The sequence below is a fragment of the Pseudoalteromonas luteoviolacea genome, assembly GCF_001696455.1.
Lineage (GTDB): Bacteria > Pseudomonadota > Gammaproteobacteria > Enterobacterales > Alteromonadaceae > Pseudoalteromonas > Pseudoalteromonas luteoviolacea_C.
Map to the genome: position 1 here is coordinate 130,077 of NZ_MAUJ01000003.1, position 57,671 is coordinate 187,747.

46 protein-coding genes (1 of these 46 only partly in view) are annotated in these 57,671 nt (G+C 39.1%); 16 read left to right on the forward strand and 30 right to left on the reverse strand.

Translation table 11 applies throughout. The features are described from left to right. A protein-coding gene (locus A7985_RS11400; RefSeq protein ID WP_065790595.1) for a LodA/GoxA family CTQ-dependent oxidase crosses the window boundary here: on the reverse strand, window positions 1–292 show its 5' portion. It extends 2,159 nt beyond the left edge of the window; only the first 292 of its 2,451 coding nucleotides appear in the window; it begins with the start codon at window positions 290–292; its stop codon lies beyond the left edge, outside the window. Between the two features lie 523 nt (window positions 293–815). Here A7985_RS11400 and A7985_RS11405 point away from each other — a divergent pair. From A7985_RS11405 to A7985_RS11425, 5 genes are all read left to right on the forward strand, one after another. Continuing rightward, window positions 816–1,082, forward strand: coding sequence for a RebB family R body protein (locus A7985_RS11405; RefSeq protein ID WP_065790596.1), 267 nt, complete (start codon window positions 816–818; stop codon window positions 1,080–1,082). Between the two features lie 397 nt (window positions 1,083–1,479). Next, complete coding sequence (locus tag A7985_RS11410) at window positions 1,480–2,115, forward strand: DUF2589 domain-containing protein (protein ID WP_063381075.1); 636 nt, start codon at window positions 1,480–1,482, stop codon at window positions 2,113–2,115. An 81-nt stretch (window positions 2,116–2,196) separates the two neighbouring features. Next, window positions 2,197–2,691, forward strand: a complete 495-nt coding sequence (locus A7985_RS11415; protein WP_065790597.1) for a DUF2589 domain-containing protein — start codon at window positions 2,197–2,199, stop codon at window positions 2,689–2,691. Between the two features lie 19 nt (window positions 2,692–2,710). After that, window positions 2,711–3,424 (forward strand): DUF2589 domain-containing protein, encoded by a 714-nt coding sequence (locus A7985_RS11420; protein WP_065790598.1) that lies wholly within the window; start codon window positions 2,711–2,713, stop codon window positions 3,422–3,424. A 10-nt stretch (window positions 3,425–3,434) separates the two neighbouring features. Further along, the gene (locus tag A7985_RS11425) at window positions 3,435–3,656 is read left to right on the forward strand and encodes a hypothetical protein (RefSeq protein WP_065790599.1); all 222 of its coding nucleotides are present in this window, start codon (window positions 3,435–3,437) and stop codon (window positions 3,654–3,656) included. 238 nt (window positions 3,657–3,894) lie between these two features. Here A7985_RS11425 and A7985_RS11430 read toward each other — a convergent pair whose 3' ends face one another. After that, entirely contained in the window at window positions 3,895–5,706 is a 1,812-nt protein-coding gene (locus A7985_RS11430) for an RICIN domain-containing protein (RefSeq protein WP_065790600.1), read from the reverse strand. A 353-nt stretch (window positions 5,707–6,059) separates the two neighbouring features. Between A7985_RS11430 and A7985_RS11435 the strand changes: the two genes are divergently transcribed. Then, a complete protein-coding gene (locus A7985_RS11435; protein WP_065790601.1) occupies window positions 6,060–6,845 on the forward strand; it encodes a class I SAM-dependent methyltransferase in 786 nt (261 codons plus the stop codon). Between the two features lie 51 nt (window positions 6,846–6,896). On the opposite strand, the gene A7985_RS11440 is transcribed toward A7985_RS11435, so the two are convergent. From A7985_RS11440 to A7985_RS11450, 3 genes are all read right to left on the reverse strand, one after another. Continuing rightward, window positions 6,897–8,267 (reverse strand): alpha/beta hydrolase, encoded by a 1,371-nt coding sequence (locus A7985_RS11440; RefSeq protein WP_065790602.1) that lies wholly within the window; start codon window positions 8,265–8,267, stop codon window positions 6,897–6,899. Between the two features lie 359 nt (window positions 8,268–8,626). After that, complete coding sequence (locus tag A7985_RS11445; protein ID WP_065790603.1) at window positions 8,627–11,134, reverse strand: GH92 family glycosyl hydrolase; 2,508 nt, start codon at window positions 11,132–11,134, stop codon at window positions 8,627–8,629. Window positions 11,135–11,492: 358 nt separating this feature from the next. Next, window positions 11,493–15,638 (reverse strand): hybrid sensor histidine kinase/response regulator, encoded by a 4,146-nt coding sequence (locus A7985_RS11450; protein WP_081310528.1) that lies wholly within the window; start codon window positions 15,636–15,638, stop codon window positions 11,493–11,495. Window positions 15,639–16,052: 414 nt separating this feature from the next. Between A7985_RS11450 and A7985_RS11455 the strand changes: the two genes are divergently transcribed. After that, on the forward strand, window positions 16,053–16,235 hold the full coding sequence (locus A7985_RS11455) for a hypothetical protein (RefSeq protein ID WP_065790604.1): 183 nt from the start codon (window positions 16,053–16,055) through the stop codon (window positions 16,233–16,235). Window positions 16,236–16,537: 302 nt separating this feature from the next. Here A7985_RS11455 and A7985_RS11460 read toward each other — a convergent pair whose 3' ends face one another. Further along, window positions 16,538–18,577: a S9 family peptidase gene (locus A7985_RS11460; RefSeq protein WP_081310529.1), complete on the reverse strand. Its 2,040-nt coding sequence runs from the start codon at window positions 18,575–18,577 to the stop codon at window positions 16,538–16,540. A 282-nt stretch (window positions 18,578–18,859) separates the two neighbouring features. Further along, window positions 18,860–20,629, reverse strand: coding sequence for a S41 family peptidase (locus A7985_RS11465; RefSeq protein WP_065790605.1), 1,770 nt, complete (start codon window positions 20,627–20,629; stop codon window positions 18,860–18,862). Window positions 20,630–21,456: 827 nt separating this feature from the next. Here A7985_RS11465 and A7985_RS11470 point away from each other — a divergent pair. Both A7985_RS11470 and A7985_RS11475 read left to right on the forward strand, forming a co-directional pair. Beyond that, on the forward strand, window positions 21,457–23,295 hold the full coding sequence (locus A7985_RS11470) for a hypothetical protein (RefSeq protein WP_065790606.1): 1,839 nt from the start codon (window positions 21,457–21,459) through the stop codon (window positions 23,293–23,295). 436 nt (window positions 23,296–23,731) lie between these two features. Continuing rightward, window positions 23,732–24,175: a hypothetical protein gene (locus tag A7985_RS11475; RefSeq protein WP_065790607.1), complete on the forward strand. Its 444-nt coding sequence runs from the start codon at window positions 23,732–23,734 to the stop codon at window positions 24,173–24,175. A 318-nt stretch (window positions 24,176–24,493) separates the two neighbouring features. On the opposite strand, the gene A7985_RS11480 is transcribed toward A7985_RS11475, so the two are convergent. The 15 genes from A7985_RS11480 to A7985_RS11535 all read right to left on the reverse strand — a co-directional run bounded on the left by A7985_RS11480 (window position 24,494) and on the right by A7985_RS11535 (window position 35,930). After that, on the reverse strand, window positions 24,494–24,943 hold the full coding sequence (locus A7985_RS11480) for a hypothetical protein (protein ID WP_065790608.1): 450 nt from the start codon (window positions 24,941–24,943) through the stop codon (window positions 24,494–24,496). Next, window positions 24,927–26,510, reverse strand: coding sequence for a hypothetical protein (locus tag A7985_RS11485; protein ID WP_065790609.1), 1,584 nt, complete (start codon window positions 26,508–26,510; stop codon window positions 24,927–24,929). The genes A7985_RS11480 and A7985_RS11485 overlap by 17 nt, the downstream gene beginning before the upstream one ends. Further along, on the reverse strand, window positions 26,507–26,974 hold the full coding sequence (locus A7985_RS11490) for a beta-lactamase hydrolase domain-containing protein (protein ID WP_065790610.1): 468 nt from the start codon (window positions 26,972–26,974) through the stop codon (window positions 26,507–26,509). The genes A7985_RS11485 and A7985_RS11490 overlap by 4 nt, the downstream gene beginning before the upstream one ends. A gap of 11 nt (window positions 26,975–26,985) precedes the next feature. Further along, window positions 26,986–27,534 carry a DUF6817 domain-containing protein gene (locus A7985_RS11495; RefSeq protein ID WP_065790611.1) on the reverse strand — a complete coding sequence of 183 codons (549 nt, stop codon included), beginning with the start codon at window positions 27,532–27,534 and terminating at the stop codon, window positions 26,986–26,988. After that, window positions 27,498–28,262, reverse strand: a complete 765-nt coding sequence (locus A7985_RS11500; RefSeq protein WP_065790612.1) for a hypothetical protein — start codon at window positions 28,260–28,262, stop codon at window positions 27,498–27,500. The genes A7985_RS11495 and A7985_RS11500 overlap by 37 nt, the downstream gene beginning before the upstream one ends. Before the next feature lie 2 nt (window positions 28,263–28,264). After that, window positions 28,265–29,182: a polysaccharide deacetylase family protein gene (locus A7985_RS11505; RefSeq protein WP_065790613.1), complete on the reverse strand. Its 918-nt coding sequence runs from the start codon at window positions 29,180–29,182 to the stop codon at window positions 28,265–28,267. Window positions 29,183–29,186: 4 nt separating this feature from the next. After that, on the reverse strand, window positions 29,187–29,993 hold the full coding sequence (locus A7985_RS11510) for a glycosyltransferase family 2 protein (protein ID WP_065790614.1): 807 nt from the start codon (window positions 29,991–29,993) through the stop codon (window positions 29,187–29,189). Window positions 29,994–30,004: 11 nt separating this feature from the next. Further along, complete coding sequence (locus tag A7985_RS11515) at window positions 30,005–30,901, reverse strand: radical SAM/SPASM domain-containing protein (protein ID WP_065790615.1); 897 nt, start codon at window positions 30,899–30,901, stop codon at window positions 30,005–30,007. Continuing rightward, on the reverse strand, window positions 30,895–31,611 hold the full coding sequence (locus A7985_RS11520; RefSeq protein ID WP_065790616.1) for a glycosyltransferase family A protein: 717 nt from the start codon (window positions 31,609–31,611) through the stop codon (window positions 30,895–30,897). The genes A7985_RS11515 and A7985_RS11520 overlap by 7 nt, the downstream gene beginning before the upstream one ends. A 3-nt stretch (window positions 31,612–31,614) precedes the next feature. Continuing rightward, on the reverse strand, window positions 31,615–32,634 hold the full coding sequence (locus A7985_RS11525) for a hypothetical protein (protein WP_065790617.1): 1,020 nt from the start codon (window positions 32,632–32,634) through the stop codon (window positions 31,615–31,617). A gap of 191 nt (window positions 32,635–32,825) precedes the next feature. Beyond that, window positions 32,826–32,960 (reverse strand): hypothetical protein, encoded by a 135-nt coding sequence (locus tag A7985_RS26915; RefSeq protein WP_256096746.1) that lies wholly within the window; start codon window positions 32,958–32,960, stop codon window positions 32,826–32,828. A 443-nt stretch (window positions 32,961–33,403) separates the two neighbouring features. Then, the gene (locus tag A7985_RS11530; protein WP_141685336.1) at window positions 33,404–34,141 is read right to left on the reverse strand and encodes a hypothetical protein; all 738 of its coding nucleotides are present in this window, start codon (window positions 34,139–34,141) and stop codon (window positions 33,404–33,406) included. Continuing rightward, window positions 34,110–34,262, reverse strand: coding sequence for a hypothetical protein (locus A7985_RS26485; protein WP_176716733.1), 153 nt, complete (start codon window positions 34,260–34,262; stop codon window positions 34,110–34,112). Before A7985_RS26485 ends, A7985_RS11530 begins: the two co-directional genes overlap by 32 nt. Before the next feature lie 592 nt (window positions 34,263–34,854). Continuing rightward, the gene (locus tag A7985_RS26490) at window positions 34,855–34,998 is read right to left on the reverse strand and encodes a hypothetical protein (protein WP_176716734.1); all 144 of its coding nucleotides are present in this window, start codon (window positions 34,996–34,998) and stop codon (window positions 34,855–34,857) included. 380 nt (window positions 34,999–35,378) lie between these two features. Further along, window positions 35,379–35,930, reverse strand: coding sequence for an inclusion body family protein (locus A7985_RS11535; RefSeq protein WP_065790619.1), 552 nt, complete (start codon window positions 35,928–35,930; stop codon window positions 35,379–35,381). A 702-nt stretch (window positions 35,931–36,632) separates the two neighbouring features. Between A7985_RS11535 and A7985_RS11540 the strand changes: the two genes are divergently transcribed. Further along, a complete protein-coding gene (locus A7985_RS11540; protein ID WP_081310530.1) occupies window positions 36,633–37,646 on the forward strand; it encodes a sensor domain-containing diguanylate cyclase in 1,014 nt (337 codons plus the stop codon). Between the two features lie 272 nt (window positions 37,647–37,918). On the opposite strand, the gene A7985_RS11545 is transcribed toward A7985_RS11540, so the two are convergent. Both A7985_RS11545 and A7985_RS11555 read right to left on the reverse strand, forming a co-directional pair. Beyond that, complete coding sequence (locus A7985_RS11545; protein ID WP_065790621.1) at window positions 37,919–39,028, reverse strand: hypothetical protein; 1,110 nt, start codon at window positions 39,026–39,028, stop codon at window positions 37,919–37,921. Between the two features lie 1,584 nt (window positions 39,029–40,612). Beyond that, window positions 40,613–42,388 (reverse strand): S41 family peptidase, encoded by a 1,776-nt coding sequence (locus A7985_RS11555; RefSeq protein WP_065790623.1) that lies wholly within the window; start codon window positions 42,386–42,388, stop codon window positions 40,613–40,615. A 377-nt stretch (window positions 42,389–42,765) separates the two neighbouring features. Here A7985_RS11555 and A7985_RS26250 point away from each other — a divergent pair, with 377 nt between their 5' ends. Continuing rightward, complete coding sequence (locus A7985_RS26250) at window positions 42,766–42,945, forward strand: hypothetical protein (RefSeq protein WP_141685337.1); 180 nt, start codon at window positions 42,766–42,768, stop codon at window positions 42,943–42,945. Between the two features lie 288 nt (window positions 42,946–43,233). Here the strand turns inward: A7985_RS26250 and A7985_RS11560 are convergent, their stop codons facing one another. Then, entirely contained in the window at window positions 43,234–44,544 is a 1,311-nt protein-coding gene (locus A7985_RS11560; RefSeq protein ID WP_065790624.1) for a cysteine hydrolase family protein, read from the reverse strand. Between the two features lie 204 nt (window positions 44,545–44,748). On the opposite strand from A7985_RS11560, the gene A7985_RS11565 reads away from it, so the two are divergent. Further along, window positions 44,749–45,099 (forward strand): cupin domain-containing protein, encoded by a 351-nt coding sequence (locus A7985_RS11565; protein ID WP_065790625.1) that lies wholly within the window; start codon window positions 44,749–44,751, stop codon window positions 45,097–45,099. A gap of 791 nt (window positions 45,100–45,890) precedes the next feature. On the opposite strand, the gene A7985_RS11570 is transcribed toward A7985_RS11565, so the two are convergent. Then, a complete protein-coding gene (locus A7985_RS11570; RefSeq protein WP_065790626.1) occupies window positions 45,891–46,355 on the reverse strand; it encodes a DUF2846 domain-containing protein in 465 nt (154 codons plus the stop codon). Window positions 46,356–47,607: 1,252 nt separating this feature from the next. Here A7985_RS11570 and A7985_RS11585 point away from each other — a divergent pair. Beyond that, on the forward strand, window positions 47,608–48,030 hold the full coding sequence (locus A7985_RS11585; RefSeq protein WP_065790629.1) for a hypothetical protein: 423 nt from the start codon (window positions 47,608–47,610) through the stop codon (window positions 48,028–48,030). Window positions 48,031–49,082: 1,052 nt separating this feature from the next. Then, window positions 49,083–52,031, forward strand: a complete 2,949-nt coding sequence (locus A7985_RS11595; protein ID WP_065790631.1) for a hypothetical protein — start codon at window positions 49,083–49,085, stop codon at window positions 52,029–52,031. A gap of 302 nt (window positions 52,032–52,333) precedes the next feature. Here A7985_RS11595 and A7985_RS11600 read toward each other — a convergent pair whose 3' ends face one another. After that, window positions 52,334–52,543, reverse strand: coding sequence for a hypothetical protein (locus A7985_RS11600; protein WP_065790632.1), 210 nt, complete (start codon window positions 52,541–52,543; stop codon window positions 52,334–52,336). Window positions 52,544–52,881: 338 nt separating this feature from the next. On the opposite strand from A7985_RS11600, the gene A7985_RS11605 reads away from it, so the two are divergent. Then, on the forward strand, window positions 52,882–53,853 hold the full coding sequence (locus tag A7985_RS11605; RefSeq protein WP_081310531.1) for a haloalkane dehalogenase: 972 nt from the start codon (window positions 52,882–52,884) through the stop codon (window positions 53,851–53,853). A gap of 246 nt (window positions 53,854–54,099) precedes the next feature. Continuing rightward, window positions 54,100–55,140, forward strand: coding sequence for a helix-turn-helix domain-containing protein (locus tag A7985_RS11610; RefSeq protein WP_065790633.1), 1,041 nt, complete (start codon window positions 54,100–54,102; stop codon window positions 55,138–55,140). 27 nt (window positions 55,141–55,167) lie between these two features. Here A7985_RS11610 and A7985_RS11615 read toward each other — a convergent pair whose 3' ends face one another. The 3 genes from A7985_RS11615 to A7985_RS11625 form a co-directional block, all read right to left on the reverse strand. Next, a complete protein-coding gene (locus A7985_RS11615) occupies window positions 55,168–55,533 on the reverse strand; it encodes a hypothetical protein (protein WP_141685338.1) in 366 nt (121 codons plus the stop codon). 154 nt (window positions 55,534–55,687) lie between these two features. Next, on the reverse strand, window positions 55,688–57,091 hold the full coding sequence (locus tag A7985_RS11620; RefSeq protein WP_065790635.1) for an FG-GAP repeat domain-containing protein: 1,404 nt from the start codon (window positions 57,089–57,091) through the stop codon (window positions 55,688–55,690). A gap of 91 nt (window positions 57,092–57,182) precedes the next feature. Next, window positions 57,183–57,617 carry a DUF6326 family protein gene (locus A7985_RS11625; protein WP_065790636.1) on the reverse strand — a complete coding sequence of 145 codons (435 nt, stop codon included), beginning with the start codon at window positions 57,615–57,617 and terminating at the stop codon, window positions 57,183–57,185. Window positions 57,618–57,671: the final 54 nt, after the last annotated feature.

The window sequence follows — 57,671 nt, forward strand, 5'->3', positions numbered from 1 at the left end:
ATAACTGAAGTACGTTAAGGCATTTTTCGATATCTGCTAATTCGAGGTTGCAAGTATTATTAGCAATCAGTTCTTTATGGACTCGTTCTATTTCCGGTGTAGCTCGCACATCAAAGGCATTATCGACTAAAGATTTGAGTTCTTGCTCCGTAACTAAATACTGTACATCAGTATCATACAAATGAGCCCAAGGTACCTCAGGAGTGGACAGAGATAGTGACTTGATTGCGGGACCATTACCAACTCTCGCAATACCCAGAGGCGGGTAAATTTTATACTGACTATTTGTCATGGGTTGTCCTTAAAATAACTAAATATGAAATGTTAATGAGCCAAAAACACGTCTTATGTCGAACTTATGGTTGTTCAAATTCAACTTGGACTCACACGCTGGTTTACTTCGCTATTTTGAGTTAACTGCATAGCGCCGTTATTGAGAACTTCAATCCTTAAAAGCGCAATTAAGCTATGTGACATCATCTATTTAATGAAAAATTCACAGCCTTAAATTTTATTCGAAAGACATAATTGCTTTGAGAGAAGGCATTTAAACCATTGCCCGCTACAAATATGACTTGAAAAAGATTTTTCATAGCAACCAAAGACATAGTCTCTCCTTAGAAAGTTGAAATACGCATTCTTTCAATTACGGGTAGGACAACTAGTTTAGTAACAAATACAAAACATTCCATTACATATTATTACGCCGAGTGCAGACAATTCGCTCAGCCCCATTAATGCGTAACACGGTGTAATAGTAAACATATGCATAATAAACTAAGTTTAAATTTGAATTAGGCAAAGGAGTATCATTGATGGCTTTTCCGACCGCAGTTAACAGTCAAATTACAGATTCAGTTTCGCAAGTAAATACTAAGGTGCTGGGTGACGCACCAGCAGTTGCAACAGGTAACTTTATGATTGCAACAAGCCAAGCGCTGTCTAACGCAGCCCACAACGCAACCGTGGGGCAGCAAAATAACGCTGTCACGGCCCAAGCGGCTTTAGTTCAAGGCGTGAATACTTTGTATTGTGTGGACATGAAAGCGACATCGAAAGGGGTTACCATGATCTATCGCTAAGACCTTCGAGACGCATACTTATTTAAAAAAGAGCGTAGAAGTTATATGTCTATGCTCTTTTCATTTTACTCCTTAAAAGTTTGCCCAATAAGCAAGAGATTAACCCACCACGCTCAGGGTATGCGTTCCATCGCGATTTTATCCTCTCGCCTAACTAGTTTGTGAGTATTGCTGGCGTGTTGATTAATCCCCTTCCTTGACTATAACCCTAAAGACAAAAGCGTTACTGACCTCAACGTCTCGTATGTTCCCCCGCATTTATCCTTAAACCCACCAATTCCAACCCAAAGTAGCAGCTTTATCATAGCTAACTAAATATGCAGCTCAGGTAATACCCATTCGTAGTGCAAAGCACTTTAGTAAGCACTGCAATTAGATCTCAAAAGAGGAGAAAAATATGGCAGGACTCGTATCAATGGCCCAGCAATTCAGTGGCTTACCAATGAAATCTCTCATTGGTGGTCCGCTGAAAGCTGCGACAGATGCAAACGGTATGATGGCCCGAACACAAACTCAGTTTATGTTGAGTACGTGCTTTGAAAATGGAGGTGGCGCTAATTCACCACAAGCCAGTGGCAGTAAACTGACGCCTATCATGGTTGAGTTTGAGCTCAGTCGCCCGGTGATAAAGGCGGACGGAAGCAGCGGAGATGACGCAAAAATTACGTTAAAGCTGCCACTACTCACTTTAATTCCGCTCAACTCTTTGGCAGTCGATGATGTAAAAATCCATTTTGAAATGGAAGTCTCCAGTTCAACATCCACTGACAATGAAAAAAGTAGTGAACAGGAAACCGCTGCCAAAGCTGATATTACAGCGAAGTACAATGCGGGCCTTTTCTCCGTTGAAGTACATGGGTCGGTTTCTCATAGCAGCAAGTCTACTTCGAAGCAAAAAGAGCACTATGAGGCATCAAATAAAGCCAAATATGAAGTGGATGTTCACGCAGGGCAATTACCTCTGCCAACAGGCGTAACCACCATTATTAATGCCTTTACCAAGAACATTGATCCAATCATTGAAAAAGAGTAAGCACCTACTGACACCGAATCGTGGTTACTCTGAGGAAGTTAGCAGCTTCCTCTCTTAAATAACGATAATAAGAGACATGCTATGATCGAATTTCAATCACTAATGAAAGCCATACATAAAGGCGTTAAAGACGCTGCTAAGTCTGTTGAAGGCGAAACGATTGACTTTGTTAAACGTTTTTTCGATGAACATGAAAATGACGAAGGCAAAGCACCAAGTTACTCTCCCAAAACATGTACGATGCAATTTCCAAGTAGAACTGAAGAGGGTATCGATACAGTAGAAGCCGAAGTGCCACTTCTCGCACTCGTGCCCATATCTTCACCAAGGATCACGGAAGTGAAGTTTAAAACAGACTTGGAAATAAGCACAAATGAGCAAGACAAACTCATGGTCACTTTCGCCAAAAACACGACAAAATCAGGGTTTCGCGACAAAATAATCGGACCAAGTGGTGGAGAGAACACCGCCAATGCACAGCTAGAAATCACTTTAACCGGTAATGAGCCCCCAGAAGGCCTTAAAAAGCTCATTGAAGGTTACGAGCGCGCACTTCGAGCACAAATTCCAGGATAAGTTATAAAAAGGACTTCGCATGAACAACAATATTGCCTCACAGTTTTCTGGATTGCCTATGAAAGCGCTGATTGGTGCGCCGCTAAAAGCCGCAACCGATGCAAACGCGATGATTGCAAATGCACAGACTCAGTTTCTCCTCACAACCTGTTTCGAAAAAAGCCCAGATGATGATAGCCAGCTAGTCCCAACAATGGTCAACTTTACATTATCTCGTTCTGTTATTGATAAAGATGGCGTCATTGGCAAGTCTCCGATTAAAATGGATATCTCTATTCCGCTCATGACCTTAATTCCCATTAATTCGCTCGCCATAGAAAAGCTCAAGGTGTCTTTCAACATGGAAGTGAAAAGCTCGAGGGAAATAAAAAAGAAAGAGACTCTAGAACATCAGGAGGAGAGCTCCACTTCAATTCGCAGAATGCGGGGGCGAGCGCAGGGGCGACCGCAGGGGCGACCGCAGGGGCGACCGCAGGGGCGGAGACAGCGCAGAACCCAATCTCAAAAGCAAAGCAATCCACAAAACACACAACCAAATCAATCACATGAGTTTGAGACTGAATTGCATGGCTCGCTCGCCAAATCACACCAAGGAGAACAGCAGCAAACTAGCTCGGCCCACGCAAGCTATGAAGTTACGCTTGAAGCTGGTCAACTCCCTTTACCCAATGGGATCACCACAATTTTAGAAATATTTTCAAAAAATATGATGCCACTCCCCAGTAAACAATAAGGAACTAACTATGAGTATAAAATCAAAAATTGACTGCCCTGAATGCACTATGCCAATTTACTTCGAATCAAATTTGCTTTTAGCAGGACAATCTTTTTCCTGTTCAAACCCAAATTGCGATGTATCTATTGCGCTCACAGCCACCGATAAAGAGGTTGTATCAAATGCGTTTAATAAGTTTGAGCAGATCCGTGAAAGTGCCACGACACAAGCTGGCCGCCATGACTCGTAGCCCAACTCACCCAGCGTCATCATCACAGTGTGGGTTACGTTTTATGAAAACAGATTTAATGGTTACTTGAAAAAATACCGGCTACATAATGCCTGAGTGCCTAAAAAGAAACTTTGCGTATTAAAGTGAATGAAAAGGCCTAGTTATTATGATGGAACACACTAGGCCTGAAGTATTTACCGAGAGGCTATGAAGGTAAAACACACCCTGTGCATTACCTCATATTTGAAGTTTTGTCTTATTGAGAGACAACCACTGTGTTATTGGGGTGCAATACAGGGCAGTCCCATAAATGTGTTCTAGTGCCGTTTTGACCAGAGGGCGCATCAACACAACGCGATGGCTCTAATACTGTTTTAAGCTGCTGATTTATGTATTTAAATGCTTGAGTCGGACTGTTGTTACAATCCCAAACCATCAGTCTTTCCCCATTGCTTGTCGCAGAGTTTCTGTAATCTAAACACTTGTTGTAGTTCATCTTGCTTCTAACTTTGCCGTCATTAGTAAATAACCACCTCTGATTTGCACCGCCGTGACAATCATGTACAACAACGTCCTGTCCATTTGCTGGATGAGCGTACCAAATATCCAAACACTTACCGTGAATTTTAAGCTCGACGTGTTTTTCGATGCCTAGGTAATTGTCATCCCATGTATGTGGATCTGCCGACTCAAGCCACCTAACCGATTTTTGCATATTGGCTTTGCCTGCACTACTCCACGAGAACAAGAAGTCTGAATCCTGAGGTAAACACAAATAGTTGTCTTCCCACGTGTGCGGATCAGCAGATTCTTTGATTTGTGTACAGCGCATCCCATTAATCGGCCCTGCATATGACCATTTCATGCCAATATCTTGCGACGAACAAAAGTAGTTGTCATGCCAAGTATGCGGATCTGCGGGCTCTAACGTTTGGACACAGTACATACCCGGTACAATACCAAAAGATTTAAATACAAATGAAACACCACCAACCGATGTATGTTGATCGGTTTGAGTCACACCCGTGATTGAGCTGATAGACAGATCTTCATTAGGGTTGTTACAGTTACCAACCGCAGTTTGAAGTCGGCCATTTTGACACTGTTTAAACACAACCTGCCTAGATGTACCGCCAACTTGCATGTTTACTGACTTGCTGCTCACGCCAACCGCCGTCATTTTATGCTGATTTCTCAGTGACGTAATATCAAATAAATTCAATAAGCTACTTGTACTAAGCGGCGCGAATGCCAAAGTTACTTTGAGATTTTTAACCGTATTGGCAATACTAAAACTGTTCCCTGTGACGTCTTTTGGCAAGCTCTTATGATAACCAACCGCAAATTTAATAGCATTGTCCGGTGTTCCAGGGTTCACGGCTTGTACGAAGAAACTCATAATCGGCTGGTCGCGATGCGTATGATGACCATGCTTTATACGTTCTAATTCATTGATATCAACAGCGACACCGACACCAACATTACCTTTATTTACCATAAACATAATTGACTGCGCGTTATCGCGGTTTTTTACTTCATCTGCAACCCGCTTAAGGTTGTTGTAGTCGATGTCTCTGATTAATGTGTAAACGACTTCTTTTGCTAGTTCAACGTTGTTTGAGTTAATACCATCAAGTAAAGACTCTAACTGGGTTACATAGTGTGCATTGCCAATTGCAGTGCTGGCAAAACTTTGAAGGTGTGCTAATTTCTGCTGTTCTGATGTAAAATATGTGCCCAGTTGATTTATTGAAGTGAGGCTTTGAGCCACAGCAATTGCCTGTCCTGTAATCGCTCTTGAATCTACACCTACTGCATCTGTGGCTTGGTTAACTACATTGGCACCTTGTTTTAAAACTGTAATGGCCACATTGGTCACGGGGCTTGTTACATCCTGAACAACCGTCGCTACTTGGCTAACCGCACTCCCAATTGACCCAACTGGATCTTTAAAAAAGTCTCCGATACTTCCCCAGCCAAATGCATTCGCTTGATTCGTAAATACTAACGAGCCAGTAGCCAATGACGCCACAACTGCTGAACTTACCACCCCTTTTCGTAAACCCATTTTCAAACTCCAAAATTAATGTAAAAACAACACAAGAGCAAAGCCCTTAACATCTGCTCCGAATCGTTTAATAAAGTACATTAATGAATTACCTAAAACCATTACACGGCATTACAAATGTAAACCCGCTGATAATAAATAAACAAAAGACCAATACATAATACCGAGATAAATGACCTTAACTTCTGCAAGGCAGAATAAACTATTGCAAAATACGTCACTTCAGGCACGAAAACTTTCGGCACCACGATATGACGCTGATCAAACTCGTATCGTCTGCTGCACATTATGATTAGTTAACATAAGAAAGAAGGTTAAAATTTATATATCTCATAGTGATAGAGGGAAAGTCCATGGGTAGTTGTATTTGGAGTGACAGCGCAATACAGTACGCGAAGTCAGCAAAAAACATTTCTTTTTACAAAGACACCGCTAGATTTAGCGCTGAGATTATAGGCAAGTATGACTACAACCATTTTGTTGATTTAGGCTGTGGTTCATCTAATTTAGTTCTGGACGCCTTGCTTAACTTCCACCCAAATAGAAGAGTCACCTGTGTGGACGCAGCCAAGGGGATGGTCGCAGTCGCCAAACATAATAGCTTGCACACCAATGCCGAGTTTATGTCTGGTTTCTCAGAGAACATACACTTTGCTCCAAACTCCATCTGCTGCTTTCTCGCAAACTCTGCATTTTGGATGTTCGATTTTGATAAAACACTTCCGCTGATTAAGTCTCAGCTAAAACATAGAGGTGGGTTACTCGTTAACTTTTCCGAGTGGGATCTGCAAGGCCCTGTGCAAGACGAGTCGCGATACATCGCGATAGATCAGCAGCTTAAAATACTTGGTTTTGAACAGAAGAAACACAAAGGTACACCAAAAAAATACTGTAAAGAGCATTTGATTCAAATTATTGAACAGTATGGTTTTACAGTATCTGAAGTCATTACGAAAACAGTGACTGTGACAAAACAAGATTGGATTGAGTTTTACAAAATTCCCGCCATCGCTAGAAAGAGCCTACCTCACCTAAGCTTAGATGATGCCCTGACCACGCTTAGTTTGGCAATGAATGAACTGCCAGAGAGTTACACTCATCACATGAAGTGGCTTTTTATAAAAGCCGTTAAAATATAGGACAAAAGCGCTTTTAAACGTCAAAAGCGCTATGAGCCAAATAAACCTGATTTAATTGGCTTTCTTAATCTCTAGAATTAGATTATTTTTATGATAGCTAAAATCTGTATGACTTAAATTTCTGCCATTCACCCCATAGACTTTGTCAAACGGTGTAGAAACTGAATTTGGATTAAATGAAGAGGTCATATCATTTGTATTTAGATCTAATGCACTTGCAGTGGTAATAAATGTTGGCTTACGATTATTAGAAAGTAGATTGTTCGTCACTCTGCGAATATTGCCATTCCCGTCAAAAAACTCTTGCAGCATTTGCCCTGTAATCGTATATGAGCCAGGTGCATTATCGAAGTTATGGCTTCTGTAATAATGGCCCATTTTGTATTTACTACTTATATTAAGTGACTTTAGAGTATAATAGGTGTCACCATATACACTATAATCTACTTCAAACCTCGCCATTTGAGTATTGGTAGGTAACCCTGCTGAAGTGCCCGTATAACTACCATTTGAAAAGGCAACATTATATGTTGATGGATAGCCTTCGTCTGCTAACTTTCTGAAGTACTGGTAGCTTTCCTTACCTGTTACCAATAGTTGAGCTGCCACTCCCTCTGTCAAGCTTGCATACATGCGCCTTGCGTTTTTGCGAGCTCTGTCGCAAGAACTGCTCCAAGAGCACCCTCGAGCATCTTCTAATCGACCTTTTATTCTTCCGATTGTTTCTGTAATTGTATAAGGAATATTGGCCCCTTTATGTGGCGTATCAATAGAAATATAATTAAAGACCTCATGGTTATATCGACTTGACTCTATAAAATTCAGCGCTTTCTTGGCAAGTATGCCACCATAGCTATAACCAACCATTGAACTTTGATGGTTGCCCCGCTTCATCTTAGTTTCAATAAAGTGAACTAACTGCGCGGTGTGCGGGACTAACTTATCACTTGTGTTGACATATTCTATGAAGACGATATCTCTTCCGGCGTTAAGTAACGGTATAAAAACATCGCGAAGACGATAATCATACCAATACTTATTAAACTCATGATGGCCAGTACTGATCCCATCAGCCGTCACATTTAATCCTTTGATAAAATAAACTGGTTTATCGAGCACACCATCTCTCGACTTTATAATACGAGCGTTTAGTGAAGCTATCGGAAAGCATGCTGCTTGCCGACACTCAGGGTATGATGAGTAAGACAAGTCAAGCTGTTGATCATTTTGAACATTATATTGCTGACCACTATCTAACTTTATATACTGCCCTTCGCGCATTGGATAGCCCACATTATTGTACCACATGTAGTGTTCAACATATTCCAACTCACTTGATGGGTAACCCTCCACTGTACTTGCTAGGTTAAATTGAGAGTAAAAAGCAAGTGCTAAAATTGATATTTTTTTAATACTGATCATTTTTCTTCCTTGCGAGTAAAATCGCATTAAATTAATACACAAAATAAAGTGACCATAATTTAGCCACAAATCTAGTGACGCAAAGCTCATTAGTTAATTTAATAAAAACTGCAAGAGTAAAAACTTTAAATAATTAAAAAAGCAACAATAAAGTTTGAAAATAATCAACAAGCAAAAACCAAACAAATATTAAAACCAGCATTACCAAAAACTTAAAAAATCAAAAACATATATACCCCTCTTTTAATCCTAATCTTTCAAACATTCATTCCAGAAGAAAAAACAAAAAAAGGTGCTTATTTTTAAGCACCTTTTTTTGTTTTACAATGTTACCATTTTAATTATCTTCGCTACCCACTTTATAACTTTATTGAGGGACCATAACTTGGCGGTCTGTTTTCAACAGCCCTGCCGAACGCCTTATTTGGCTCAGTACTTAATGTAAAGTCCAGAGTTACGGATTTATTAATATATGATTCGTCAATCCAGCTATTCAGCGTTTTAGTGCCATTTACTTCAAGCGAGTTGATATAAATATGATCGCCAGATGCACTCGGCGCATTGATAGTTAAATTACCAATTTCTGCTTTTGAAAACTGCGGGCTAGATAGAACGAGATCAGCGCGCCCAGGGTATTTAGGATACAAGCCTAAACTACTAAATACATACCATGAAGACATTTGGCCAAGGTCATCCTGACCGGGTATACCATCTGGCGTATCTAACCAAAGCTGTTTCATGGTTTCTCGCACCGTTTGCTGAGTCTTGTACGCTTCGCCGGTGTGTAAATACATCCACGGAGATAAAATAGAAGGTTGATTGGATACATCTGAAAACTCAGCTGAATCGCGATAGAGCACCCAAGTCCCATCAGGCTTTCTGAAGTGGCTGTCTAATCTCTGGCTCATTGCTTTACCACCCCCAATTGTTTTTGCAAGCCCAGCGCCATCATGAGGTACCATCCACAGATATTGAGCAGGGCTTCCCTCAACGAATAAGTGGCCAGAGAAGGGATCAAACTCATCTTTCCAAGTTTTATCCTGGTTTCGCCCTTGAATGTACCCCAAAGACTCCGTTGCCAGTGGGTTGTATAGGTTTCTCCAGTTGCCCGCTTCCTGTACGAACCTTGCTACATCTTCTTCTTTACCTAAGCGCTCTGCAAGTTGTGAAAGTGAAAAGTAACTCGAGGCTTGCTCTAGAGTTTCAGATGCCCCCTCCCAGCTATTAGACTGATCGGAGATATATCCTAGATTTTGCCATTCGTCTAACGAAGGTTTCTGACCACGACAAAATACGGGGCAGCCAATGTTAGACAAATCAAACTCGGTAGGCTGGGTGGCAGCTTTACGTAAAGAGGCATATGCGCCGGAAACATCAAAATCGTTTGCGCCAAAAGCAACAAAATTGGCAATCGCAATCGTTGAAGGGTCACCGCTCATTACGCCTGTCGGCCCTGCATTGTGGGTCCAGCGGTCCCAAATACCATTGAATTGGTTAGCTTGATTAAACAAAGACTGAGCGATATCACTGCCGCGCTTTTGATCCAATAGCGTGACTAGCTGTAACTGTGAACGATACACATCCCAACCTGAGAAATTAGCATACTGCACGTTTTGTGACTTGGACACGGTATGCACTTTCTGATCAAACCCTGTGTACTGGCCATTCACATCTGAGAAGACATTTGGATGAAATAAGCTATGATAAAGAGCCGTATAAAATACTCTCAACTTGCTATCATCATTCGAAGCGACTTTAACCTTGGACAATTCTTCTTCCCAAGTTCGGTGTGACTTTTTACGCACATCCGCAAAACTATACTCGGCTTGCTCTTTTGTTAAGTTTTCCCTTGCGTTTTCTAAACTAACATAAGAAATACCGACACGCATTTGGACTGTTTCACCATCTTTGAGATCTAGGTTTACCCATACACCAGAGCCTTTACCAATATCGGGCCAACCATTGTCACCATATCCCATACCACCTTTTGCAGTATTTGCTCCGTTCAAAATTTCACTGTCTTTCCATGCGCCAGTTCCGGTTATGGCTTTATCCAATTTTGCAACAAAATGTAGGGTGTAATAATCCCTTTGATTGTACTCACCAAGGTAGCCACAAAAGTTACCTGAAGTAACATAACCCGTTACCTCTCCTTTTTCTTGGTCTACTTTGGCATACGCATCGCCGCTGCCTAATTGAGAGTATGATGTTCTGAATAACAGCTTCGCGCCCACTGCTTTCTCAAATGTGAAATTTGCTATACCTGTTCGAGTCGTTGCAGCGAGCTCAACATTGACACCATTATCCAGTCCAACCTGATAATAGCCCGGAATAGCTGTTTCATTATCATGGCTAAACCCTGCACTGTAGTAGCCATTGATTGGATCCTTTGCAGGCGAAAAAGTAACCTCTTTGGTAAAAGGCATGACAGGAATATCGCCCGATGCGCCTAAGCAACCTGTACCTGATAGCCGCGTAAACGAAAACCCTTTGACTCGACTAGCCTGATAGTTGTATCCGCCAGGTGATACTGGAACGCGTTTATTTTCCTCCAATATTTTTTTAGAGATCCTTTCTGATTCAGCTAATAGGTCTTCTGTATAAGCATGTTCGGGTCCGAAGTTAAACATGCCAAATGGTACTAAAGCGCCAGGCGTTACATTACCAGCTTGCCTGTGATTAAACGGCCCTTTAGTGCCAATAAGTGGATCTACATAAGAAACCACCTCGGTCACGTAATTAGGTTCTATTTTTACTTGTTCTTCTGGACCTTGTTTACTATCGGTTGGCGTCTTTTCGCACCCTGCCAATACAGCACAAGACAAAGATAAAACGGCCAGATGTTTAACTTTTTTATTATGAATCATTCTAACTCCGCACCCACTTGGATCGTTCCAATTTTTATTGAAATATGTATTTGGTCACAGGACACTCTGCCATTATTTTACATGTTTGTACAATTTTAATGCGATTATTTGATGGATACTAGCGATGGATAACATTGTGTTAAGCAACCTACATTGCACAAGGCCCACATAGATATGCCAAAAATGCACACAATCAAACTCACTCAAGGCTTAAAAGTCATCCAATCTATAAATTTATACAGTTTTGACAATTGAAACGCGCAATTAATAAGGTAAAAGTACTTTATATCAATAATCTAATAAAAAATGAGACAAGGGATGGCGAGATCAAGGTTTAACATACTCAATGCCATCACGTCTAACTTGGTTGCTGACTTTTAAGTACCCACGCCTTTAGTTTCTCTAGTACTTTACCCGCTTCTATCGGCTTGGTGATATAATCGTCCATACCTGCGTCAAGGCATTTTTGTTTGTCCCCCAACATCGCATTCGCGGTCATTGCGACAATAGAAATATCAACTTGGTTTGAACCAGCCGCCCCTGCTCTGATATTTTTTGTCGTTTCATAACCGTCCATTTTTGGCATTTGACAATCCATTAGTACAATGGAGTATGGTTGCGAGCTATCGACTTCAGCAAGTTTAGCCAGTGCCTCAACACCATTTTCAGCAAGCTCTGTGGTAACACCTATCCCATTTAAAATACGCATAGCAACTATCTGGTTTACTTTATTGTCTTCAACCAGTAATACACGGGTACCGTTCGCCCAAATATTATCTTCAACGAGCGTATCTCTGTGTTGCTTCTGAGTACTGTCTTGTATTGCCCCACTGCTATCTGCCACGCCTTTTAGTGTAGAAAGCGCGGCTAATAAATCATTCATAGTTGCTGGTTTTGAAAAGTGCCCATCTAATGTCACTGAACTATTCTCAATAGCATCATAATGCTCGCTGAGTAAATTCATCATTACAAGCTTAATGTCTTTATACTTCTCTTGTTTTCTAATTTGTTTGGCCAATGATTCTCCACTCATATCAGGCAATGCTTTATTAAAAAAGACAATATCGATATGCTCAGAGGATAAAATCTGCAATGCTTGCTCTGCGTTGGTTGTATCAAATGTCCTAACCCCCCAATGTGCCAATTGCCTGCGAATAGCTTTGTTGCTAGAGGTAACTGGGTCGACTAGTAATGCGCCCAGATTTAAGCTTGCAAATGAGGTTGATTGTTGATTTTGCTTGTCACTTTTTGCCACCAAACAAGTAAACTCAAAGCAACTACCATGATTTACTTTACTGGAAACACTGACATCGCCGTTAAGTAACTGACAAAGTTTTTTCGTGATGCTGAGCCCCAGTCCGGTTCCGCCATACTTACGCGTCGTCGACGCATCGACTTGGATAAAAGAGTCAAATAAGCTGGACAATTTCTCTTGCGGAATTCCAATCCCTGTGTCCTGTATCTGACAGGTCAATAGTAGGTTATTCTCAGTTTTAGCTGGCTCCAATTTCGCGCTGATGACAATTTCACCAATCTCAGTAAATTTAATCGCATTACTTAAAATATTAGTAATTATTTGCCTGATGCGACCAGGATCCGAATTTACAAGTGATTCATTAACATCAACTAAATCAACAATGATACTGACGCCTTTTGACTGCGCAGAAAGCGCCATTGACTCACATAGCTGCTCTATCATTTGCTTTAAGTCAAAGTCGATAAGCTCCAATTCCAGCTTGTCTGCTTCTATTTTAGAAAAGTCCAAAATATCATTGATTAAGGTCAGTAGAGAATGCGCGCTCGTGCTCGCAATACTAACAGAGTGAGCCTGTTCAGGTGTCAGGCTGCTATGCTTCAAAAGCTCTAACATACCTAATACACCATTCATCGGTGTTCTAATTTCGTGACTCATATTGGCCAAAAATTCAGATTTCAAGCGCGTCACTTCTTCTGCTTTTTTGAGTGCCACTTCAAGATCTTTAGCTTGCATTTTCAACGAAGCTGTTTTTTCAGACACTTGCTTTTCAAGTTGAATAACAAACTGTTTTTGTCTGTCTATCTCGGCTTTTTGTAACTTTGTGCGCAGGTAAATGACGGTAAAAATGATCAGTGCAACGCTCAACCCATAAAGACAATACGCCCACCAAGTTTTCCAAGGGGGCGGTGCGACATGCAACTGAATAGATAAAATGTTTGCGCCCCATTGCCCATTGCTATTCGTGGCCTTGACTTGAAAAGTGTATGTTCCGCCATCCAAATTGGTAAATGAAGCTGTATTTCTATTTCCTATTTCTATCCAGTTATCGTCATACCCATCTAACTTGTAGGCATACTGGTTTTTACTTGGGGATACAAAGTCCAATACCGAGAATTCAAAAGAAAAAATATAATCTAAGTAAGAGAGATAAATATCATCTACATGCGCATAAGGCCTATCAAGTTTGACCGGTTGACCCATTTTATTAAACCCAGTCAGTACCAAATTAGGATCATTGCGATTTGATTTTAATGGCTGCGTACTAAAATACTCTACACCGCGTTGACTGCTTGTGAAAAGGATATGATTTTTGCCCTTTATCAAACTGCTGGGATAATAATTTAAACCGAGGACCCCATTGCGGCTGTCAAAATTTCGTACAACTCCTGTAGATGGTGAAAACTTAGTGATCCCCTTATTCGTCGTTAACCACAAATTTCCTTTTGTGTCGTCTGAGATCGCACGGATTAGATTACTGGGCAGACCATTTTGGGTACTATAGTGTTTAAAGGTATTTGTTTCTTCTTGAAACAAGTTCAACCCTTGCTGAGTCGCAACCCAAATAGCCCCATCTTGTGATTGATGAATGTCTTGAACAATACTGCCAAGTAAACTATCAGCTTTGTATTTATCATTTACAAACGACTTAAACTTCTGCCGAGATTCCTGCCACAAATTGACCCCGTCTCCAGTCCCAACCCAAATATTCTGAGACTTATCTTTGTATATGGTCAATACCTCGGGGTGTGATAAACCATAAGATGAATCTAAATGCTTGAAAGTATTTGTATTTGGATTGTAAATATACACGCCATTTTTGTAGGTACCAATCCATAGATTGCCATGATGATCTGTTGTCAGTGCACGGATCTCTCTAAATTCTCTATAGTGTGGTTCAGTACTGGGATAATGTATGAGCTCACTGGTATTGGTATCTAAGTAGAACTTAGCGATTCCTCTGTCTAAAGCCAGCCACAAAATGTTTTGTTTATCTAAATGCAAAACAGGGCGCTCAAGCAGCACATTGTCTTCAAATCCATTACCTTTGTTAAAGACAGGCGGAGACAATTGGTGCAAGGTTTGTGACGACACCTCCCACTTCAATAGCCGAGACTCCGAATTGACAATTAACAGATCTCCGCTTTTATCGGCGGTAATACCATTTGGTGCTATCAAATCAGGGCTATTAATTGATTTAAATTTACGGTGGGGTACCAACTTGAATATGCCGTGAACTTCATTGGTGATCCAGATGGTTTTTGCGCTATCTTCAAATATGATTCTAAGTCCATTGTTATGCTCAAGTTCTAACTGTACTAGTTGATCACTGACATTAGACTTTCTGAAAACGCCTTTACTTGTCACAAACCAAATAAACCCCTCTTGATCTTCAATCATTGAGTTCACTTGGCCCAAATGAACGCCATTCACGACCCCGATTTCCGAAAACTCTCCCGTTGATAAATCAAATGAAAAAGGGCCAACTTGCGTACCGACAAAAAGCATCCCTTGCGAAGTTTTCAGTATATGTCTTATTTCATTGGCACCTGTTGGCGTATCATTACTAGGATCAGGAAAAAAGTAGCGAAAGGTGTTGTCGGTTTTATCATACAAGTTCAAGCCGTAACTCGTTGCAATCCACAAGCTGTCGATATCATTATTTTCTATGTCCCAAATACGATTATGTGACAACCCTTCATTGATGCTCGAGCCTACTTGAATGTGTTCAAAGCTATCTTTTTCTATGTACTTATTTAAACCTTTATCATACGACCCTAGCCAAATAGACCCGTCTAGATCGTGATACAGAGACTGTATTCTATTTGCAGAAATGGAGTCAGACCGCTTGGGGTCGTGTACAAAATTCTCAAATTGGCCAGTCGTCGGATCGTAGCGGTTCGCGCCTCCTCCCCATGTTCCCACCCATATATTACCTTCTCTATCGAGCATGAGATTGCCAGCATCATTGTGAGACAGTCCATTTGCATTGTCGCTGTCAAACTCAAACAAAGTGACTTTACGCCCATCGTAACGCATCACACCATTTTCAGCAGTGCCGAACCAGAGAAACCCTTGTTGGTCTTGGATAATTGAGTAGATTTCAGAGGACGCGAACCCCTCTTCAGCGGTCAGTTTTTTCACCGAATATTGATTAGCAAGTATTGGGATGCTTCCAAAGCAAATACTCGGAATGACAGTCACTAATATCCATGTGATATGTAGAATTACTAAGAACTGTTTTCCCATAGGCACTGAGCAACCGTCGGAGGCTTTTAAATTTGGCTTATCGTATTAATAGGCTAGTTTATATTGCCCACGATTTCTACGCATTATGTTGTTTATTCTATAAAAATGTTAAAGGTACGCCCAGTTCATAATCAAAGTCGCCTCAGCACAACAATGCGTGCACTCCTTCGTATCCAACACAACCAAGTTTGAGGGTTTATATCTCGCACATCTAGCTATCATGTACATAGATACAAGATACTGCTACGACGAACCTACTTAAAGCTAATAATAAGAGCTTATATAAAAAGCATGATGGAAAAAACTACGAAAATTAAATAATTCATCAAATTTTCTTGACGATAAAATTTAAAAATGTACTATCAAAAAACTGAACAATATTCAGAGATTAAAATAATAAAGGAAATAATTATAATGAACTTAAAACTAAATAAAAAAAGTATTAAAAAGTTATCTTTATCAGGAAAAAAGTTAGACAAGGGAAATACTCCCCTAGTAGGCGGTGGTGCTGGTGCTTGTTCAGGTCGACCTAATTGCGTTATGGATGATCAGCCATACGATACTGCCACATCTACAAGTGTACCAGTTACTTTCTAATTACACTTCAAATAAAGTGATAATATTGAAGCAGACACTACTCTATTATAAAAACAGCAGTCTGCTTCATGTAGGTAAGTAAAAATCCGAAAATACGCTTCATCATTTACTTTACTAAATAATTCACCAACCAGATATTACCTTTTAAAAATAAACACATGGTAAACAGCCAAAAACTGTAAATGCTACGACCTAAAATTTCTCGTTAAAGTTGTACGTATATAATCAGTTTTTACATTTATTTTATTTGAATTATGAAAATCGCCCCCAGTGCTCGTAGAGGGCGAATTTAACACTTAATACTAGTGACGCTCAAACCAATCCAATATACGCGAGAGTCTTTCAACTAAGTTCGTTGGAGTGCCACTACGAGATAAAGAGTGCGTTTCACCTTTGAATATCACCATTTCAACAGGTACATCATTAGCTTTCAATGCGTAAAACCATTCTTGCCCTTGACCAATTGGCGTGATCATATCCGCATCACTATGAATTATAAGCGTTGGTGTTGAAACTTTATCTGCATATTTAAGAGGTGAACTATCCCAATACGCATCAAAATTGGTCCATAAATTACCACCAAACTCTTTTGTCATTTGATTTGGCGTATACTCTTGAGTACCGGCTTCTGAAATCCAAGAACTGACACTACGTTGTGTAACCGCAGCTTTGAATCGGTCTGTTTTGGTCGTGATCCAGTTCGTTAGAAATCCACCATGACTACCGCCAGTAATATACAGCGACTCTTTATTTACCCATTTATTTTGTGCAAGTACCTCATCAAGAAATTGCATATTATCTCTGTAGTCTGCACCACCGTAATCTTTGCGCACGGCCTTGCTATGCGCAATGCCATAGCCACTGCTTCCCCGATAGTTTACGTAAGCCACGGCATAACCTTGCGCCGCATACATTTGGTTTTCATGAAACCACTGATGCCCCCACATACCACCTGGGCCGCCCTTGATGTTCAAAACAAGGGGGTAAGACTTATTTTTATCAAAGTTCAAAGGCTTGTGAATAAAACCTTGAACTTCCATCCCCTTTTCATTGGTAAACCAAAGCGCTTGGGCTGGTGACAAATCTTTTTTAGAGAGAAGCACTTCATTAAACTTTGTGAGCTGAGTTAGCCCCTCTGATTTAATGTGATATCGATAAAACTCCGGTAATTCAGTCGAACTCTCCACGGTAAAAACCAAGTATTCACCATTATTAGACACAGCTAGATTTTTAATACTTCTATTTCCGTCAATTAGCTTCGTTACTTCGCCGGTTTTTACTGACACCGAAAAGAGCCTATTGGCACCATGGTCATTGGTTGTGAAGTAAAGCTGCTGATTATCTGGTGCCCAAATAGCGTGTGATGCATTCCTATCGAAGTTTTGGGTTAGATTTTTTACTTTTGAATTTTTTCCTGTAACGACCAGATCTGCTTGTTCAAAAGTTCCTTCTTGGTGCACATAGGCCAATAAGTCGTTACTTTTAGATAAGCTAACGCTGTATTGTGCATGGTCGTGATGAGTCAACGCGGTGATTTTTTTTGTCGCGATTTCTAGACGAAAAATGTCTGAATTTGAATCGCCTTCGTACTCAAGACCAGTTCTATTTGCGTGAAAATAAACATATTTGCCATCGTTAGTCACAACAGGGCTATTCGCGTTCCAACTTTCACCGGAGGTTAACTGCGTTAATTCTTTCGTTTTGATATCAAATAAAAACAGGTGCCTACGTTTGTCGCTTAAATAGCCAGATCCATTTCCCATATACTTGGCCTGTTTCACGACGACAATGTCAGGTGCAGCACGTTTTTTTGATGTACTTTTTAATTCAGAGTCGTTCACATCACCTGGGGTGTTATCCTCTGCGCTAACACTCAAAGTCAACAGCAGCTTGTCACCTGATGGCAACCACTCAAATCCAGAGAGGCTTTGTGTCAATGCGGTAACCTGTTTGGCTTCTCCACCGTTAGCTGGCATTATAAAGACTTGAGGCTTGCCATCGGCAGAACGGATAAACGCAACTTTACTGCCATCGGTAGACCACCTCGGTGCGCGATCGCCTGTGCCTTGCGTAAACTCAGAAACCGCGCCTAATTTATTGATTTTATAGATCTGACTATGACGACCGCTGGCATCTTCATTTACTGTTCTTTTCACAAATAAGATGGATTCATCATTGGGCGCTATTTGAGGCGAGTCCATAAATACAAAATCAAAATAGTCCTCTGGCATCAAACCGCCCTTACCATCAATGGTCGCTGACACTTCAGCATGCCAAGTGACCATAAGCGTAGGCAGTAACACACAGCTCAATGACTTAAGAGACTTGAGTTTTTTTATCATATCAATACTTCCAAAAAGCGAAACCTGACCTGTCAGGCATACATGTTGTGGCAACGAAAATCTAATTTCCTGAGTTAAGAAATGATTAATGTTCGGTTTATTCCAGCTTCTAGGGTATTAAACACAGGTATCAAAGTCTCAAAAATTCTGTGAACTGCACCTAATACGTGGTCAATTCAGGGAGAACACATAAGGTTGGTGGCGCTAAGACTAGATAAATTAAAGGGCCTACTTGACTATAAGTCACCTAGTAGGCCCTAAACTAAGTTGTCGTCAATTAAGCTATTCTTTAATTAATGACTCAATATATTTGTACGCTGTGTTTTTAATCACATCGGTATTATTTCTAATATCTTCCACGGTTGGGTATACAAGCACATCAGGTTGTACACCCACACCAATCAGTTTACTCCCATCAGCTTGACGAACTTCAGCCCCTGTAAAATAAACAACCATTCTATTCGGTCCGCTGCCGCCGAAGAGTAATTCTGTCACGTCTCCATTGATCCCGTTTGTCACTTCGCCGACCACTGGAATATTTAGGTTTTGAAAAAAGGCCAATACAAATTCATTGCGGCTAACACTATACCTGCTACTTAACACGACCATAGGTTTGTTTAGTACCTTACTGATCCCTGACCTCGATACGTTTACTTCGTGTACATACCTCTGTTCATAGTCAGGGTGGTTGGATATACGGTTGTAATACGCAGGCCCTTCAATTTCTCCATCATGAATTACCATCAAGAAATTCTGCCATGCAAGCCAATCGCTTGGATAACTACGAAGATCAACAATTATCCCGCTAGCTTGTTCAAGCTTGCTAATAAAGCTAGGAAGCTCTTCGTTTGTTACCTGACTTAAATCGAAATAATGAATGTTGTTATCTAGTATCTGATGCTTAGCTTGACCACTGTGTTTATACCTAGCCGCGGCACGATTGTAGCTTTGATATTGTAATTGATCCGTTTTAAGTTGCAGCGATGACAATTGATTGTCTTTATTTTTAACATCTAACGTAATGGTGTCTGTTGGATTGGCTCTCAGCATAACTTGAGTGCCTAAAACCTTACTTTTAGCTGTTTTTTCAGTAGCCATAGAATAGGCCAACTTTTCTTTAATTAGATCATGAATGTCCTGCCCATCAACAGCTACGAGCTCGTCACCAACTTCCATTCCTTCGATGCTCGCACCTTTGTAAATCAAGATAGGCTTACCCTCTACCATTTCAAATCCGGCATCTGGCCAATAATATTGAGTTGGAATATCATAGGAAAATAAATGTATATGATTATCTTGTAGCTTGGTTAACGAATATTTCAGTGCATCACCTATTTTTTGTCCGTCTTGGGTCAGGCAAGCAGTCAGTAAAGGCCTCAATTCAGATTTCCAATTGACTGGAATATGATGAAAATATTGGCCAAAGTGCTCCATTACGCCCCAAACTTTGCTCATGTTACCAAAACAAAAATACGGATTTTCAAGCGTGTTTGGAATATTTACATTATCAGGTATTTTAAAAGGTACACCTTCTTTTGCAGAGGTATTTGCCATAAGCAGCATGGGTACCCTGACATATACACCATTTACCTCGGTATAGTACACCTGTTGCTGAGGTAAGAAAGGCTCAGTATGTAAGTCCCCGTATTTTATGGTGTTTAATTGCCTATTAAATAAGTAATGGCCTCGTTTACCAGGATAGCCATTATTTCTCCACCCTGCGACTTCACTCTCTCTGCTCAATCTTTCAGGCTCAGTGAGGTAGTCATTGAAAGTGACATGCGGTGCCACTTCACTAAACAAATGCGTTAGCTGTGCAGCAAAGTCTTGAGATAAGTTTTGCTGAATATAATAAGTGCCATATTTAGAAAAAGCCTCCCAATTCGTTGCTTTAACAGAATCACTAGGATGATAATACTCCACAATATTAGAGATTTTAGCGAAGGCCTCAATTCTATCCAATGCATATTCACGCTCGTTGTCGCTACTTGCATTAGCTGCAGATGTGCTGATTAATAAAATGGGAAGTATAGCTTTAATATTATTATTCATGAAATATCCTTTTTATTTACAAGGTGAAATAAAAATAACCTCAAAATTTAAACTTAGTCAATTAACCTTGATAAATTATGCATAAATTAATCAAAAGACCGTAAAAGCAATTTTATTACCAACAAACACGCACCCTTAAACATAAAATAAAAAACCCAAAAAACAGATAAAGAAAAAATAATTTACCAAAAATCACAATCGTTAAAAATTAATGAGAAATAATTCAAGATATCAGACAGTTATAAACAATTATAAACGCAGTTAGAAAAAGTAAAAAATATTAAAAATCACATAAAACCTGCTTTAGCTAAAGGTGGGGATGATGAAAATGATAAAAGCCAGTTGTATTTCAATAAACCGGCCCGAGCTCAAGAAAACTAGCTATAAAACCGAACGCTGAGTTCATTCGTTGTATAAACAATTATTTCAATAGTATATGAATTAAAAAAGACGAAATGGCCGCCAAAATATGTTGGCCAATGAACAGTGCCCAATACAGCACATAACCAACTGAATAATAAGAACGCTCAATACCTGTGCTGCCACGACCAATTTTTTAATGAGTCTAAAAAAGTGTTGTGCGCATCAAACAACAGCTCGGAACATTCCTTAAAGTGTACATCATTGGATACAAGAGACTTTTTGAGTCTGCAAGTTTACTGTTCAATCAAGATTGGCTAGCGGCCATTCCCCCAACTCGAAGTCGTTAGGCGACCTTTTCAATCAAAAGTGATTTAGCTTGTTTTTTATACAATAAATTGTATATTTTATACTGACAGCGATGTCAAAACACTTTCCAAATACAACATGAAAAGAGAAAGATCATTATGAAAAAAATTTCAATGAAGGTTTTATATGCTGCCTTGTTTTGTGGACTATACAATCCAGCCTCAGCGATACAAACAGTTGACCTAGAGCAATACCGTCAGTTAATGCCTACATTTCAGGGCACTACTGACTATCGAATTCTACTGGCCGATAAGGTGACCGTTAACTACCACTGCGAAATAATTGAAACCCCTGACGGCGGGTATGATATTGATAGAGAGGGATGTAATAAACCCGGACAGTTCTATCATATTGACTGGCAGGGTGAATTCCCCAATGAGATTAACCTAAGCGTCAGAGGTGCAACCACTACAAGTACGATTATTGAACATAAACTGTGGGCAATCGCATTCGCACATGTCAGTGCTTCTAGTCGTATTCAAATGCAGTATGGCCTTAGAAAGGGACCAACTGGTACCTTTGATCTAACAAAACCCTTCGCAACGGGTGAACACTTTGGGGATTATTTCGAGCGGCAAATGAACCCCAACTATTTTGTGTCAAAGGGACTACAAGAAAGCTCTCTTGGGAAGGATTTACCTGCCGGTGTTGACGAGGACGATGGCGTTTTACAAATAGAGTATCCGGGCAGTGCATGGGCCGAGTTACAAGGGGTCGTGGGCGGTGGTTTCCCTCTACCTTTCAAAAATCTAGACCCAAAAACCGTACTGAGTTCACATACAGGACCTGCAAGGAACATTTTAGGCTCCTCACTTAGCAGTGGGTTTTACAATGGATCAGCTTTAGCAATTGTCAGTGGCTCACTCCCATGGAATCAAGGTTCTGATTTATCACAAGATTCCATGCATTTATTCCTCCAGCAATCCAAGGATCCTGATGCACTCTCGATGTTAATGTCTTTTATGTACAACAGAGGTCCTTACGCGGCTAAAGACCAAATCCTGCGCTCTCAAGAGGTGTTTGATCACTGTGTTTCAATTAAAGAAGACCTTGAAGACGATTGGACTTGCTTCCAAAAGCAGAATGATTTTGGCGCTCGCTACATTAGACAGATCCCAGATGTTACCAATACCTTAACCAAAGCTGCTGCTCAAGGTAGTACTTACGATACTCAGCTGACTTGGAATGACATTTCCAACTACCTATCTCTTCTACAAAACTATGGTTTTTATTCTGAGTCTGTGATCAATAAGGCGAAGTTAGCCGCTGAGCAAAAGTTCAACGTACTGCAAAGCAACGGGGCCATTTCTTACCAGTCGCAGTTTGGCCAAGTACTGGAACACATTATGATTAACTTACCTGTATACGAACTAGGCGAAGGCGGCCCATACGACGAGCACGGGAAAAAGCAATTTTACCTTTACAATTACTCGCCCAAAACGTCTCTCGTTGTCACGAATAATGAAGCAGGTCAAGCTGACGTCAACGAGTTTGTTCTCTCACAAAATCGCGTTGCCGTTGATCTTAACGGTCAATTTACTCAACTTAAAGCCAGCGATGGCGCATACGATTGTACAAATGAAGCCAATGCGGCACTGGCTGCCTTAAAGGCAAGTACAGACGACACTTATGTGTCATTAAGTGCGCAGCTTAAATTTTCATTTTTAGACAATGCGTGTGCCTTTGAGCATGGACCTCACACGCCTCCACCACCAGTACAAGACGGATATTGGGATCCAAGTAAACTTTATGACCAGCCAGGTGAAGTGGTGATCGATGCGCTAGACTGCCATGAATACCGTAATGAATGGTATATAGTTGGCGGCAATGCCCCAAGCGTAGCATTCAGCCAAGATCCTTGGGGTGTATGGAGAAAGCTATCCGAGCGACCTAACAGTGCTTGTCTCAGTGATACCCCTCCGGCGGAAGGCGCTTAAACCTATTTAGATTGATCGAATTTATAAGTGTTAATTCATTCATATTTACCTTGCATCAAAGGGCTCCAATTGGACCCTTTTTTAGTTTGCTCTAACTATGTAAAACTTGCTTATTTTTATATACGTATCTTTGCAGCCACACTATATTTTGGGGTTTTTAGGTAGTCATACAGCAGGCATTGGCTACAGGCTTAGGCTCGTGTTCTCTCCAATCGAAGGTGGATTAATCTTCATGGTTTGAGTAAAAATAGGCTTGGTCAGCCATCAAGACCTTGAAGTCAAATACTGAATAGCTGTAATCACTATACAGCATCATATTCAAGCTAATTATCTATAACGTTACTTTGCCTTTTTTAAATTTTACTCAATAAAATATAGGTATAACTTTTGCTTCTTACCCTCCTCAATACGCTTTCTTGTCAAAAAACTAACAATTATGAATATTAATAACTTAAACACGGGATATTCTGGATACAACCCTCTTTTAAAATCCAATGAAGAGGACATTGAAAAATCCAAAAAAGAGCTCGCTTCAAAGACCGAAAAAGTGAGCTCTGAACCAGAAGTAGCAAAGACAGAGCAAAAAACCACAGATAAAAAAGAAGACAATAAAAGTGAAGAGGCTGTTTCTAAAGACAAAAAAGTCAGTAATATTTTATCACTTCAACAAAAAATTAAAGCCTTGCAGCTAGAGCAAAAAAAAGACGGTGTTGATAAGAGCGCTGAGCTGACAACGTTACAACAAAACCTAGAAAAAGAACTCTCAGAAATTCAATCATTGATCAGAAGTCAAGCCTCGACATATGTTAGTGGGCTTTTTTCTAATGCGCCAAACTCAAGTTCAACCCATCGAGGTATGTTCTTTAACAACAGGGCATAACCAATATAGCAGTACACGCTAATACCATTCTCAACGGGTGGTCATATCTTGTTAACGGCGCACGATTGACCGTCGAGTTGAGGGATTTTAAAGCGTGAAAAGCGCGTATCAACGACTCTGACCCCATTGGTTTTTTAACAACAGGGCATAACCAATATAGCGGTGCACGCTAATACCATTTTCAACAGATGGTCATATCTTGTTAACGGCGGACGATTGACCGTCGAGTTGAGGGATTTTAAAGCGTGAAAAGCGCGTATCAACGACTCTGACCCCATTGATTTGCATTTAGTCAAAAAGTTACCTGACAGTGATCAACTACAGGGCGATTAACTTAGTTTCTGAGATGCATTTTATCGCAGCAAGTTTTCTAAGTGCTTTTCCAAATTCATAAGAGTTAGATTTTCGCTTGTACACATATCTAGAGTTAAAGAACTGCTCAGGTATTTTTCGCAGAGTATTAAGACGATAGCTTGGGTTGACAACGACGTCGAGCACCATACCAATGTCACCTTCATCCCACTCATAACCATAAATCGGGGTGATACCATGACGTAGATAGCGAGTCCAGGTCTCTTCTATCACGTCAGCCCAAATCACATACGCTTGAACAAAGTGCGTTGTTTTATCCCGCATTACATATATTTTTGCTCTTTCTATCGAATAGTCTATTAAACGAAAATCGTCGATGCTTGTCTCTAGGTTTAACCCGGCTCTAAAACGCATGATGTCGGCCAAAATCGTGTTTTTATCAAGTGTGCTGTTCATATAACACCCCCTCACTTAGCGTATTGACAACATTAAAATAGCGTAAAAATATATCCCGATGCGCATTGAAAAAAGGACATGTTATCCCTGCTCCATCCAATAAATGGTCAGAGCCATACTTTCCTTCACCCACCGTCCTTACCTTTAATGAAACGCCGTCAAAAATGATACAAAAGGACGCACATGCACTTTGGTAAATCACCTCTTTGGTACCGAATTCATCATCAAACACCCACATTGCGCTTTGGTTGTAAGCGTCAATTAAATTTTGAACTGGTTCAGCGGCAACATCTTCAAGTACACACGCCACATTGTTTTCAACGTGAGTTCTAAAATAGAGCGCCGTCAATAAATCCCGTTTCATTGCTTTAATAAAGCAAATCAATACAAACCCTTTAAATGTGACACACTTATTGTGTGCAAATTGGGCATACGCCGATTTGTAAAGCGCGCATTCGGTAGAGCTTTCATTCTGAAGTGCCGTACGAATAATCGATGCCAAAGGTGTTTTAAAGGTATGCGAACTTTCATTTCCTAAACTGCCAGTAAAGTAAACTCGGCTTTCTTTATTGAGTGCTTTTTTGAATTTGAACAATAGCTCATAAGCTTCGTCACTCAGCTCTACAGACTCAATCGCTTCCCTATCTAGCCCCAAAATATATGGTAAATGATAATCAACACTCATATCGAGGGAAGAGGTATAGTAGTCATGCAAAATGGACGTATCGAAAGTAACGTGGTTAAATTTAGCGTAGGTATCACATAGCTCTTGTGAGACTTCGAGTGCAATGGATGGCTCCTGATAAAAGGTTAAATTCGCGACGCGATAATTTCTGCCTCTATCAACAAATGTTGGCGTCACTAAATCTATCCAACGACCATCCATTAAGATGTTAGAAGGTGTCATTGCGCCATGGGTAATCCCAGCTACACGTGCAAAACCAAACTGCTCAGCACATCCTTGCAAAAATCCAGCTACAATCTCGAGAAACCCTTCAGCAGATCCACAGTCGTCTGCAAGCGATTTAATTACATGTCTAATACGCTGTAAATCAGACTCTAACACTTGCGCGTATTCAGGTTTGACTTTGAAAGTCGTCGCTCTCAAATAATGGGCTGGGCGCACGCTCTTTTCTCTGATAAATAACGCCCCGTGGGTTTTCTCCAGCTGTCCTTCTCTCGTTTCATCAAACTCAAAAGCGGTTTTAGCGCCTGTGCAAATCACACCATGAAAGTCAGCAACACCAACTGGCAATACATTTTTGAGCACTTCAGAGTAAACGGCTTCAACCAAAGCTTCACTCAAAGGCACAGTCCCGTGATTGTAGTTGCTTCCCTCCATTTCTCCAGCAAGCGGCGTCAGCCCAACGCCTTTTACTTGGTAGTCACCGTAATTCGCAGCCCTTGCGCCACCACCGTGATTGCTAATGCTGCGACCACCATAGCGCTCAAATTCAGGCTCAGAAAAGTCTAATTCAGCCAGTGATTTATTTTTATATATAACGAAACTCTCTGGTAACTCAACATGACTTAAAACAACACCTTCAACTTTAATAAAGTTGCTCATTGGCGACTTTCCTCAACAATGTTCATAAATGCTGCCGTATCTCGCATTCCCCACAGCCGTCCTTCTGAAATGGCTTCTTTCTCTGGCTTTCCAAGCAAAAAGTAGTGGTATATCGCGACTAAAATACCAATGCGATTTCCGGTTTGACAGTGCACAAAAGTGGACTGATTTGCACAAGACTGCAAAGTTGCCATTAATGCTTCTGCATTCGCAATGGTGATACCAGAAGCGCGGTCAAAACCAACGCACATATATTCCATGCCTAATCGTGATACTAAGGCTTGTTCATCACACGTTTGCTCGTATTCAGGAATACAATTTACAACTAAGCTGATTCCATAGGACTTCAACATGAACAAATCTCGTTCAGATGGTTGCGCTCCGACAATCAACTTATCGTGTATCACTTGGAAAAATCCGACGGGTAAGTCCGATCCCATAAGGTTTTGTAAGTTACTTTTCAAAACCTACCCCTTCACCGAAAACGGATGAAAAGATTGTCTAACTCCATCTGGGTATTTTCACTTACTAATGGATACATATTTTCAAACATAGTGAGAATATCGTCGTGATACATTTCAACAGTTTTATTTCTCGCCACGTCTAAGTCATTTGCAATAGTTAACTCACAAAAATCATTGAGTAACTCAGCTGGAAAAGGCGAACTTTTACCAGTAAAGCGGTCAAAAAAGACGATGGCTGACACTGTGCCAATTTGCGGTAGTACTCTTGGTTTATCGCAAGAACAAAATAGATATACGAGCTTTTCTGCGCGTGTACCTATCATATTCGCGACTTCAGACCTTTTTTCTACACCTAATAATTTAGAGCGCGTCGGATCCGAGCCGTATACAGCATGAAAAAGCCCTGCTAAACATAATTCTTCACGTAGCGCCCAACTTTTCAATAAGTGATAAGTACCAAGCAAGTGTTTAGTCAAAGTACCGTTAATGTGTTCAATTTCTGAGCCTAAGCTTTGTAGTTGCGCTACTCGCTCTTCCAAGTTGTCTTTTCTAATTTCCATTTTTTAAGTTCATCTTTAAAGTAGTATCTACACGGTTGGTGCTTTTCAGCCTCTTGCAGTAATTTTATGGCAGTATCTATATCAAAACGGTGATAGCGAAAGTACAGCGCTGCTTCACGGATATTTTGAATGTGAAAACGTGGTTCTGTGCTACCTCTAATTTCAGCAATGGGCTCAAACTTCGCTTCGTTTAAAACAACACCATATCGAGCTAAAAAACGAGTCAATTCATGCACACTGTTACTTGCATGGTTATAGGCAAAGTAATTTTCCTTATCGCCGAGTCGGCTCACCACTTTGTCATAATAGGTAAGGTAAAATTTGCGCCAATATTCGATTACTTTTTCTTCATCTAAGTGAAGTGACTGCATGGATTTAGGTAAATAACCATAACAATTTTTTCTTTGCTCTACCCATTCATCTATAGGTAGGTAATTGAAAATAAACAAAGCATGGGGCTCTTCTTCAACTAATTCCTCAAAAATCTGCTCATGCGTATAAATAAACTGCCCGCGCTCATTCTCGTGCTGAATTTGCGTAAAGAATTGACAAGATTCAAAGCCAGTTACAAGGGGCAAGCCATTCTGGAGATTATTTAAAGCCGTCGTAGAAAACCCATCTTCATCACCGAACGTACTGCAATATCCATTGGCTATAAAATATCGGTGCAGCCCAAGCCCACCACTTAAATCAAAACCTATGAGATATACTCTAGCGCTATTTTCCATTGTCACTTAAACACATCATTTCTTTTAAGCAAGTCATCTAAATACTGTGTATTTTCCATTTCAGATCGTAATAACGCTTTTTCGGCACCTTCAAAGTGTGCCAGCGCAGCTACTCGACCTTGCTTGTTGAAGTTCAAAGAAGTGTGATACTTTGCAAGAACCGGATCCGTGAACGCCTTACTAGGTGAAATAATTTTCCAGCCTTTACTTTTTATATGTGCCACCAAGTCGCCAATGAATAATGCCGCAAGTTCGTTTTCATGGAGCAATAAAACGTGCTTCACCTCTTTTTTAAGATATTGAGTTGCAATCTGATCATAAAACTCAATTGAACGCCAAATGGTGTCGACATAAACCTTTTTAAGATTGTCATAATTAATTGTTTGCTTGTTGTTGACCGCTTCCAATAATTTGCTATTGAGATACCAGTCAAAATTATCCACTGTGACGTAGCCAATCTGATACTCATATTCCTCTAACCCTATTTTAATTTGATCCCTTTTTTCTTTTGTTTCTCCGTAATGCAAAAACGGGAAGCGATGTAGTTTTAAAACATTGTTATAACCTTGAAGAATCGAATGAGATTGATCAAAATCTTGCAAATAGTCACTGCTGCTAGACTTATTAAGGGACATGTGTCGGTGACTGTGATGTCCCAAATGGAAACCAGCTCGGGTATATGCTTTTATTCTCTGCGCACCTTGCTCATCTTGAATATTTCCAGTGGTGACAAAAAACAAGGCGTCATCCACTTGTTGCCCTTGTAACCCCTGAATGATTCGGTGTGTTTTTTCTTCACCGCTCATCAAACTGCTACCCGGTAAGGGCGCATCATCAAAGGTGAGTGCTATTTCTTTACTTTCTGCAAAAACACAAAAAAGCAACCCGATCCACGTGCCGAGTAAAGCTTTCGCTTTCATAGCATTAAACCTCTATGGCCAGCGCTTCCAAGACCTGTTTATAAGGCCGTCTTTGCGCAAATCTATAATCCACTTCCGTCAACCAGTTAAAATTTTTGTTCTCAGTGTGCTTGCCCTTTACGATGCTTTGTATCCACGAATTTTCATGTGGCATAAGGGGGACGGAACGGTAAATAAGCAGAGAAAAATGCTCGGTTGAACAGGTGTTATGACTATGCACTTTATAGATATATAGATGGGGGGAAAACATTAAGGATAAATCCTGTTCTAGCGCTTGAAGCAACGGCGTATCTTCTCCACGATTTAAGCTCGGATACCTTATTCCGTTGTCATTAAGAAAATTTCTACAACAAAAAAGTGTTCCCTCCCACTCTCTATAAGGCGAGATGTATGCTTTGCCATTACTTTCATCAAACATTATCACGTTACTGAGCGCCACCGCTGCGACATTCAGTCGCCGTAACTCTGACAAGCTCACACTTAATCTATCAGGGTGGTAAGTGTCATCATCATCCCAAATGCAGATGTATTCACCCTGAGCTTGCTCAATTGATAAGTTTCTTAGATCTCCTAACGTGAGTTCATCTTTGTTATTTACTATGCAGGCTCTGACACTCGTATCTTCTGCTTGGATCGCCTCTACATATTCAACGGTTGGAAAGTCGTCATCACTACATACCACTACAAACTCTTTGTTTTTGTAGTTTTGATTTTTATAGTGGGCGTACGCATTTTTGAAATCATCTATCCTGTTGTTCGTCAAACATAAACAAGATACCTTTGGTTCTTCAATTACGTTAAAGTTTGTCATAATTTATCTCATCATGGTTTGAAACAGCGCTCACACTTTACACAAACGTCATACTGACTAATTTCATTTTTCTTATGTGCTTCTATAAAGTTTGTATATTTTTCACTAGCAAATACCTCTGACAATGGCTGCCTTCTTAAATTTCCAAATATCACGGATGAATTTGAATCAAAACAACACGGAATGATGTCCAGATCCCAAGTGACTTGTAGAATTCGTTTTCGAAATCCCCAAACCACTGAACACACGCCTTTTGTTTCGGGCTTGTTATAAGACCGACCGCCGCCATAGTTATGAATTACATTTTGCCTGAATACTTTAACTCCCTGTTCTTGAAGCCATATTGCAAGTTGTTCTTTTTTGCTTTCGACATAGCCAGGCTGAGTGATGTCATCATGCGTTGGAAATTCTCTGATCACTAACTCCAGTGTTGACCCCAATGCGTGAATGCGAGACATAATGCGTTCAATATTTTCTTTAACTCGCTCAAACTTATTAACACCATGAGATGCCTTGTATGAAGCAGCATCAACACCATAAAAACTGACCTCAATGGTACCCAGTCCACTCATCACAATTTCGTCAATTGTGTTATCTTTTAATGGCACACCTAAAGTAGAGATGATCCTAGAATGAGACTCCGGCCACACCTGTCTGATGAGGCTCGCTTTTTGCGCTAAAGTTCTATCAAGCAAAGGCTCACCAAAACCATGTAAATCTACTCTCCCTGTGTATCTCCCTACTCTGTCCAATACAAGCGCCAAATCCTCAATACTCATAAAACCACGGTCGCGAGTAAGCTCTTCCCTAGGACAAAAAAAGCACTTGTATCCACAGTGGTTTGTATTTTCGATTCTAATTTCTTCGTAGTTATTGGCTTCTAAATCGGCACTTATTTCTGCTAACACAAACACACCTCTCTACAAACATGTTTAAAATCATCAAATAAAGTGCCATAGAGATTATGGCTTTCATGTTTTTGAGAGAAAAGCTGTCGATTTTCCAATCTCATTTGAGAGACAGAATCACAGTGGTAATTTCTAGTTCTTACTTCATCAGAATGGCTCAAATGAATAGCATGAGCTATTTTACGGGGCTCAACGTCGATATATTCAAGCCGCTTTAAGAAATCGACATCTTCCATACCCCATCCAAGGTAGTCGCTCGAGTAGCCAGCTACTTTTTTGAAGTGTGCAGACTTTAACAAGCAAATCCCAGGGCCCTTTCTTACTTCGCCATTGTCTGATTCAATAACAAACTCTGGTGAGAATACACACTCTATAAATTGATTCGTTGTCCAAACATCAAAAGCAATTTCAAAAAATGCTTTATCTAATAATACATCTGCGTCACAGATTAACACATACTCATTCACGACAAGTTCATAGCCTATATTGATCGCGATGGACTTATTGAAATACGCTTGTTCAGTAACAAAGATATATGAAAGATCAACGTGATTATTAAGTTCTTCAATTTGCTTGAAATTCATAGAAGGAGAGGATTTATCGAAATCAACGATAATGATTTTCCCAAAAAAATCTCCCAAGGAGATAAGGTGGTTGATGACTTTTTCAACCTCTTTCTTATTTGTGGCCGGTATAATAACGTCAATCATGAGTCACGGCCTTAATGTATCAATAAAGGAAGAAAATTTTTCACTGGAATGATTATAATTAAATATAACGCTATCAAGTGGGCAACCCCTTTCATCAGTTCTAGAGTCAAGTAAACATGCATATAACTCATCTCTAGATCTTGTAACTGGTATGCCTAAGCGCTCATATACTTCAAACCTAAAGGGTTTATTCTCTGTCGGTTGGTACGACACCGTTTTTTTACCCATTTTTTGGGCAATGATTAAAGTTGTGGAGTATGTACTTACAACCACATCACATGAAGATATAAAATCTATTATTGACGCATCTGTATGACTAGTTATCTCACAACTTACTGAGTTAGAGACTAGATGGTCATACTTACTTGAGCTGTGTTCTTTGGGGTGTTTTCTAATGACCATGTCCATATTTAATTGCTCACTTAAGCGGAGCAAGTCTTCTGCGACTTCCGTTTCAACATAACCATAATCGCTTCCCCAGTTTTTGAAATCATTTTTATTTGGAACAGTTAAGTAACCTATTTTTTTACTGTGATTGCATTTATTTACTTTATTAAAGTCTTTAAATAAACTATCTAAATATAAACTCCCTAAAGAAACAATTTTACTTTTCGGTATCCCTATATTTAAAAGGTTTTCATATGTGAGTAAGTCAGATACACAAATGTGGTCAGGTAAGTGCAAAATGCCTTGAAACATGAACTTTTTTGCATCTCCTGAAATATCCTGAAGCAAAACAACTGATTGAGCACCGGCATCCTTTGCTTCTCTAAAGATTCCTCTCTCTTTATCGCCCGGCCACATCATCCCGGTGATGACGATATCTCCTTCCTTCAGGCCAATACCGTTTGAAATATCATATTCTTTAAGTGAAGATGAAATAAAGTCGCTTGATAAAGTAGGGAGTATACCGTCCGTCAACAGCACAATGTCTAATTCAGGGAATTTACTTTTAAGTTCATCAGCTGCTATTAACAATGTCTCAGCCGCAAGATTACCTGTAACAAAAAAATAAACTTTCATTGTATCGTCCATAAATCATTTAGACTTTAGCTATAAATAGAAATTTTCTATAGATAGTAAGATTATCTAAATTATATTCTATGAGTATTTATTTATATAGATAACGGAAAACTGCATGACTAAACGAGGGTCTAAATAGGCTTAACCAGTCTTTAATACAGCGAGTTAAGCCCCATGCTTCATAACGTGTATTAATGAATTGCGTTAAACTCTGACGCATCGACACGTGCAGCGCGGTAGTTTTGGTTAGCAACGTCACCACCAACGACTTTTTTAAGTTCAACTAAGTTGATTTTTTTAACTTTAAGGTTCTTCTTGTGCTTCATTTCAATATCCTTGTACATGCATTTGTTAACATCAGCTTTAAAATTATACAAAACAAAATACACAGTCAACACAAATTTAAATTTAGCAACAGTTAAAGCTCAGAGGTAAAGAAAAGTAAAAGAAATAAACACTTTCACAATCGACATTAATTATCAATTGCATTTAAATGCTGTGACTCTATATCTCTCATGTTCACCCGTAATATTAATAAAGTAAAAAATAAGATAATAAAATCAGATAGATAAGAAATAGTGCCACTTCAAACAATCAGACTTCAAAAAACGAACATACTGGCAAAAAAGAAAAACTCGAACGAACTATCTCTTGAGAAGGTACCAAAGCAGGTATAAATGAAAAAATGTTATCCAAGCGACATGAAAAGTGGCATCGTTTATCTGTGTAAGCCCCATCACACGATATGACGAGGCTCCTATAAAACCCGTTAGTTTGCTCTGAAGTATAGAGGAGGGCTAAAAGGTTTAAGCTCTTTCGCTTCAACAACTTGCCCATTTTCCAGCATTCTGTTTACCGAAGGCAGTAAGGACTCTTCTTTGCCATTCATTCTGAATGCAACTGCTACTTCATTACCTTTAGTACCAACATCCAAGCATTGCTTTACTTCTAAGGTATTGCTGTCTCCACGCCACTCACACTTAAGCAGTACTTCTTCAGCCCCATCAATTATGCGCCTTTCAGGAAACGGCCTAAAGTAAACTGGATCTACATCACATGCATCCGATGATGGTTCATTGACTACAGCAACTCCACCATCAAAAAGATTGAGCGCTAATTTGTTAAAATGCAATATACAAGACGCCGAATTATTAGCCTGCAACTTAGTGGCAATGTGCACAGGTTTTTGTTGGTTATCTACATCAATGCACATGAGTTGATGGGTGTTATTTTGGTTCTGCTCCCAGTTACAATCCATCAATGCCTCCTCAATTCCATCAACGATTCTTGTTTTAGGAGCCGGTATAAAGGATACTGAATGACCATAGCAGGCTGATGTTGAACCAGTTATTTGCACACTACCTTTTAGCTCTGTGCGATATCCGTCTAGTCTGTTTACATTACAAATGCCATAGCTAGGAATGAATGCTCTGTTTGCAACTAAAATGTCAGGAGCTGCTGCATCTACAGGGTTATTACAATATTGCTTTCGAAGTACCAAGGTCATTTTGGTTCGTGATTTGCCAATGACATGACATTGGTTCTGCATTTTGCGCATAAGCAAATGAAGTAGAAGCGCCAAGCATCAAAGTAATTATTTTTAGTGTTTTATTTAGTTTAAATTTCATACTAATTATCCTTTTTAGTAATTATTTTTAAGAAAATGCTTAAAACAATGCTAACAACATAAAAACAAAAGATAAATAGGCCATAACAGTTACTTACAACAAATTACCTGACACTAAAGTTTCTATTGTATGAGTTTTTTAATATACACATTAAAAAACAAATTTAATTTGTACTTTTTTATAAACCAGCATCCATATTATAAAATTCATTTTTCATTTTTTGGCACTCACCATCGAGACCAAAAAATCATCTATGAATTTTAATATTGTTTAATCATCATAAACCATGGGAGAGTCATACCCTCTGGTTCTATTGCACTTAACTTCGAGGGATTGCATTTTTATTGGCTAATAAAAAATGACACCGACTGAGAGGAAGGTAAAAACAACAATTTAACGTAAAATTTTACGTCAACTAGAGTAAGCGAACAGCCATTTAGAGAGGATTTATTTTTCTTACTAGTTAGAGCATTCAAGCAAGCTTATGCCTAAAGCCCTATACACTTATATCTTAACCCAAATTAATTCAAAGTTTACTAATAGTATATTGCATCTGAAGAGTGATAAATCACTCTTCAACTTACCTTAAAAATTAGTAAGGCTTACACGGATCTTCTGGGAAACAGCCTGAATTAGACCAGCCACCGCCTATTTTTTTGGTCTGATCTTGGCAAAGAATATCTTTTGCTTGAAGTTCTCTAAGTTTCGTTTTCTTTAACTTAAGTTTTATTTTCATTTTAATTTCCTTTTCATATTAAAAAGCCGAATTAATTATTACACCAAAAGACAATCAAATGAAACAAAAAATATTATATTATTCATAACCTCATAAAAAAACCTATAAAGCCATTGATTTTATTGCCATTTATTTTCTTGGTAAGATTGAATACTTTCACCTAGAACAAAACCTAGTCGATACCAGACTCTAATTTTAATTAAATCCCGATTACAGGTAAAAACCATTAATTTAAGCCACTTTACGACATCAATATGTTCTTAATCCTTGCAGGTTAATCACCGAAAAATCCTTCATAGGCATTACTAAAAGTCACTTGTTCCTAGTACATAGCTTTTAGAAAGCATAATACTAGAAACAAGTTTTTATAAATCAGCCAACTAGCTCACCGTAATAGTTGGGTCCCACTGATAATAGCCCAATAAAGATTGACTTTGTCCATCTGCATCTAGCGTATATAACGCAAACTGTACCTGAAAATTCTCAGTACCAGAGTTTCTTACTTTAGAATCTAATGTTATAAAGTTAGTGCTCACATGTGCAGCCGGCAGACCGTTATTACTACTAGAGTCGACATTTGGTACAGCGGCTTCGGTTCTATTTACGCTATTTGCAACAAACTTATTAAAGACCTGAGCACCACTATACTGCTTAATGCCATACACAATAACTGCATCATCGGCATTGGCATAAATAGATGTGCCAGTAAAAGATACACTGTCCCCAGCATTTGCTTTAAAATTAAGATCGGCAGTGCCCTGTCCACTCACAATGCCCCTTGGGTCGTTCGCTATCATAAACTCACTATTGTGGTTTATTGGTGTCGGGTTGTTCTGATCTTTGCTTGGGTGTGGGTAATGTGCTTTTACATATTCTGTATCGATTACTATTAATACATTTATATCAACAGCTGAAGCGTTTAAATTTGACATGATATTTCTCGATAAATTACTAATTCCATTAGAAAAGCAGTCTGTTCTCGCCAACTCCATAATATAAGGCAACAAACCACTCATGCTGTAAATGACAAAGCGACATACTCAACATTCAGGAAAATAATCCGCCCTGGCACTATCGTTTATCATTTCATACTAAAAAATAGCGCGATCCACTCTAATAGTTATTACAATTTATTACATGTAATCAATATCACAAAAATTATAAAAAACCCATTTTGTTTATTAGTTAATATATTTGGGAATTCACTTTATGAGAAAGTAATGTCTTAGTCAGCTATAAAATCTAAATTTTATATTTAAAACATATACTTAATCTTTTTGAAAAAATTGACCCGGTACTCAAAGCTGTCTTTCATCAGTGCTGTTAATTTGTTAATTATAACAATGTTTCGAGCGTGAACCTCGATAGTTCGCTGGTAGTAGCTAACTTATTCAGATCGACCAGCTATTCAATAAGCGCAAGATGTTTGGCTGAGTAATGCGTGTTTCTAGAGCCAAAGCCAAGCTGGCTTTAGTCAAAAAAACAATCTACACAATGATTAATAAGGGAGCTTTCAGGCGTGCTCTACCATTTAAAATGTTTTGCAAATGACAGGAATAACGTTGCATAAATACATAGGGTTTTTGTCTTTCAGCTATAATTAAAGCACCAAAGCGATCCTGTGGTAGTTGAGTATGCCAGCTTCTCCAAGTTATGAGTCAATATGCCTCCCTATAGAGTTTATGAATGCGCTCTCTCGCTCACAGGATTTAAGTGAAACTTTAAACCTAATCTCTTATTGGCTACCTAAGATTATTGAATCTGATCGTGCCAGTGTTTGCTTAGGAAATAGGCCTGACAATACATTAGAGGTTTATGCTCTATTTGGTAACACTGCCATCAAAGCAAAGACAATCTTACCAGTCAACGGAACAATGGTTGGCAGAGTTTTCCAAAATCAAAAACTTGAGATACAAAATAACATGAGTGAATCTGAAGATTTAGACTGTATCCGATTGCGCGAAGGTGGGATACACTCATGTATTGATGCTCCGCTACAAAAATTAGGTAATTGTTTTGGCACACTAAACATTGGTAGATTAGCCGAAAATGCATACCAGCCTCGCGATGCAATCATGCTTGAATGTATTGCAAATTGGTTAGCAAACTACCTGCACTCACAAATGGAAATATCAGTTCAAAAAAAGCGTGCCGAAACAGATCCATTAACCGAAACAAGCAATAGGCGTAGCTTAACTACAGTAGGAAACGAGATGTTTGTTAAATGGAAGCATGAACATCAATCCTTTTCTATGATCATGATAGATATAGATAATTTTAAAGGCATAAATGATATTTACGGTCATAATGCTGGCGACCAAGTGTTGGTCCATTTTAGCCGTGCAGTGAGTAATGTGATCAGAAAATCCGATCTCTTTTTTAGAATTGGTGGAGAAGAGTTTGTCATTTTAGCTAGAGACAGCGGCGCATCTATTTCCAAGCATGCAGAGCGGATCCGTAAAACCATTGAGCAAATGACTGTTGAATATAACAATCAGACCATTAATATCACGATTAGTTGTGGTGTCACTACTGTACATGATGAAGATGATTCGCTTGAGTGTGTGTATTGCAGGGCAGACCAAGCGCTTTATCAATCAAAGATGAATGGCCGTAACATGACAACTGTCGTGCAAGCACACAGCTGAAACTCTGTTTCCCGCCACTTTTCAACGCATGAACTCTCTTTCAATTTAAGCAAGAAGTAGGGGTCAATATCCTATACAGATTTTTATATTATGAATTTTACTATACAAAACAAAGCATAAGCTCATTTTTTAAGCTATATTGGAGTGCGTTAGTTAGTATCGGTAAATCTTTTTTAGCTTTTACCTTACTTGATAATCAACACACCTCCTAAGTCAGAGTTTACAAATACCAATCATTACCTAGGCTATCCCTGCTTTTGTAGGTGTTAATTTTAGGGCTCCTTATCCCATAACCCTTCATTTTTAAGGTTTTGAATAAGTGCATGCTGCCAAGCACAGTGTTCTCTATTTAAAGTGGTTAAGTAATTTTCCAATTGTTTAGAAGCTTTATAATTTCCGCTGTATTTTGCATGAAGTAGCATGATCAAACTCACCCCACACTGGTCAGGCTCGTAATCAATTAAATCTATGTACTTGATAACATCAGATACGTCATATGATGCGCTTCGCAATAATTGAAAAACCTGCTTATGGTTCTCATCGGTAGCCGACTCTATTGCTAAATCTATATACTTACTATTTTGAATGCCTTTCCCAAAAAATAGCACATGGGACATAGCAAAATTAAGCCCTAAGTGACATAACCCCTTCTCTTGCTTTATGTCTTCTACTTTTTGGTTTAACTGGTCTCGTCTACTCAGCCACTGCTCCCAAGTTGCGCCTGTCGCCACCTCAGGAAAGTGATATGCCATTTCAGCCAGTGTACTTGCGGAGAAGACACCTGAACATAAATAACTAGTTCCCGTATTGTAAGTGCGTTTGTGCCATAGAATTGATGCATTTATATCGATAGATAGCCCATTCTCACCAGTAAACCGATGGCTAGCCATAATATTCATACAGCCAGCATGCTCGAGAGACGCACATTTCTCCCAGTATTTATATGCTAAAACAGGGTACTTAAGTAAATGAATTGCTATATGGCCTGCGGTATACATCAGTCCTTTAGTATCTCCGCCAGGGTCTTTTCGAATAACAAAGTCAAGATCTTCGATTGCTTGCTCCGCTTGACAGGTATCTACTTTTTCGCCTGAGTGCAGCCGGACAAAATTGATCTTTTTAATACTAAGTGCCCGCGCAGCTCTGGCCAAAAGCAGATCTTTTTCACTCAATTGATACGTTTCCATCAGCTCAGTTAGCGTATTGACTGCTTTTTCAGACTTCACGATATCAATAGCTCCTTCATCGAGCTCATACATAGTATGTTGCCTCAAATAATCCAGACTTTGATTCGCTTCATCCAGCAGTGTTTTAGCCAGCACAGAACTGCTGGCTAAAAAAAACAAACCGACCCACACAATCTTAAAAGAGGTTAACTTCATTCCATTCTTTTTTTTATATATTGACGCTATCTAACCTTTTGTCGGGATAGTAACAAAATAAAACACCATAAACCCCCGTCGCTTTATTCGCACGGAAGCTCAGAGCAGCTCAAAACCATCAGAAGACGATCTTTTATGTGATTTATTATCACCTTTCTATCTTTAAACCTTTATGGTGTAGCCTTACTAAGGCAAAAAGTGGGGCTCCCTAATGCCACCCCAAATAATATAAAGCCTGCACCGATTTTCTTCCTTAGATTGAGTCATTTATTTCTACCAGCGTCGAAAACCAAGGCGCTTTATTTGCTAAAGCAGTCCCGAACCTATGTGCACTACGGATCACTTTTAGTTCATCACATGCTACAAATGGACAATAGCCTCTTGTACTGTATACCTGCCAAGAAACCAGATATATACATATTTTGTAAACTGGGCATTCTTTTCTCTCAAAGTCTGATGATCCACATAATTTATCCACCCTGTGAGTGATGGTTTTTGTATCTATTTATTATTCAAAATTGATAAAAGCGAATACAGCACATGATATGAGCAGGTTTCTATTGCCTGCCCTTCAGGGGTTATGCTTTTTCATTGCCTCGAAAAGAAAAGTAAAAGCCAAGTAAGACGAGAAAAAAAGAATCGTGCAAACGGTCGTGGATACACCTTTATTTTCTTCTAAGTAGTAAGCATAGTAAAATGCCTGACCACAGCCTCCATAAATAACCAATAGTATGGAATATAGCTCTGAATATTTTTAAAAAAAACGGGTCTCAAAAAAACCTTGTAAGTAAAAGCCAAAATTAACAGATCAACCAACATTAATAGTAAGAAATTTACACCACCATAGAAGAAATCAACAAAAAAATTAGAAATCGAATAAATAACAAAATATATAATCACTAAAACAGTAGCTTTGCTTATTACTAGCGACCTTTCTAGGTCCTCACCCTCTGTGTTCATCGTCACCTCTATTGGGTCTATAAACTAACAACTGGGCGCTATCTGTAGAGCGAGTGAATTCGCTTTTAACATGTTCGAAAAAGTCCCTATTTTTAGATGCTCACCATGTCACTATACCTAGGCATTATGAACCTATATAAAAACATTCACCCTATTCCCTACTGAAATAACACTAAATCAATAAAGGGACTTTAGCCCTTAAATCATCCCCTTAGAAAAAGCCAATTACTTATACATTAGCGAAACTCTAACCCAAACCATATCCAGTTGATATATATAGAAATTTACAATAAATTAGTTTCACCGACTGAGATTGGCATGACATTTTAGCAATAAAGAGCGCTCTCCCCTACCATAAAGTGCATTATGGGCCAAAAGCTAGTTTTTTGATTGGATTTCTTGAAATAAATCTTCATATTTTAGTCACTATATTTAGAATATTGCAGGATAAACCTGACTCTAAGTAATGTCGTTTGACAAAGGTTTTATATTTCGCGTCACTCCTTTAAAGTAATCACCCAACACAAAGGAACATTAAGTCAAATCGTCTCGCTTAGAATTCGATAAACAAGCAAAAAACCTTACTCGCTATCAGAGATAGCAAGTAAGGCCGTTAACGTCATTTTAGCGGTCTGATTGTTGAATCAGTGACTCCACATATTGTGTCGCAGCTCGCTTGACCGCATCGACATTATTTATAATGTCCTCTCGTGTCGGCGACACCTGAATATCTGGTTGTACGCCAACACCAATTAACTTGCTGCCATCAGCCTGTCGAGCTTCAGCACCTGTAAAGCGGATCCGCAGCATCTTTGGGCCACCGCCAGAAAAGTATAGATTTGTGACGTCACCATTTATACCCATTGTTACTTCACCGACAATAGGTACGTTGGCATTTTGGAAATGGGCTAATGTTAACTCATTGTGACTTATACTATATTTGTTGCTCATCACAACTACTGGCATGTCGAGCACTTTTTTCGATCCCCGTATGGATAAGTCATAACTTTGTACATACCTTTGCTCATAATCTGGGTGATTGGAAACACGCAAATTAAATACAGGTCCTGCGCTTATCCCATCATGGATGGCATCTATAAATTGTACCCAAACCCTCGAGTCATCGGGGTAAGATCGCAAGTCAGCGACAATGCCACTGGCTCCCTTGAGCTTTTCTATTAACCCGGGAATATCTTCATAAGTTGTTTTGCTTAAATTTATGTAATGGATATTATTTTCTAAAACCTGATAGGTCGGCTGCGAAGCATGAATATAGCGGTCGACGCCGTTGTAAAAGCTATTAAAAATGTATTTATCTGTTGGCAGTTGGATTGAAGACAATTGATTATCTTTATTTTTAATGTCGATAGTCACAGAATCTGTTTCTTGGGCTTTACTCAGTATCTGCGAGCCCAATATAATACTTTTAGCAACATGAGTTGATACGAGTGAGTATGGTATTTTTTCTTCGATTAGCGTGTCGATACTTCGGCCATCAACAGCGATGAGCTCATCACCAATTTCTAGACCAGCGACACTATCTCCTTTGTATACCAATATCGGCTTGTCATCTACCATTTCAAAGCTGACGTCTGGCCCATGAAACTCACTGGGGATATGCGTCGAATACATGATTAAGTGATTATCTTGTAACTTAGTGAGTGAATATTTAAGTACATCACCAATCTTTTGACCATCCTGAGTAAGACATACATTCAATAGTGGCCTCAGTTCAGACTTCCAATCGACAGGGACATGATGAAAGTACTGATAAAAATGTTCCATTACTCCCCAAACTTTACTCATTGCACTAAAGCAAAAAAATGGATTTTCAAGAGAGTAAGGGATACTAATATTATCAGGGGATTTAAATGCTACACCATCTTTAGCAGACATATTTGCGGTAAGTAACATGGGAATTCGTACGTATACCCCATTGAGCTGCGTATAGTATATTTGTTGTTGAGGTAGCCAAGGCGTCGTATGTAACTGACCATAGTTTATATTACTTATATACCGAGTATAGAGATGGTGTTCTTCTCCTGGGTAACCATAATTTAACCACCCCACCACTTCGCTATCGCTGGTCAACCTTTCTGGTTCTGTGAGATAATCATTAAATGTAACATGCGGAGCCACTTCACCAAATAAATGCTCAAGCTGCGATGAAAAGCTCTGTGATGGGTTATTTTTAATATAATGCGAACCATATTTTAAGAATACTTCCCAGTCCGTATTTTTAACTGCATCGCTAGGATAGTAGTACTCAACAATATTAGATATCTTGGAAAAAGCTTCTATTCTATCGAGTGGATAGTCATCAAGTTTATCGTTACTTGCACTAACGACTGCCGTATTGATAAGAAGCGCTGGAAGTATAGCCTTTACTTTCTTGTTCATAAAATTTCCTTTTTACTTATAATCTAATTTTAAAATAACCTCCATTTTTTACACTCGTCAATTACCCTCTTTAACTTTATGTATAAATTAATTTAATAAAAATTTATAAATAATTTTTAAAGCTACTTTAATTAACCGCCAATTTAACTCGAGGCCATAATGTGCTAGCTCATTATCAGAAGTATGAATTTATAAATTATAGGAGGATAACCTCTTAGCATCTGGCGGATGCTTGCCTAAATTATGGAAACAAAGATTGACACAACATCAACGAAGCCGATACATTGTATATTGTATTCAATACTGGAAAGTCACATCAATTGGTGATGCTTATTGAGTACTGACAAAACATAGGAATAACTTAAGGATAAAAAATAATGAAACTAAAACTAAGTAGTAAGAAGCTCAAATCATTGTCAGATAGACATGTCATAGGTGACAACAATACACCCGCAATAGCAGGTGGTGCGAATACTTGGACATGCCACAGCCACATCGGTCCACCGGGAGCACCACAGCATACTTGCAACCCAAGCTATCTGGGTCGATGGTGTTAATCGGGCTACTATTATTCTATCTATCAACACTCGAAACAAAGCTCAGATCAATGAAAGTTAATCAAGTTGTAAGGGGTTGATATTAAGTTAACAGGGTACCCTGTCACTAGAATCATCAGGCGCATAGCATCTTGGGTGGGTACCCTTCTTGTCAAACCGCTAGATCCATTACTTTTACACCTACAGATGCGGGGTTTACGATGATGAAGTATGACTGTTTAACTCACTAAGATAAAAGCGGCATGTACAGCATATACCGCTTTCAGTCGGAAACTAAATGTTAAAGACTTAGCGTAAACGCGGATACACTTCTGGGATCACAACTTCATTTAGCCCTATCATTTGATAGTATGCTGCTACCTCTTCTTCAGTTAAGTCACCTAACTGTATTTCGACAAACATTTCATAACCTGCTGATTTTTGCGTACTAGGTACTGCACCCAACTGATAGATGTAATCTAAATAGTGGATTGGGTCTACATCGGATCCCAATAATGCATCTTCTAAAATGATTGGTGTTATACCCGCCTCAATTAGCTTATAGACAGCGTCATACAAACCAAACTGAGAAACCACACCCGATATAACAGCTTGAGTCTTTCCAGCTGCTTTTATATCAGCAACCACAGGGTCGATATTTTTATAACTAATCATACTGGGACTTTTACGATATTTGGATGTATAAGCCTTCCCTTTTTTATTCACATGAAAGCTCGGTATATAGTCAAATAAAAACTCCTGCTCTGAGCCTAAATACGTAAACCTGGGCTCTGTTGCTGGTTTGTTATCATGTTCCGCATTAGCCAGGCTCGCATCATCCATATTAAAATTGATCTTCGCCATTTTGTGACGGTCGCCTTGATAAAGCTCATCACGTTTGCCCACCGCATAACGCGGACTGTAGATTAGCCTGTCTTTGGATTCCATCGATTCAATAATTTCACTGGCCTTTGCCAACTTTACACCTGCTTGCTGTAACCGTTTGAAAGTAGGCCGCTCGTAGATTTCAGTCGAAAACGTCGCATCACTTGCCAAATAAACATCAAAGCCCATCTTCTTGAGCCCTAAAACAGTTTGCATAACGCATACATCGGTTTCAGCACCCGCAACGACCACTCGAGAGATCCCTGCATCAGACCAAGCTGTCATCGCAGCATGAATATCAGCTTCTAGTGTAGAATTAAACGTTTGTTTGAAAAAGCGTTGGGTATTCTCATCGAGCGCTTGGGCAATACGCGTAATATAAGGCGTATAATCAAGACCTTGATCAGAGCTAAACGCTTCGTAAGTAATGGTTGTTGGCATATTTAAATCATTGGCTTTTTGCGCCAATTGCGCAATACGATCAATGCTGGCATGCAATTGAGGATCTACATTTTGCGCTGGTATTTGATACTCTGGATAGAACACCTTGACCCAAAAGTCATCACTGTCCATCACATACCCTTGCTGTGCATCAATAATGAGTAATCCCGTATTTTGGGCACTCAAATGAACCTGTTCACTCTTTTTTGTTTCTGATGCAAATTGTAGCCTGTCATCAATGTTACAAGCCGACAGTCCAAACGCCAATGAAATCACCAATAGAGACTTTTTCATAAATCACCTTTTAATTATCCTTATTTCACAGTAAACGCACGATTAAAATTTGAACAACCATCGATATTTGAACGTTTTGTTAACAAAGTCAATTGAGGATATATCAAGTGCGTAATTTGCTTTTTGGGCTGGCTGTATGCGCTATATGTGGTTTAAGCTGGCGTTGTAGTGCAATGTAGAACAAGAAAAAGGAGTTCAGCACAAATGATACGTAACTTTTACAAGTGTGATAAAGAAACAGACAAAAATAGCCATGGTGGTGTGGGTTCAATTGATATCTATCGCGCTTTTCGGCGCAAAGACTTTACCGGAGCTTGGGATTTTGCCCTTCGTGTTGTTATGCCACCAGGAAGCTCTATGGGGGAACATGCTCACGGAGATGATGAAGAAATGTACATCATTTTGAAAGGCGAAGGCACCATGACCATCGAAGGTGAAGCGAGAAAAGTCACTTCAGGGGATATGATTGTCAACAAACCTTTTGGTACACATGGTTTAGTAAATACATCGAGCAACGAGATTGAGTTGCTTATCATTCAAGCAAGCCTCAAGTAGACAGTGCTTGCCTGACACCCAAATTTTAATTTAGAGCACGACTACAGGCCTGTATTGAAATTTGGGTGACTTCTTTTATCTGCCAATACCTTTAGCTATAACTAGAAAAGTAAACATTATCTATTGGCACTTTGTTATTTTGAGAAAACTCTTAGCCATCATCATGAATATATCTATTGAAAACGCGAAGGACATTCTCCTTGATAATTGCCATCGCATTGGTAACTATAAGAGATTCTTTAATACGGTATAAAGAGCTATATCAGCTGCAAATGCTATTAGGTTGGGTGACAATTAAACCCCATATTCGTTACTCAGGTTGGCCAGACTGTATTGCTTTTAGTTAAGCCAGAGATGCACCTGTCTTATCCAACCTCAATTTAGCTAGGATATTTCTTACCATTTATCGTAAGGCCACCCAATCGGGAAGAGTTTTTATATTGGTCAAATATTCATTACTTTCATAACCACTTCGCACTTTAAAGAAGACGTCAATTTCCAAGAGCATGCTTCTTAATTCTGAAAAGTAGTCTTTTCGATGAGCCTTTGAATATTTGGAAGCAACTCATTCTTAAAACCAACGACTGGCTCTTCTTCCAAATAGTGAATCAGTGAATTTCAAAATCCTTCAGTAATATAACGCGTCGTTTAAGTAAATCCCCATGATGATGTCGTAGGTCATCCAAGTACAACTCGTAGTTTAAATGCTGTTGAAAATAACGAAAAATAGTTGGCTAATTTTGAGAATCACGAAAAAAGCCAACTATTGTTTATCTGCGCTTACAAATTTATTACAATTTGCTGGGCATATACTTACAACAGCTATTTACTGTTGCTAAACCCTGTTCGAAATTACTCAGTGTTATATCATGAGTGTTGTATGCGGCGGCCCCGAAACCAGCAACGTTAGTTTCCCCACCAAACTCTATAAAGTAATACTTTCCTGCATCAACATCCAAATCAATTGTTTTTCCCGGTGTTAATGCTAAGAATGGCCATTTTATTTCTATCTTGTGTGACCCTGCAGGAAGATATGTCCAAGAAAAAGCATTATTAGGGAGAGTGGCAAACTCTTTTCCATTTACTTTGCTCGTGACTGAATACATCACAGGAGGGACGGTTTTACGATATAAAACCAAAACTGCATTATTTTCATTCGGTGAGCCAACTTCAGCATCAGAATAATTCAAAGCATTTTTAGGGGGCTGAGCGCAGCCAGCTAAGAATAACAGAAAAAGGCAATATAGGTATTTCATTAATGCTCCATAAAATTATAACGCCCTCATTAATGGGCTAAAATAGTTGGCTAGAATACGTGACAAAGGTATAAAAGCCAACTATACCTTTCCTATTTAACAGCTTGTTAAAAAGATAAAAACCCCCAAAAATACTCTTTACAGGGTAAAACAACCCTTTTCTCTTATTGAAGAAGGCTTCTATTCCTAGAAAGTCATGGCTCATATAACCAGTATTGATTACCATTTTTCTAAGTAAGCCTTTTGAAACAAACCTAGAGTTTTAGATGAATATGTTGGTTTATTAATTTCAGGTAGCCTGTACAACATTTTACATCATAGTTACCTGTGGATTTGAGCACTACGCGGTAAGTTGAAGTGAAGTGAAACGAGTTAATTTAATGATTAATTCAAAGCGCCTGTCACCAACAAATGACAGATTAGGTATTCATATAATGGCTAGAGTGAAAGTCGACTTTATCATGAGTATATCAGGCCTTGCTCACCATTGCACAATGGCTTGTTAAAATTAGCAACGTAGGCGAACAAACCAGCTTTATTGTATCCATCGTTTAATGATTTTATTAAGTGCTATAACTTTAAAACACTTCAACCAAAAGTGGCATTGTATATTTTCCAGAGGGCATATATCATCAAACTCTCCAGAATGAGGATACTCACCTGCATCATAAAACGGTTTGTGGTAAAAAGTAACCACTCCAAATATATATCATACTAAGCACAATAATGACACTATAAAAGTCCGCTATTTTTGTTTTAAAATCACGTAAATACAGTACCATGCAAGTCATTGCCAGCGTTATACATATCATTGCAGGAATCTTTAATGAAAAATAAAAAGGTATAAAAGTAATCATGAAAAATAATACTCCTAGTATCTGATAAAGCACTTTCACTATTTGCCCTCCGACCCGTAATACGTCATTGCTAACACACTCTCACAACGCCATATCAGTGGCCATTTTCATCGTTGAAACTTAAATTCGTGTTTTCCTAGCGCCACCCTCGTAGCGCACTGGCACAACTTACTATGATTGCAGGGAAAGCCGCAACCGATTCTACTGCTAAATTGCGCCCAAAGCGCTGACATGTATGAACAGTGTAGGACAAAAAGACAGGTTGGTTTTCTTTGGGCATTGAATACGCAAAGGTTAGCTGTTAACGTGCTGAATAGTATTAAATATATGGTATATGTCTTAGTTTGGGTCAGCGAGGCATCTACTAATTCAAGCCAGTATACGGTTGAGTTTATATGAGCACATATTACGAAATTGACGAACCTGAAGATTCAGCACAATTATACGAGCTAAAAGACGGCCGTTTTCAAATTGTTGGGCCAGGTGTTCTATATGATATCCTACTAGTTAGTGGATATATTTTAGTCAGCGAAAGTTTCGCTGTGTTTTTAGATAACTTAAAAATTAGTGGAATCAGACTAGAAAGCGCTGTTATTTACAACCCAGCCAATAAAAAAGAAATTTATCCTATCCAAAAAATGGAAGTACTAAAAAAGTATAACAAGAAAAATATGAATCAAATAATTGACTCAACAATTTGTAAAATTGCTCAATATGGCAATGGTTGCATATTCGTCAATGCGCCTTTAAAAACTGAAATTGAAAAGGTATATAAAGATTATATTTTTCATCACGAGTTTAGCTATTATGCGGAATAATCAGCTTAACAAGCTGTTTAAAGGTAGACAAAATTATGCTGATTTTGTTTCGCCGCCAAATCATATTTTTCCAACATAATTTTCCTAATAACAACTCGTTACCATTGGGTACAACCCTGGATAAATACTACACACGTATCTGGCATGTACTTCCACCGAAGCCTCTGTCATGTGCGTAGTCAGAGCCAGTGAAAGCTATTATGCACCCATCGGAGTATCACCTTTAAACTGCATCCGTTTAGCTGGCAAAGTTTATAACCATAGAAAAAAGCTTGTGCTGCTCAATTTAGGGCTATATCTAGACCAAGTTGATTGGTTGGAATAATTTAAGATGAGGCCCAACTTGCTCTTAAGGAATAGGTGATGTCAGCATCATTGGTAAAGTTTAGATAGGTATCGTCTATAGTTTTTTCTCTTCACTTCCTTTAAACCAATGCTTCGCTGGTTAGTTTGCTAAATTCAATAATGCAAACTTTACCAAGTTTATTTTCCATGCTCTTAAAAATATGCTCAGTTTGTAATAGTTCCTGTTTTACAAATTTTTTACTTAAAACGCGCTATCTGATGAGATTATCTGTAAATATTATTACCTATAAAACAACAAACTGAATAAAAATCACTCTCCGAATCATGAATCGCCGACCTGAGTTTTTAAAGGTAATTATTCTTTTTTTGAGGATCTGAAGTTTTAAAAGCGCCTCACAATCTTCTCGTACTTCTTCAATGATAAACTTCATACTAATGGACTCGACTTCTAAAGTTACTTTGAACTGCTCAGCCTTCATTTCATTAAATTTGCTTAGATTGTTAACTAAATAAAAATTAAAAGCAGAATTTTATCATTACACTATTATCTTTAATTAAATAACGACCTCACCGCCCTACCTTTTTACCTGAAAAATACTTAACTATAATTCATTTAAAGATAAAAACTCATTAAATAAACTATAAATTTCATTTTTTACTCAATTATAATAGGCCAAATACATTGCCAGAACACACCGAATAACTGACATATGGCAATCTAACTTTAACGCATTTGGAGTATTCCAGTGACACACAAACCTATTTTCTCTACGGCAGTTATCCTATCTCTTTTTCTGATTGGCTGCGGCGGCGGTGGTAGTAACAATAATGACACAGTTACTTCTTCTCCCACAAAACCTGCGGGAACTTTTACCCTGAATACTAATATAAACGGTGTTGGCAGCGTTAACCCTGCCACACAATCAGTACCTAAGGGTTACGGTACTAGTTTAATATTGTTTCCAGATGAGGGCTATTACACAGACTCTGTTACTGGATGTGGCGGCACACTGAGCGGTGACACATATACCATTGAAAACATGCAAGCAGACTGTATTGTTGATATTCAATTTAAACCTAGAACTGCGCTTAGTGAACTGAATATAGACCCTACACTTGCACAGTGTTTAACTTCTACTAATAATTACCAGTACGTTGATGAAGTCACCTACTTGAGCTGTGATAAACCCATTAATAATACTGAAGCTATTAAGCACTTTAAAAAGCTTCATGATTTAGACCTGTACAATCAAAACTTGGTTAGCCTAGATATCTCAGAGAATCTGGAGCTGTCCTCATTGAGTATCTCAAGCCCTTTCCTAGAAACGTTAGATGTTTCGGACAACACCTTACTCAACTCCCTACACGTGAGTGATAGTCAGTTACTCACTTTAGATGTCTCCAAAAACAAAGCTCTCACAGCTCTACATATTAGTAGTGCACAACTCAAATCGCTGGATTTATCACAAAACGATGAGCTTAGTTACCTTAAAATAGGCGCCGCCCAATTAGAAACTTTGGATGTGTCAAACAACAAAGCGTTGATCAGCCTAAATATAGAGAGTCATTTATTAGCCAGCTTAGACCTCAATAAAAACGTAAACCTTGAAAAGTTGAGTGTGTACAATACGACATTTAAAAACCTGAGCCTCTCTGACAATACTAAGCTAAGTCACCTCATGCTCAGTGGCGTGGCAATTACAGAGCTGGACCTATCGCAAAACGCAGCCCTAACGGATGTCTTTATTTACAGCACTCCATTAACCAACCTAAACTTAGCGCATACGCAACAACTGGATAGCCTAGATCTGCATTTCAACCAACTGACCAGTTTGGACATTTCTGACGCTACGCAACTGAAATATTTGACCGTGACCAATAACCTACTCTCTGAAGTTGATCTCAGCAAAAATAAAGCGCTGGAGTCGATCAACCTGTCCTCAGTTGAATTGACAAACATTAACTTGCAAAATAACCCGCTATTGAAATCACTAGACCTGCATAATAATGAGTTAACCGCGATAGACCTGTCTAAGAATCCAGAACTGAACTATTTAAATATTTCGTATAATCAGTTCACCACCCTAGACTTATCTGCACTACCTAACCTCACAGAGCTCAACATAGAGAATAACCAGTTGACTGAGTTAGATATCTCTCAAAGCCCCAAGCTAGCTGCACTTTTGTTGTCGAATAACCAGCTAACGCAATTGAGCTTTCCTGTTAATGAGGCACTGACTGAGCTGTCAGTTTCTGGTGATGGTTTTACCGAATTGGATTTTTCTAATTTCAAAGCACTTACAGAACTGTCGGTGTCTGGGTCCCAGCTGAAAACCATTAAACTAGACCAAAATACAGAGCTAAAAACGTTAAGTGTAATTGCAAATAGTTTGCAACAATTGAATGTGTCAAAAAACACCGCACTTACCCAATTAACAATTGAAAGCGAGTTACTCGCTGCACTAGATGTAAACAACAACACCGCACTGCAAACACTGCAAATACAAAATTCACAACTCAATGTGCTCGACATTTCTTCGAATAATTCGCTCACAGAGTTGTATGTCTTGGCGTGGCACCTTAGACATCTGGATACGGCTAATAATCCGTTACTTAAGAAGCTAACAGTTATAAGTAAGGAGATAACTAAGTTCGACTTAACCAACAACTCACAGCTTGAACATCTAATTGTTGATGGCCCGCAACTGACTCAATTGGATCTCTCTGTCACCCCCCTAGTCAAGGAGCTCAGGGTAAGTAGCCATCATCTAGACGACTTAGTTCTATCTAAGCTTACACAACTTGAACATCTGGAATTGAGTTCAATGCCAATACAAGTACTAGATTTATCCGCGCACCCTAAACTCAGTGAGTTATCACTTTTCAACTTGCCACTTAACAGCCTAAACCTGTCGGTTGTGCCTGAAATCAACAATCTGCGTGTCGAGTGGTCACCACTTACTAACATTGACCTCTCGCACAATTCAAAATTGAGTTACATAAATGTAAGCCACAATGCGCTGAAAATGCTAGATGTTTCCAACAACCCAGAATTAACGGATCTATACGTCAACGGTAATGCACTAACCACACTAGACCTATCTTCAAACGGTAAGTTATTCTATCTACATGCTCAGGAAAATGGGCTGACCAGTATTGACCTATCTCACAATGCACAATTAAGGGACGTCTATTTATCCAGTAATAAACTTACGCAATTGGATGTTACCAATAACACAGCCTTGGCTAGCTTAGGTGCCTCAAACAATCAGTTGACCTCAATCCACATTACAAACCAAACTGCAATACAAAGTATTAATTTAAATGAAAATATGCTAGATAAGTTGGTAGTAAAAAACGCACCTTCTCTACGCTACCTTCATGCAGATGAAAATCACCTCACATCCATCAGTCTTTCGGGTGTAGACTCGCTCGAAATGTTAAGGGTTGGCGACAATCAATTGACTGAGCTTGACTTATCTGCAGCTTCAGCATTACTTACGCTAGATGCACGTTTAAACCAACTATCTTCACTCGATCTAACTAATAACAGTCAATTAGACTACCTTTACTTGCATGACAACTCGTTGTCGCAAATTGACGTAAGTTCAATTGAACAGATGTATTATTTTTCGCTAGATCGCGGCGTGTCTTGTACTGGCGACATGTGCTCAATGGCGTATTATTTTAACTAGGCAGCCTGGCGAAAGCTGGCACATACAACATGTGCCAGCACCTCAGATGACAAATACCCTAATACGGTCACATTGCTGTATGCTAATTTCGAATCAATGTGACATCCCACTTGATCCACCAGCTCAAGTTGTTGAATTTGAAAAGGCTAATATGTGTAGTGTGTTCGCGACAAAGAAAAATGAGGAAATAGACTAGCATCTTGTTAGCTTTGTGGTGAGTGCCATGGGGAATGTAAAAACATATTTACCACTCAGATAGCATTCTTCAACTCGACATGTGCGCTGAGCATATAGTGCCCTATTCATCTTTTAAATGGATAAATACCAGTCAACACTTTAACGTGCGAGTCCTTTGTTACTAAGACGATACGACTGTCTGGCGATTCAATGTTGTCCGATGCTGCTAACGTCAGCGCTTTACCCAACAAGGGGAAGTCAGCTCCCGAGCGAAATGCCTCTTTTATCAATTCTATAAGGGCACAATCAAACCTGTCGGGTTTCGCACTTGCCATGTTTGACTGAGTGCCACCAAATTCACATATCAACTCCAATGTGCATCGAACTCACAAACGCCAGTGCCATACAAACATGTGTGAGCCATGTCTCCATGGTTACAGCCCTCAAACGCTTGCGCCACTGTATAAGTTAAATCGTACCTGTACTATAGATTGAACACGTTTGGAATTCAGTTTAAAACAATCCCAATAACCAAAATGACCAAATTAACTATCTGAAAAATAAACTAATATAATTACTTGTTCATTTTTAACTAAAGAGAAACATACGCTTTTTATGCCGTATAAATTGGATGAGCGCTGTAGGTAAATTAATAATTTAAAGGAGCAATAAAATGACTTATGCACGCATCTTACTGTTAGCATTATTAGGAGTGTCGACTCCATTTATGGCTGCAAGCAGTGTGAAACTGCCACTGCCAGTTATTGAGGAAACGCATAATATCGAACAGTACGCTATCGAAGTAAAAGATAGTTGGATGACCTATTTAGAGCAAGGTGAAGGTAAAGCCGTGGTGTTTGTTCATGGCAACCCAACGTCATCCTATTCTTGGCGTAACATAATGCCTTATATTTCCGATACACATAGGGCCATTGCAGTTGACCTTATCGGCATGGGTGATTCTGGAAAGCCTGATATTGATTATACGTTTAAAGAACAATATCAGTATTTCAGTCGCTTTATAAATAGACTAGATCTCGATGAAATCATTTTAGTTGGCCATGATTGGGGGGCAGCAATTGCTTGGCTCTATGCGAAAAGACACCCGAGAAAAGTAGATGGGCTTGCTTTTATGGAGGGCGTTTTACCTCCACAATTTCCAGCCGAAAGCTATGAAAGCCTAGGCCCTGTTGCTGACTTTTTTAGAACACTCAGAGATCCTGTATTGGGGCCAATGTTGGTCATTGACCAGAATATGTGGATTGAGCAAGCTTTGCCAGCTTCTGTTAATCGCACATTGGGTGAGTTTGCGATGGAAATGTATCGTGCACCATACTTTGTTCCTGAGTCTCGAAAGCCGTTACTCGCTTGGCCAAACCAATTACCTATTGCTCGAGAGCCCGCTCAAGCCGACCGCTTAATGCGCGGTATTAAACGCTTTATGCGTAAAACTAACATGCCGGCTTTGTATATTTACAGCTCACCAAGTGTTGAGCGCTCGCCTCAGGTACTTGATTGGTATGTAGACAATATTGAAGAATTAGAGACGGCCTATGTTGGACAAGGGCTGCATTATCTTCCTGAAGACCAACCAGACGCGATTGGCCGTGCACTAGATGAATGGCTACGCCAATTAGATGATTGACACGTCACTGGGGCAACCCGCTGAATAAATAGACTCTGATAATTTGGGGCTTTGTGCTGATTACGGCCAGCCCCTCGTCCTTTTTACTCTTTAATACATCAAGGTACAATCTAAACTTTCCTTCCCTTTTATTGTAGCGATATACACTGAGTATTAGAAACCATCATCTTTGTACCCTTTACATTCTTCCATTGTGCGTTAGTGTATTAAGATCAAATTACCTCATTGTTTATAAAAGGATTTAACGTGATAGCAGAGTCACTCAAAATACTTTACATTGTATCAGCTGCTTACGTTGTGTTTGTAACCATTGCACTGGCATTGATCCAAGGTAGACTGGCGGTTGAACAAAAGATAGCGCTATTTATATTTTGGTTGCTGCTCTCCACACCTATGTTGGAGTATATAGGTCTTGCCTTTAATTATATGCCGTACCCGTTTATCGCATTTGTGCATTCATCTCTGCTTTTACTTGGTCCTGCTATATATTTTTACATCACTTTTAAATCAGAAAAGCATTTTGATTATGCTAAAACACTTCTTCATTTGTTTCCGTTTGTTATCTTTTACACAGGCAGGTTAGTAGAGCAAAAAGAGATCCCAACACTTTTAGCTTTACTGTATTTTTTTCATGTACTCTTTTATCAGTTTTTACTCGTAAAGATGACTTGGTTTGGTAAAGATGAGAACATCAAAGCAAGCACTCAGCTATTGATCAGTAAGAAAGCAATCGTTGTGTTTTTTCTGGTCGTTTCCAGCGCTTACTTTGCTCAAGTAACACTTCACAAAATGGGGTCAGAATATTTACGTTTACTTTGGGATCTGAGTAACACACTGACTTTTATCTATATTTTAATGCTCTCTAAAGGCTTTATAGACATCCTGAAAATAAAGCAGACAAAGCCAACAAGAGTGTTGGAGCTTGCCCCCGATTTGGCAAACCAACAAAAAAAGCGATTGGTCGAGTTGTTTGAAAAAGAGCAGCTTCACCTGAAGAATGAACTGTCGTTGAACTGTTTGTCAAAAGCGTTAAATTTGACTAATAATCAGACATCAGAGTTACTCAACGAACATCTAGATACCAACTTTTATGAGCTCGTTAATAAATATCGAGTTCATGAAGCTGCGCAAATTCTAAAGCTCGCGAACAAAAAAACTAAAGTGTCAGAACTCTATTTAGACGCTGGATTTAACAACAAAAACACTTTTTACCGTGAGTTTAAAAAAGCCTTTGATATGTCTCCTGGCGAGTATAAAACGAAATTCAGCCAGACCGCAAAGCAATGATTTATTGAGTGTACCCTTATGGTTTTCCTATATTGACTTACACGGAGTGACCAAACAGTGCTTTTCTATCCTCTTTATTTGACTTTTAATGGCTTGATCCGAGAGCTTGTCACTTTTATAAAAGTCTAATAAATCATCAAGATGATCATGGTAATTTTGATATATAACTCTTACAGCTAATTGGGGGAGTGGTTCGCCAAGAGTATTACTCGTTCTATCACATAGAGCAATAAGTACCTGAACATCTACGCCATATTTCTTTACCAAAAGGCGCTCCAAGGTAACTACTTTTAGATGCTGAAATTTATCACCTTCTAAAATAAAGTTTACGTACTTATATCGCGCTTCTGCTGGTAACCACTCCAGCAAACCATTAAAAACAGGCTTATGCAAATGGATACCCTGTACAAGTACAAACAGTAGCAAATTGATCAACGTAAACTTTTTATCATTCGAATTCTCTGCGCTACAAGTTCATTTACCCAATAACGAAAAAGTATAAAATACACACATATCCATACCCATCAATTTTGGTTAGAGGCGCTTTTTAATTCTTGCTGATATGAATGGCTTCCACTCTGAAGCCTTCCTTTTTATCATTGACCTTCAATACGATTTCTTCTTTGCCATCTTGGTTAAGGTCATAGCTGTAAATATCGCCTGAAGACTCCGGCAGCAAGCGTTTAATGCGTTTCGGTCTACGCGATAACCCCCTTTTTTCATCGCCAAAGTAAACTTTAAGCTCATGGGTATCTGACCTTATCAATAAATCAGTTAAGTCGTCTCCATTGAAGTCTTTGAATATAATGCCTTTACCAGTAGCATCACTTGACTCACTCATATTCATTGCGATTTCAACACTTTTCTTGGAGGCCGCTTTTTTTGAAAACTGGTTGTTAGCTTTTCCCTTAAAAATACTGATAGTGCTATCAAGTATCACTTCTTCATTCTCCATCGCTGCACTGGCGATTGAAATAATATCCATAAAACCAATATCGAAAGAAATTACCGCTAAATCATTTAGCCCATCACCATCAAAATCACTGATGTTAGCAATGGCGCTTGTTTCCTCCAAAGTAAGTTCGATATCTGGACTGTTTTTAAAAACCAACCCATTGCTCATTTGCTTCGAAAAGAAAATTCTGTGGATACTTTCGCTGTCTAAATCTTTCTCTTTATCAGCACCTTCGGAGAGGCTTTCTATGACATGAATATCCGGAAGACCATCATTGTTGAAGTCCCTTAACCTTTCAATACGCTGCTTGCTGGTATTATCAATTGTAAAGAGTGTTTTCCGCTCTTTACTTGGACCTTGGCTGGTTGCCAAAAAGTACTGTATGGATTTTGGCTCATGAAACATCAAATCATCGATGCCATCTCCATTTATGTCAGCAAGTGTAGGAAATTGAGGCAATGTATGACTGACCATCAATTGTTTTTCTGTTGCATGCGTGACTGTTTTTGCACTCAACGGCAATGTAATTGGTGTAAATTGACCACTCTCCTGCTGGACATAAACAGTCTGCGCTTTGACACCGGGTAGATAAAAGTCAGTCAAGTCATCACCATTTGTGTCTAACGTAAATGTTTGATATTTAAACTGAGAATAGGTACCAGCTTTAAACAATGAGTCTGCATTTAACAATTTACGAGCTTTTGTTGTACCCGCATGAAAAATGCCCTGTTCTGTTAGCACAAATGCTTGAGGACCTTTGAGGTTTGCCAGCTTACCAAGGCTATACATAATCGGATTTTCTGGTAAAACCAACTGAGTTGCTTGTTTGCTTTTCAGGTCGACTTTCTGTAAGTAGGCCGAATCACCATTACCAGCGACAAAAGCAGATTCTGTCTCTGACATGATGAGTTTACCATTGGCATTGTATTGTAAATCGATTGAGTCATATGCATAAATCAAACTGCTGAATAAAGTAAGAGGGAGTAATCTTTTCATATTAAAAGTCCATTAAAAATACGTCTTAATTATTTGTAATATATCGATATAAATTCTTTGTAGATTCGCTTAGTGGCTTTCTCTTTTATGCCTAATCTATGCTTTCGGTCATTGGCCATTTCCAAGCAAGCCAAACCGTCATTAAAGACAACAAAACTTCCAGTCCCGTAAGATAAAGATAAAAGCCCCACACGGTTTCCAAATTAAGGGACACAAGTAGCACAACAAATAAACTCGGGATGATGATGTTTAATCTACGATTGATACTAGGCTTTAATACTAAAGTTAGAAAAACCATGACACTTGGTATGGACATTAATAATGCGACTGCAAAGAATTCAAATTGAATGCCCTCTTTGTCAGCACTGACGAGCAGCGCCTCAGACATAATGCCAGGTACAAACACTTGAATGTAATCACCGTAGACATAACAAAACATCACAGCAATCCACAGCGCTGAAATCTTCAGCTTTACGTTTATTTGGTAATCTTCAAATGGAGGAGAGGTATCCTTTATTGTATTCATATTAGCTCCGTTGTTTTAATTTAAGCCCTATGTTTGGCGATAGTTGACGGAACT

Excerpts from the sequence above, each read along its gene's own strand:
- A7985_RS11405 (WP_065790596.1), top strand. The coding sequence starts at position 816 with ATGGCTTTTCCGACCGCAGTTAACAGTCAAATTACAGATTCAGTTTCG.
- A7985_RS11410 (WP_063381075.1), top strand. The coding sequence starts at position 1,480 with ATGGCAGGACTCGTATCAATGGCCCAGCAATTCAGTGGCTTACCAATG.
- A7985_RS11415 (WP_065790597.1), top strand. The coding sequence starts at position 2,197 with ATGATCGAATTTCAATCACTAATGAAAGCCATACATAAAGGCGTTAAA.
- A7985_RS11420 (WP_065790598.1), top strand. The coding sequence starts at position 2,711 with ATGAACAACAATATTGCCTCACAGTTTTCTGGATTGCCTATGAAAGCG.
- A7985_RS11425 (WP_065790599.1), top strand. The coding sequence starts at position 3,435 with ATGAGTATAAAATCAAAAATTGACTGCCCTGAATGCACTATGCCAATT.
- A7985_RS11430 (WP_065790600.1), bottom strand. The coding sequence starts at position 5,706 with ATGGGTTTACGAAAAGGGGTGGTAAGTTCAGCAGTTGTGGCGTCATTG.
- A7985_RS11435 (WP_065790601.1), top strand. The coding sequence starts at position 6,060 with ATGGGTAGTTGTATTTGGAGTGACAGCGCAATACAGTACGCGAAGTCA.
- A7985_RS11440 (WP_065790602.1), bottom strand. The coding sequence starts at position 8,267 with ATGATCAGTATTAAAAAAATATCAATTTTAGCACTTGCTTTTTACTCT.
- A7985_RS11445 (WP_065790603.1), bottom strand. The coding sequence starts at position 11,134 with ATGATTCATAATAAAAAAGTTAAACATCTGGCCGTTTTATCTTTGTCT.
- A7985_RS11450 (WP_081310528.1), bottom strand. The coding sequence starts at position 15,638 with ATGGGAAAACAGTTCTTAGTAATTCTACATATCACATGGATATTAGTG.
- A7985_RS11455 (WP_065790604.1), top strand. The coding sequence starts at position 16,053 with ATGAACTTAAAACTAAATAAAAAAAGTATTAAAAAGTTATCTTTATCA.
- A7985_RS11460 (WP_081310529.1), bottom strand. The coding sequence starts at position 18,577 with ATGATAAAAAAACTCAAGTCTCTTAAGTCATTGAGCTGTGTGTTACTG.
- A7985_RS11465 (WP_065790605.1), bottom strand. The coding sequence starts at position 20,629 with ATGAATAATAATATTAAAGCTATACTTCCCATTTTATTAATCAGCACA.
- A7985_RS11470 (WP_065790606.1), top strand. The coding sequence starts at position 21,457 with ATGAAAAAAATTTCAATGAAGGTTTTATATGCTGCCTTGTTTTGTGGA.
- A7985_RS11475 (WP_065790607.1), top strand. The coding sequence starts at position 23,732 with ATGAATATTAATAACTTAAACACGGGATATTCTGGATACAACCCTCTT.
- A7985_RS11480 (WP_065790608.1), bottom strand. The coding sequence starts at position 24,943 with ATGAACAGCACACTTGATAAAAACACGATTTTGGCCGACATCATGCGT.
- A7985_RS11485 (WP_065790609.1), bottom strand. The coding sequence starts at position 26,510 with ATGAGCAACTTTATTAAAGTTGAAGGTGTTGTTTTAAGTCATGTTGAG.
- A7985_RS11495 (WP_065790611.1), bottom strand. The coding sequence starts at position 27,534 with ATGGAAATTAGAAAAGACAACTTGGAAGAGCGAGTAGCGCAACTACAA.
- A7985_RS11500 (WP_065790612.1), bottom strand. The coding sequence starts at position 28,262 with ATGGAAAATAGCGCTAGAGTATATCTCATAGGTTTTGATTTAAGTGGT.
- A7985_RS11505 (WP_065790613.1), bottom strand. The coding sequence starts at position 29,182 with ATGAAAGCGAAAGCTTTACTCGGCACGTGGATCGGGTTGCTTTTTTGT.
- A7985_RS11510 (WP_065790614.1), bottom strand. The coding sequence starts at position 29,993 with ATGACAAACTTTAACGTAATTGAAGAACCAAAGGTATCTTGTTTATGT.
- A7985_RS11520 (WP_065790616.1), bottom strand. The coding sequence starts at position 31,611 with ATGATTGACGTTATTATACCGGCCACAAATAAGAAAGAGGTTGAAAAA.
- A7985_RS11525 (WP_065790617.1), bottom strand. The coding sequence starts at position 32,634 with ATGAAAGTTTATTTTTTTGTTACAGGTAATCTTGCGGCTGAGACATTG.
- A7985_RS26915 (WP_256096746.1), bottom strand. The coding sequence starts at position 32,960 with ATGAAGCACAAGAAGAACCTTAAAGTTAAAAAAATCAACTTAGTTGAA.
- A7985_RS11530 (WP_141685336.1), bottom strand. The coding sequence starts at position 34,141 with ATGACCTTGGTACTTCGAAAGCAATATTGTAATAACCCTGTAGATGCA.
- A7985_RS26485 (WP_176716733.1), bottom strand. The coding sequence starts at position 34,262 with ATGAAATTTAAACTAAATAAAACACTAAAAATAATTACTTTGATGCTT.
- A7985_RS26490 (WP_176716734.1), bottom strand. The coding sequence starts at position 34,998 with ATGAAAATAAAACTTAAGTTAAAGAAAACGAAACTTAGAGAACTTCAA.
- A7985_RS11535 (WP_065790619.1), bottom strand. The coding sequence starts at position 35,930 with ATGTCAAATTTAAACGCTTCAGCTGTTGATATAAATGTATTAATAGTA.
- A7985_RS11540 (WP_081310530.1), top strand. The coding sequence starts at position 36,633 with ATGCCAGCTTCTCCAAGTTATGAGTCAATATGCCTCCCTATAGAGTTT.
- A7985_RS11545 (WP_065790621.1), bottom strand. The coding sequence starts at position 39,028 with ATGAAGTTAACCTCTTTTAAGATTGTGTGGGTCGGTTTGTTTTTTTTA.
- A7985_RS11555 (WP_065790623.1), bottom strand. The coding sequence starts at position 42,388 with ATGAACAAGAAAGTAAAGGCTATACTTCCAGCGCTTCTTATCAATACG.
- A7985_RS26250 (WP_141685337.1), top strand. The coding sequence starts at position 42,766 with ATGAAACTAAAACTAAGTAGTAAGAAGCTCAAATCATTGTCAGATAGA.
- A7985_RS11560 (WP_065790624.1), bottom strand. The coding sequence starts at position 44,544 with ATGAAAAAGTCTCTATTGGTGATTTCATTGGCGTTTGGACTGTCGGCT.
- A7985_RS11565 (WP_065790625.1), top strand. The coding sequence starts at position 44,749 with ATGATACGTAACTTTTACAAGTGTGATAAAGAAACAGACAAAAATAGC.
- A7985_RS11570 (WP_065790626.1), bottom strand. The coding sequence starts at position 46,355 with ATGAAATACCTATATTGCCTTTTTCTGTTATTCTTAGCTGGCTGCGCT.
- A7985_RS11585 (WP_065790629.1), top strand. The coding sequence starts at position 47,608 with ATGAGCACATATTACGAAATTGACGAACCTGAAGATTCAGCACAATTA.
- A7985_RS11600 (WP_065790632.1), bottom strand. The coding sequence starts at position 52,543 with ATGGCAAGTGCGAAACCCGACAGGTTTGATTGTGCCCTTATAGAATTG.
- A7985_RS11605 (WP_081310531.1), top strand. The coding sequence starts at position 52,882 with ATGACTTATGCACGCATCTTACTGTTAGCATTATTAGGAGTGTCGACT.
- A7985_RS11620 (WP_065790635.1), bottom strand. The coding sequence starts at position 57,091 with ATGAAAAGATTACTCCCTCTTACTTTATTCAGCAGTTTGATTTATGCA.
- A7985_RS11625 (WP_065790636.1), bottom strand. The coding sequence starts at position 57,617 with ATGAATACAATAAAGGATACCTCTCCTCCATTTGAAGATTACCAAATA.